At 65.8% G+C, this 55,472-nt stretch carries 55 protein-coding genes and 1 riboswitch (2 of these 56 only partly in view); of the genes, 42 read left to right on the forward strand and 13 right to left on the reverse strand.

The annotated features are described in order from the left end of the window. From gspD to AVS7_RS00330, 13 genes are all read left to right on the forward strand, one after another. Positions 1–1,571, forward strand: partial view of a type II secretion system secretin GspD gene (gene gspD / locus AVS7_RS00270; protein ID WP_024000697.1) — the 3' portion only. 814 nt of this gene lie to the left of the window's left edge; the window shows 1,571 of its 2,385 coding nt (coding positions 815–2,385); the start codon falls outside the window, past its left edge; the stop codon is at positions 1,569–1,571. 30 nt (positions 1,572–1,601) lie between these two features. Continuing rightward, a complete protein-coding gene (locus tag AVS7_RS00275; RefSeq protein WP_020226496.1) occupies positions 1,602–2,021 on the forward strand; it encodes a hypothetical protein in 420 nt (139 codons plus the stop codon). A 199-nt stretch (positions 2,022–2,220) separates the two neighbouring features. After that, entirely contained in the window at positions 2,221–3,207 is a 987-nt protein-coding gene (locus AVS7_RS00280; protein ID WP_024000698.1) for a hypothetical protein, read from the forward strand. 71 nt (positions 3,208–3,278) lie between these two features. Further along, positions 3,279–4,496 (forward strand): VCBS repeat-containing protein, encoded by a 1,218-nt coding sequence (locus AVS7_RS00285; RefSeq protein WP_144425023.1) that lies wholly within the window; start codon positions 3,279–3,281, stop codon positions 4,494–4,496. A gap of 10 nt (positions 4,497–4,506) precedes the next feature. Next, a complete protein-coding gene (locus AVS7_RS00290) occupies positions 4,507–5,400 on the forward strand; it encodes a peptidylprolyl isomerase (protein WP_024000700.1) in 894 nt (297 codons plus the stop codon). Positions 5,401–5,599: 199 nt separating this feature from the next. Then, on the forward strand, positions 5,600–6,580 hold the full coding sequence (locus AVS7_RS00295) for a glycosyltransferase family 2 protein (RefSeq protein ID WP_024000701.1): 981 nt from the start codon (positions 5,600–5,602) through the stop codon (positions 6,578–6,580). Between the two features lie 30 nt (positions 6,581–6,610). Continuing rightward, positions 6,611–7,801 (forward strand): glycosyltransferase family 4 protein, encoded by a 1,191-nt coding sequence (locus AVS7_RS00300; protein WP_234449950.1) that lies wholly within the window; start codon positions 6,611–6,613, stop codon positions 7,799–7,801. After that, the gene (locus AVS7_RS00305) at positions 7,798–8,613 is read left to right on the forward strand and encodes an ABC transporter permease (protein ID WP_024000702.1); all 816 of its coding nucleotides are present in this window, start codon (positions 7,798–7,800) and stop codon (positions 8,611–8,613) included. Before AVS7_RS00300 ends, AVS7_RS00305 begins: the two co-directional genes overlap by 4 nt. Then, positions 8,613–9,839, forward strand: coding sequence for an ABC transporter ATP-binding protein (locus tag AVS7_RS00310; RefSeq protein WP_020226504.1), 1,227 nt, complete (start codon positions 8,613–8,615; stop codon positions 9,837–9,839). Before AVS7_RS00305 ends, AVS7_RS00310 begins: the two co-directional genes overlap by 1 nt. After that, entirely contained in the window at positions 9,836–10,729 is an 894-nt protein-coding gene (locus AVS7_RS00315; protein ID WP_020226505.1) for a lysophospholipid acyltransferase family protein, read from the forward strand. Before AVS7_RS00310 ends, AVS7_RS00315 begins: the two co-directional genes overlap by 4 nt. Further along, complete coding sequence (locus AVS7_RS00320; protein ID WP_020226506.1) at positions 10,726–11,724, forward strand: bifunctional 2-polyprenyl-6-hydroxyphenol methylase/3-demethylubiquinol 3-O-methyltransferase UbiG; 999 nt, start codon at positions 10,726–10,728, stop codon at positions 11,722–11,724. The genes AVS7_RS00315 and AVS7_RS00320 overlap by 4 nt, the downstream gene beginning before the upstream one ends. Positions 11,725–11,736: 12 nt before the next feature. After that, on the forward strand, positions 11,737–12,357 hold the full coding sequence (locus tag AVS7_RS00325) for a DapH/DapD/GlmU-related protein (protein WP_024000703.1): 621 nt from the start codon (positions 11,737–11,739) through the stop codon (positions 12,355–12,357). Positions 12,358–12,361: 4 nt separating this feature from the next. Next, entirely contained in the window at positions 12,362–13,027 is a 666-nt protein-coding gene (locus AVS7_RS00330) for a lytic transglycosylase domain-containing protein (protein WP_020226508.1), read from the forward strand. Positions 13,028–13,100: 73 nt separating this feature from the next. Here AVS7_RS00330 and AVS7_RS00335 read toward each other — a convergent pair whose 3' ends face one another. The 4 genes from AVS7_RS00335 to AVS7_RS00350 are packed head-to-tail and all read right to left on the reverse strand — an operon-like array spanning position 13,101 to position 17,005. Beyond that, positions 13,101–14,966, reverse strand: a complete 1,866-nt coding sequence (locus AVS7_RS00335) for a hypothetical protein (protein WP_024000705.1) — start codon at positions 14,964–14,966, stop codon at positions 13,101–13,103. Further along, a complete protein-coding gene (locus tag AVS7_RS00340; protein WP_020226510.1) occupies positions 14,941–15,933 on the reverse strand; it encodes a glycosyltransferase family 2 protein in 993 nt (330 codons plus the stop codon). The genes AVS7_RS00335 and AVS7_RS00340 overlap by 26 nt, the downstream gene beginning before the upstream one ends. A gap of 11 nt (positions 15,934–15,944) precedes the next feature. Beyond that, the gene (locus AVS7_RS00345) at positions 15,945–16,283 is read right to left on the reverse strand and encodes a multidrug efflux SMR transporter (protein WP_020226511.1); all 339 of its coding nucleotides are present in this window, start codon (positions 16,281–16,283) and stop codon (positions 15,945–15,947) included. Beyond that, positions 16,280–17,005 carry a class I SAM-dependent methyltransferase gene (locus tag AVS7_RS00350; protein WP_159402776.1) on the reverse strand — a complete coding sequence of 242 codons (726 nt, stop codon included), beginning with the start codon at positions 17,003–17,005 and terminating at the stop codon, positions 16,280–16,282. Before AVS7_RS00350 ends, AVS7_RS00345 begins: the two co-directional genes overlap by 4 nt. A gap of 193 nt (positions 17,006–17,198) precedes the next feature. Here AVS7_RS00350 and AVS7_RS00355 point away from each other — a divergent pair, with 193 nt between their 5' ends. The 13 genes from AVS7_RS00355 to AVS7_RS00415 all read left to right on the forward strand — a co-directional run bounded on the left by AVS7_RS00355 (position 17,199) and on the right by AVS7_RS00415 (position 30,486). Beyond that, positions 17,199–18,299: a glycosyltransferase gene (locus tag AVS7_RS00355; RefSeq protein WP_034689559.1), complete on the forward strand. Its 1,101-nt coding sequence runs from the start codon at positions 17,199–17,201 to the stop codon at positions 18,297–18,299. Positions 18,300–18,338: 39 nt separating this feature from the next. Further along, complete coding sequence (argB, locus tag AVS7_RS00360; RefSeq protein WP_020226514.1) at positions 18,339–19,229, forward strand: acetylglutamate kinase; 891 nt, start codon at positions 18,339–18,341, stop codon at positions 19,227–19,229. A gap of 117 nt (positions 19,230–19,346) precedes the next feature. Next, positions 19,347–19,985: a nucleoid occlusion factor SlmA gene (gene slmA, locus AVS7_RS00365; protein WP_020226515.1), complete on the forward strand. Its 639-nt coding sequence runs from the start codon at positions 19,347–19,349 to the stop codon at positions 19,983–19,985. A gap of 132 nt (positions 19,986–20,117) precedes the next feature. After that, complete coding sequence (locus AVS7_RS00370; protein WP_020226516.1) at positions 20,118–20,771, forward strand: TetR/AcrR family transcriptional regulator; 654 nt, start codon at positions 20,118–20,120, stop codon at positions 20,769–20,771. A 36-nt stretch (positions 20,772–20,807) separates the two neighbouring features. Then, entirely contained in the window at positions 20,808–22,604 is a 1,797-nt protein-coding gene (locus AVS7_RS00375; protein WP_020226517.1) for an acyl-CoA dehydrogenase C-terminal domain-containing protein, read from the forward strand. Positions 22,605–22,640: 36 nt separating this feature from the next. After that, a complete protein-coding gene (locus AVS7_RS00380) occupies positions 22,641–23,075 on the forward strand; it encodes a DUF2147 domain-containing protein (protein ID WP_034689513.1) in 435 nt (144 codons plus the stop codon). Positions 23,076–23,090: 15 nt separating this feature from the next. After that, positions 23,091–25,493: a 3-hydroxyacyl-CoA dehydrogenase/enoyl-CoA hydratase family protein gene (locus tag AVS7_RS00385; protein WP_024000708.1), complete on the forward strand. Its 2,403-nt coding sequence runs from the start codon at positions 23,091–23,093 to the stop codon at positions 25,491–25,493. A 14-nt stretch (positions 25,494–25,507) separates the two neighbouring features. Beyond that, positions 25,508–26,704 (forward strand): acetyl-CoA C-acyltransferase, encoded by a 1,197-nt coding sequence (locus tag AVS7_RS00390; protein WP_020226520.1) that lies wholly within the window; start codon positions 25,508–25,510, stop codon positions 26,702–26,704. Positions 26,705–26,764: 60 nt separating this feature from the next. Beyond that, positions 26,765–27,625: an alpha/beta fold hydrolase gene (locus AVS7_RS00395; RefSeq protein WP_020226521.1), complete on the forward strand. Its 861-nt coding sequence runs from the start codon at positions 26,765–26,767 to the stop codon at positions 27,623–27,625. A gap of 30 nt (positions 27,626–27,655) precedes the next feature. Next, positions 27,656–28,495, forward strand: a complete 840-nt coding sequence (locus AVS7_RS00400; protein WP_020226522.1) for an acyl-CoA thioesterase II — start codon at positions 27,656–27,658, stop codon at positions 28,493–28,495. A gap of 8 nt (positions 28,496–28,503) precedes the next feature. Then, positions 28,504–29,289 carry an enoyl-CoA hydratase gene (locus tag AVS7_RS00405; protein WP_020226523.1) on the forward strand — a complete coding sequence of 262 codons (786 nt, stop codon included), beginning with the start codon at positions 28,504–28,506 and terminating at the stop codon, positions 29,287–29,289. 68 nt (positions 29,290–29,357) lie between these two features. Further along, positions 29,358–29,840 carry a thioesterase family protein gene (locus AVS7_RS00410; protein ID WP_020226524.1) on the forward strand — a complete coding sequence of 161 codons (483 nt, stop codon included), beginning with the start codon at positions 29,358–29,360 and terminating at the stop codon, positions 29,838–29,840. 112 nt (positions 29,841–29,952) lie between these two features. Then, a complete protein-coding gene (locus AVS7_RS00415; RefSeq protein WP_020226525.1) occupies positions 29,953–30,486 on the forward strand; it encodes a polymer-forming cytoskeletal protein in 534 nt (177 codons plus the stop codon). Between the two features lie 48 nt (positions 30,487–30,534). Here AVS7_RS00415 and AVS7_RS00420 read toward each other — a convergent pair whose 3' ends face one another. Then, entirely contained in the window at positions 30,535–30,948 is a 414-nt protein-coding gene (locus AVS7_RS00420; RefSeq protein ID WP_020226526.1) for an acyl-CoA thioesterase, read from the reverse strand. Positions 30,949–30,986: 38 nt separating this feature from the next. Here AVS7_RS00420 and AVS7_RS00425 point away from each other — a divergent pair, with 38 nt between their 5' ends. Next, the gene (locus AVS7_RS00425) at positions 30,987–32,798 is read left to right on the forward strand and encodes an ABC transporter ATP-binding protein/permease (RefSeq protein WP_020226527.1); all 1,812 of its coding nucleotides are present in this window, start codon (positions 30,987–30,989) and stop codon (positions 32,796–32,798) included. Positions 32,799–32,847: 49 nt separating this feature from the next. Here AVS7_RS00425 and AVS7_RS00430 read toward each other — a convergent pair whose 3' ends face one another. The 5 genes from AVS7_RS00430 to AVS7_RS00450 all read right to left on the reverse strand — a co-directional run bounded on the left by AVS7_RS00430 (position 32,848) and on the right by AVS7_RS00450 (position 37,906). Then, positions 32,848–33,834, reverse strand: a complete 987-nt coding sequence (locus AVS7_RS00430) for an alpha-ketoacid dehydrogenase subunit beta (protein ID WP_034689561.1) — start codon at positions 33,832–33,834, stop codon at positions 32,848–32,850. A gap of 11 nt (positions 33,835–33,845) precedes the next feature. Then, a complete protein-coding gene (locus tag AVS7_RS00435) occupies positions 33,846–34,853 on the reverse strand; it encodes a thiamine pyrophosphate-dependent dehydrogenase E1 component subunit alpha (protein ID WP_024000709.1) in 1,008 nt (335 codons plus the stop codon). 118 nt (positions 34,854–34,971) lie between these two features. Further along, the gene (locus tag AVS7_RS00440; protein WP_020226530.1) at positions 34,972–36,006 is read right to left on the reverse strand and encodes a DctP family TRAP transporter solute-binding subunit; all 1,035 of its coding nucleotides are present in this window, start codon (positions 36,004–36,006) and stop codon (positions 34,972–34,974) included. A gap of 23 nt (positions 36,007–36,029) precedes the next feature. Next, positions 36,030–37,328, reverse strand: coding sequence for a TRAP transporter large permease (locus tag AVS7_RS00445; protein ID WP_020226531.1), 1,299 nt, complete (start codon positions 37,326–37,328; stop codon positions 36,030–36,032). Beyond that, positions 37,325–37,906, reverse strand: a complete 582-nt coding sequence (locus AVS7_RS00450) for a TRAP transporter small permease (protein WP_020226532.1) — start codon at positions 37,904–37,906, stop codon at positions 37,325–37,327. The genes AVS7_RS00445 and AVS7_RS00450 overlap by 4 nt, the downstream gene beginning before the upstream one ends. 213 nt (positions 37,907–38,119) lie before the next feature. Between AVS7_RS00450 and AVS7_RS00455 the strand changes: the two genes are divergently transcribed. From AVS7_RS00455 to AVS7_RS00480, 6 genes are all read left to right on the forward strand, one after another. Continuing rightward, positions 38,120–39,061, forward strand: coding sequence for a LysR substrate-binding domain-containing protein (locus tag AVS7_RS00455; RefSeq protein WP_020226533.1), 942 nt, complete (start codon positions 38,120–38,122; stop codon positions 39,059–39,061). 146 nt (positions 39,062–39,207) lie between these two features. Beyond that, positions 39,208–40,089, forward strand: coding sequence for an amino acid ABC transporter substrate-binding protein (locus AVS7_RS00460; protein WP_020226534.1), 882 nt, complete (start codon positions 39,208–39,210; stop codon positions 40,087–40,089). Between the two features lie 117 nt (positions 40,090–40,206). Continuing rightward, positions 40,207–41,106 carry an amino acid ABC transporter substrate-binding protein gene (locus AVS7_RS00465; protein WP_020226535.1) on the forward strand — a complete coding sequence of 300 codons (900 nt, stop codon included), beginning with the start codon at positions 40,207–40,209 and terminating at the stop codon, positions 41,104–41,106. Between the two features lie 121 nt (positions 41,107–41,227). Beyond that, positions 41,228–41,980 (forward strand): amino acid ABC transporter permease, encoded by a 753-nt coding sequence (locus AVS7_RS00470; RefSeq protein ID WP_020226536.1) that lies wholly within the window; start codon positions 41,228–41,230, stop codon positions 41,978–41,980. A gap of 1 nt (position 41,981) precedes the next feature. After that, positions 41,982–42,653, forward strand: coding sequence for an amino acid ABC transporter permease (locus AVS7_RS00475; protein WP_020226537.1), 672 nt, complete (start codon positions 41,982–41,984; stop codon positions 42,651–42,653). A 27-nt stretch (positions 42,654–42,680) separates the two neighbouring features. Continuing rightward, on the forward strand, positions 42,681–43,418 hold the full coding sequence (locus AVS7_RS00480) for an amino acid ABC transporter ATP-binding protein (RefSeq protein ID WP_020226538.1): 738 nt from the start codon (positions 42,681–42,683) through the stop codon (positions 43,416–43,418). Positions 43,419–43,496: 78 nt separating this feature from the next. On the opposite strand, the gene AVS7_RS00485 is transcribed toward AVS7_RS00480, so the two are convergent. Further along, positions 43,497–44,297 (reverse strand): HAD-IIB family hydrolase, encoded by an 801-nt coding sequence (locus tag AVS7_RS00485; protein ID WP_020226539.1) that lies wholly within the window; start codon positions 44,295–44,297, stop codon positions 43,497–43,499. Further along, the gene (locus tag AVS7_RS00490) at positions 44,297–45,922 is read right to left on the reverse strand and encodes a peptide chain release factor 3 (RefSeq protein WP_020226540.1); all 1,626 of its coding nucleotides are present in this window, start codon (positions 45,920–45,922) and stop codon (positions 44,297–44,299) included. Before AVS7_RS00490 ends, AVS7_RS00485 begins: the two co-directional genes overlap by 1 nt. A 58-nt stretch (positions 45,923–45,980) precedes the next feature. Further along, a riboswitch (S-adenosyl-L-homocysteine riboswitch) is annotated at positions 45,981–46,062 on the forward strand. Between the two features lie 63 nt (positions 46,063–46,125). Between AVS7_RS00490 and ahcY the strand changes: the two genes are divergently transcribed. The 5 genes from ahcY to AVS7_RS24215 all read left to right on the forward strand — a co-directional run bounded on the left by ahcY (position 46,126) and on the right by AVS7_RS24215 (position 50,767). Further along, a complete protein-coding gene (gene ahcY, locus AVS7_RS00495) occupies positions 46,126–47,532 on the forward strand; it encodes an adenosylhomocysteinase (protein ID WP_020226541.1) in 1,407 nt (468 codons plus the stop codon). Positions 47,533–47,599: 67 nt separating this feature from the next. Beyond that, entirely contained in the window at positions 47,600–48,598 is a 999-nt protein-coding gene (locus AVS7_RS00500) for a TlyA family RNA methyltransferase (protein ID WP_020226542.1), read from the forward strand. Next, entirely contained in the window at positions 48,595–49,422 is an 828-nt protein-coding gene (metF, locus tag AVS7_RS00505) for a methylenetetrahydrofolate reductase [NAD(P)H] (RefSeq protein ID WP_020226543.1), read from the forward strand. The genes AVS7_RS00500 and metF overlap by 4 nt, the downstream gene beginning before the upstream one ends. A 63-nt stretch (positions 49,423–49,485) precedes the next feature. Further along, a complete protein-coding gene (locus tag AVS7_RS00510; protein WP_049696814.1) occupies positions 49,486–50,103 on the forward strand; it encodes a hypothetical protein in 618 nt (205 codons plus the stop codon). 40 nt (positions 50,104–50,143) lie between these two features. Then, positions 50,144–50,767: a septal ring lytic transglycosylase RlpA family protein gene (locus AVS7_RS24215; RefSeq protein WP_020226545.1), complete on the forward strand. Its 624-nt coding sequence runs from the start codon at positions 50,144–50,146 to the stop codon at positions 50,765–50,767. Positions 50,768–50,773: 6 nt separating this feature from the next. On the opposite strand, the gene AVS7_RS00520 is transcribed toward AVS7_RS24215, so the two are convergent. Further along, entirely contained in the window at positions 50,774–51,655 is an 882-nt protein-coding gene (locus AVS7_RS00520; RefSeq protein ID WP_020226546.1) for a 23S rRNA (adenine(2030)-N(6))-methyltransferase RlmJ, read from the reverse strand. A 181-nt stretch (positions 51,656–51,836) separates the two neighbouring features. On the opposite strand from AVS7_RS00520, the gene AVS7_RS00525 reads away from it, so the two are divergent. The 4 genes from AVS7_RS00525 to AVS7_RS00540 form a co-directional block, all read left to right on the forward strand. Continuing rightward, on the forward strand, positions 51,837–53,729 hold the full coding sequence (locus tag AVS7_RS00525; RefSeq protein WP_020226547.1) for a serine/threonine-protein kinase: 1,893 nt from the start codon (positions 51,837–51,839) through the stop codon (positions 53,727–53,729). A 163-nt stretch (positions 53,730–53,892) separates the two neighbouring features. Continuing rightward, positions 53,893–54,321, forward strand: a complete 429-nt coding sequence (rplM, locus tag AVS7_RS00530; RefSeq protein WP_011804079.1) for a 50S ribosomal protein L13 — start codon at positions 53,893–53,895, stop codon at positions 54,319–54,321. Positions 54,322–54,330: 9 nt separating this feature from the next. Further along, complete coding sequence (rpsI, locus tag AVS7_RS00535; RefSeq protein ID WP_020226549.1) at positions 54,331–54,723, forward strand: 30S ribosomal protein S9; 393 nt, start codon at positions 54,331–54,333, stop codon at positions 54,721–54,723. Between the two features lie 73 nt (positions 54,724–54,796). Further along, positions 54,797–55,472, forward strand: partial view of a DUF6776 family protein gene (locus AVS7_RS00540; RefSeq protein ID WP_020226550.1) — the 5' portion only. 41 nt of this gene lie beyond the right edge of the window; only the first 676 of its 717 coding nucleotides appear in the window; it begins with the start codon at positions 54,797–54,799; the stop codon falls past the right edge of the window.

A 55,472-nucleotide genomic window follows, 5' to 3' on the forward strand; every position in this document is an offset into this window, starting at 1 on the left:
TGCAAGCCATGCTGGGCAGCGATGGCGCTGGGTCTTCACCATTTGGCGGTAGCGGCAGTCAGGTGGCGCCGAGGGCGGGCGGGTCTTCCGCTCCTCGTCCCGGGGTGGCCGGTGCAGCAGGTGCCACACCGGCTGCCAGCAGCGCAGCAGTCACTTCGGCATCCACGGGTCCCTTGTCCGGCCTGATCCGCCTGTTCCCCGTGGAGCGGCTCAATGCGCTCGTCGTCGTCACGCCGCGCAGCCACATCCTCCAGCAGGTCGAGACCTGGATCCGCCGCCTCGACCGGCCCACCGATGGTCTGGAGCACAGCCTGTTTGTCTATCCTGTGCAAAACGGCTCGGCCATCAAGATGGCCGAGATGCTCAACGGCCTTTTCGGTGGTGGCGGTGCGGGCGGCGGGGCTGGTGTGGCAACGGGCTCGGCTCCCGCGCAGTTTGGCGCTGCGCGCAGCGGTGGCCTTCTCGGCAGCGGCCAGCAGACTTCTGCCGGTAACCAGTCGGGCGGTGGATTCGGCTCGCTGAGTACCCTGGGGGCAGGGACGGGCAACAACGCCACGGCTGCACCGGCAACGGCCGCCAGCACCCTTGAGGGCAACGTCCGCATCGTGGCGGATGCGTCGCGCAACGCGCTCATGATCCGTGCGCCGCGCGCCGAATACCGGCGCATCGAACGGGCCCTGCGCGAACTCGACCGGGCGCCCGCCCAGGTGCTCATCGAAGCTAGCATCGTCGAAGTCACCCTCAGTGGAAACTTGAAGTACGGTGTCGAGTGGTTCATAGAAAATCACATGAGCCGTGACCGCACTGGTCAAGGCTTGTTGCTGAACAGGGACAATAGTTCGGGCAACATTGCTACCAAGCAACCCGGCTTTTCCTACACCATCCTCAACAAGGCAGGAGCCGTGCGCGCCACGCTCAATGCCCTGGCGGCCAGTTCGCAGCTCAAGGTTCTGTCCAGCCCTTCCGTGCTTGTACTGGACAATCACAGTGCCAGCATCATGGTGGGCAAGCAGCAGCCCATCCGGACGTCCACCACCATTGCCAGCAGTGGCGGTTTTGCTACTGAGAACATCACCTACAAGGATACGGGCGTGATGCTCAACGTCACGCCATCGGTGAACGCCAGCGGCCTCATTACCCTGGATATTCAGCAGCAAGTCACGGACGTGGGTGAAGTGGACACTGCTACTAATCAGCGTGCTTTCCTCGCGCGGCAGATCCAGACCCGCGTGGCTGTGCGCTCGGGTGATCCCATCGTTTTGGGAGGGGTCATCAGCGAAAACGAAACTGCTGGCAATAGCGGCGTGCCGGGCCTGCGCAACATTCCTCTTCTGGGTGCGCTGTTCTCCACCTCTGAGAACACTAATGCCCGTACTGAACTGCTAGTCATGCTGACCCCACGCGTGCTCGAAGACGACGATGCGCTGCGTTCGGTCAGCGCCGAAATGCGCGACCGCTTGCGTGGGCTGACTCTGCAAACCAACCTTACCCCGCTGCCGCAGTTGGATAGCACCAGACCCGGGTCCGAATCCCCGGGGGCGGGTGCGGTTATTCCGCTGGCAGCTCCCTGATATTTTCCTCGCCCCAGGAGAAACCACATCATGAAAATGACTCAATTGCTCCGCCGCTCCGTATTGCCTGCTATCGTGCTCTGCACGCTGGGGCTCGCGGGTTGTGCCTCCACTCCAGATAGCAGTACCAGCCGGGAAGAGTTGCTGCAGCGCGCCGCCGCCTATTGGAATGCTGTCAAGACAAACGACATGGTCGCAGCCTGGGCGTATGAAGAAGTATCGAAAAAGCCTGGCTGGACACTGCAGGCCTACCTCAAGCGTGGCGGCATCGTCTATGAGGAAGTGCAGGTGCTGGGCGTGGAGGAAATCGAGGGGAACAACGCCAAGTTGAACCTCAAAATGACCTACTCAGTGCCTGTGGTGCGCATCAAAGGCATGCAGGTCAATAGGCAGGACGAGTGGGTCCGGATAGAGGGGCAGTGGTACCACGCCTATCGGCCCTCTTTCTGACAGGAGAAGCGTCGAAAAAGCAGGCTATCCTGTTGTTGTGGCATTGCAACGCAACGAAGAAAAAAAAACGCGATGTTTGGTCTTGGTTGAAAACAGGGGCACCATGGGCTAACATCGCTTACAGCCCAAACGGTTAACGGGTGGGTTGCAAGCCCGCAAGGGTGGGAAGCTTCCTTCTTTTTTTCTAAGGATTTGTAATATGAAAAAATTTGCTCTGGCAGCCGTTGCGGCAGCAGCAGCCCTGACCGGTGGCGTTGCTAGCGCCTATACGGTTGGTACGTTCAGCAACGGTTTCGTTGTGCCCAATGTGATCGACGAAGGCAATGGCAAGACCACTGCAATCGGTATCATCAACCGCACCAACTCCGTGGTGCCGGTGTTCTGGGTGTTCCACGACGAGAACTCTGGTCACGTGACCGATGGTTGCTTCCCCCTGACCGCCAACCAGTACAAGGGTCTGGGCTGGAACCAAGAGAACGAAGGCGGTGAAACCGACCTGCGCGGCGCCAATGTGGTTGGCAAGCGTGGCTACATGGTGTTCGCTGCAGGTGCTTCGACGGGCTCTACGACGGCCGCTACCGCTTGTAAGGCTCCGGGCGCTGCAGTCATCAACAACGCCGCTCTGCTGTCGGCTAACGCCTTCCAGCTGGATCCCGCCAACAGCGATGTGGCTGTGACGCCTGTGATCGATGGTCCTCTGGGTATTGGCGCTTCGGTAGACCTGACCTCGCTGGACGCTACCAGCCTGACGAGCGTCGGTGGCGCTGCTACCATTGCGTCGAATCTGCGCATTGCCGCTCGCTATGCCAACCACGCTCCTACGTCCTCGACGTCCCGCGTCACTGTGTGGTCCACTGGTAATCACAAGGGTACGCACACGGTGAACGTGTTCGACACGAAGCAGAACCGTCGTTCGACCAACTTCGAGCTGAAGAACGCCGAGCTGGACTTCTATGATCCCGCCGAAATGACTGGTCTGCCGACCAGCCACACCGACGGCTTCATCCTGTGGAGCCCTGGCGTGCTGCCTGCAAATGCCCCGACGGCTACTAGCGGCGCCGATGTGCCGCTGGCTAACACCACGGGCACGGGCTCCGTGTTTGTGTACAGCACGATCAGCATCGGTTCTTTCGGCGCTGTTCAGACGCTGCTGGGCGCGCACCAGAACGGTCCTCTGAACCCCTAATTGGGGATTGCAAGTACGGGGCTGATCCTGCTCCGTGCTTGTTTTTTCCAGGACGGTGTAAGCCGGCTTGAATGCAAATAGCGCCTTTAGGCGCTATTTGTTTTTTGTGGAACTCTTCTTTGTTCATGGTTCAAATCTGTGAATACGCTCTCTGGGGGATAGGCATGGGCTGGATTCGCAATCTGCGCAGCGGTGCGGTGGTGATGGCGGTGGTGTTGCTGGCGGCTTGCCAAGCGACGGGCAAGGGTTCGTTGCCGGGTGTGGCGGGGCAGGAGCGGATTGTGAAGGTGGATCGCCTGAGTCTGGAGGTGCCTGATGCCTGGGGTGGTGAGGTGCGCTGTGCCGCTGCCATGGGTTGCCGGCTGGTGGTTGTGGAGCATGAAACCAGCATGCTGGTGTTGATCCAATTAGGGCCAGGGCGCAGTGCGCGCGTGCTGGATAAGCAGAAACTGGCGTATCACCCGGATGGGGCCGCATGGCTGTCTGATGATCTGGTAGTGGCGGCGGTAGAGGCTTCTCAGAGCCTGGATGTCTATCGTGTTGAAGAAGGGCATCTTCGCCGAGTGGAGCAAATTGTGGTGGGTATTCCGCCCAGGGATGTGATGGTGGCGAGTGCTGGGCAGGGACGCTACCGCTTGCTTGCAACCCCCTATAGCGGCAAGACCGTTGTGTGGGTGGACTACGTGCCCGGGGAACCGACGGCTACCCGCATCAACAGGCGTGAATGGTGCGAGGGGCCTTGGCATCCTGAGCGTTTACCGCGAGCACCGGGTGCTCCTGCAGGGGGCGTGGCGGTGGCGTGTCTAGATGACCAGAAAGTGGTTTTCGTCGATGACGATGATTTGCTGGGTGAGCCGCGCACTTTGATGCGGGTGCCGGGGCAGTACCGCATCGTGTCGCGGCAGGCCAAGGTATCGCCCTCGGGGCGCTGGCTGTATGTGGCGCTGGAAACCGGGGAACGCAATATCCGTGTTGATATGGACAGCGGAGAGCTCCAGTGGCTGAATTTGCCACGGATTGGGGCTGTGTCAGTGGTAGCGCTGAAGGATGATTTGGTCGTGTGGGGAGATGACTTGGATCTGTATTTCCAGCGCTTCGGTCCGCAGGGCGAGGTGCTGGAGACGCGATGGTTGCCGGTAGGCGGATTTGCCACCGAGTTGCAGCTACAGGATGTCGACGGAGATGGCCAGGAAGACCTGGTGGTGCTGCATTCGGGCTCTCTTCCTGAGAAGAAAACAGGGGTTGAAGTGATTTACGGGCCTTTGTGGGAACGAGCAGAAGTTCGCTGATCTAAGAAGCATGAGCAGCATGAAGCAAATGAAGTGTTTGGCCGCCGCAGCGGCGTGCATGGTGGTGGCTATTGCCTCTCTTGCAGGAGAGAAGGTTGGCGCACAGGAGGGCAAGGCTTTGGTGCGCATCATGGCGAATGGTGAGGTGATCAGCCGGCAGGACTTCTCGGGCTACGTGACGAGTCGTGCAGACTTGCGTCCCCTGGTTCGCAATTCCTACGGGGCAGAGGAGGTCGTACGCGAAATGGCACTGACGCGCGTGCTAAACCTAGAGGGGGAGCGTTTGGGGGTCGTGCGTTTGAGTGGCGAAGTTGCAAATAAGCGCTTTGACGACGTGTACGGCCTGGCCGTGATGGAGCGGCAGGCGCCGGCATGCGTGCGTCCGGCAGATGAAGCGGAGGCGCGCCGCTATTTCGACGAGCATCCTCAGGCTTTCGTGATTCCGCCTTCGGTACGCGTGCTGCGCGTCATGTTGCCTGTAAAGCAGCAGATAGATGGGCAGCCCATGATGGATTGGCTCCAGACGCAGGCGCAAGCGGTTTCGGACGGCAAGATCAAGTTCGATGACATCGTTAGGCGAGCGCAAGCCGACTATGTGCTGGAGACGCAAGGGGATCTGGGCTGGATTCGACTGGAGGGCAACAACAACGACATCGTGAGTGCCTTGCGCACGGCTACGGTGGGAAATATGCTGGGGCCCGTGCAGGACGGTGAATTTGGCTATTTGTTTTTGATGGTGAACCGGCGGGACCAGCGGCAGCTTGTCTGGGAGGAGGCCAAGTCCTTTGCCGCCACCCGCGCATACGAGTATTGCCGCAGCACCGGACAAGAAAAGGTTCGCAACGAGTTGTTCAAGAAGTACGGAGTGGAGATCGACCGTGAGGCGATTCGGGAGGCCATGTAGCAAGCGAGCCAAAGAGGTTGGCTCTTCTTTGCTCTCTATATAGGAGCTGCCTGTGCTCCCATGATGTGCTTCTGTTTTTGGGGCATGCTGCGAAGATGGGATTCTCGTTAAAATCGCCGGTTTGTTTGTTCCGAGCCGCCTGCTTGCCGAACGCGCCTTCGCGGGCTAGGCGTTCCTTGCGCGGGCTATTCCACGTTGCATGCCTCCCAAAATACGCGCTTCCGTTTTAATTCCCGTCAAGAATGGCGGCGCTTTGTTGGGTGAGGTGCTGGATGCTGTGCTGAGCCAGCAGGCTCCTTGGCCTTTTGAAGTGATCGTGGTGGACTCGGGTTCGCGTGATGGCTCGGTGGAACTCGCGCGCCAGCGAGGGGTGCGGGTGCATTGCATCTCCCCAGCCGATTTTGGTCATGGACGCACACGGAACTTGGCGGCGTCCCTGTCTTCGGGAGAGTTTCTGGTATTCATCACACAAGATGCCAAGCCGGCCGATGTGCACTGGCTGCGCAATCTCGTGGATGGTTGTGATGCGGCGCCCGACGTGGCGGGGGCATTCGGCCCGCATCGCGCCCATATCGAAGCACGGCATGTGACGCACCGCGAACTGGATGCGCATTTCGCGGGCTTTGGCGCTGACCTTTCCATTGTGCGGCTGGAAGACAGGGCGCGCTTTGCGACAGACCCGGGATATCGCCAGTGGCTGCATTTTTTCTCCAACAACAATTCCTGCATCCGCCGCACAGTCTGGGAAAAACTGCCCTTCCCCGACGTGGCGTTTGCCGAAGACCAGACTTGGGCGCTGCGCGCGGTGGAGGCCGGCTATGGCAAAGCCTTTGTCCCGAATGCGGTGGTATTCCACTCGCACGACTTTGGCGTGTGGGAAACTCTGCAGCGCAATTTTGATGAGGCGCGCTCGTTTCAGCGATATTTTGGTTACCGTCTGCAAAGCCAGCCAATGCGCGCCTTGGTGTCGGGGCTGGGCCTGGCGCGGCGTGACTGGGGCTGGCTGCGTAGTGCAGGGGTGAGCGGCTGGCGTTTGTTCAAAAATGGAATTTATATGGCGTTGATCGAGTGCGCGCGCACTACGGGCCAATACCTAGGCACGCGCCATGACAGTTTGCCTGGCTGGCTGTTGCGCACTGTGTCGCGGGATGAGCGCTTGCAGCGTGCAGGGGGAGCCTGAATGGGGTTGCTTATGCATAGGGCGCGGCAGGTGGCCGCGCTGTTGAAGCGCGATGGGGCATGGGGTGCTTTGCAAGCCATTTGGCGCCGGCTGCGTTACGGCCCGGCCCAGCCGCAGTATGTTGATGTTTTTGGTCATTATGATTTCGCTCTGCCTCATGTCATCCCGCCTATGCCGGGGCAGCCCGAGCCCGGTACATTGTTATGGTTCATTCCCGATTTCAACATCGGTTCGGGCGGGCACACCACCATTTTCCGCACGATCTGGCATCTGGAGCAAAAGGGATACCAATCGAGCATCGTGATCTGCAAGCCGGTCATGCACCAGGATGCACAGGAGGCGCGTGCAGAAATTCGGGAACATTTCTTCCCGCTGCAGGCGCGGGTGTATCTGGGTTTTGCCGGGTTGCCGCCTTGCGAGTTCGCCCTGGCCACCGGCTGGGACACGGCCTACAGCGTACGCGCCTTCGCGGGCGCGAAGCACAAGCTGTACTTCGTACAGGACTTTGAGCCGTATTTTTACGCCATGGGCAGCGAGCATGTGCTGGCGGAGAATACCTACAGGTTCGGCTTTTTCGGCATCACGGCTGGTGATTGGCTGGCCGACAAGCTGGCACGGGACTATGGCATGGTCACCCATGCCGTACGGTTCGGCGTGGAGCAGGAGCGCTACCGCCGCCGGCCGCGCCGCGAGCCGCACATCCGCCGCGTGTTTTTCTATGCCCGGCCACCTACGCAGCGCCGCGCGTTCGAGTTGGGGCTGCTGGTGCTCAATGCAGTGTGGCAGCGGTTGCCGGACACGCATTTCATCATGGCGGGATGGGACACGTCGAATTACCGCATTCCATTCCCGCACCTGTCGTGTGGCACGGTGACGCCGGATGAGTTGGCCGACGTGTTCAGCCAGTGTGACGTGGCGCTGGTGTTGTCGTTGACCAATGCTTCGCTGATGCCGCCGGAATTGATGGCCTGTGGCTGCACGGTGGTATCCAATCGGGGTCTCAACGTGGAATGGCTGTTGAGCGAGGACGTGGCCGTACTGACCGATGCAACACCTGAAGCCATGACGGACGCTGTGTGCGGGCTGTTGCAGGACGACGCTCGGCGCAGTGCCTTGAGTGCGCGCGGCGAAGCCTATGCGCGTGACCTGCACTGGGCTGATATGGCCGACCAATTCGAAGCCGGGTTGCAGAAGGTGCGCGCCGGCAGCACGCTGTCATGACTTCTGCGTCACATTCCCCCGCGCAGGAGACTGTGCGCCAGCCGCGCCAGTTGTGGGTGCTATGGCGTTATTGGATGGTGCGTGAGCTGAAGACGCGCTATGCAGGTTCGGTGCTGGGGCTCGCCTGGGCTTTCGTGCAGCCGCTGGCTACGCTGGCCATTTTCTACGTGCTGTTCGGCATGGTGTTGGCAGTCCGTGTGCCGGGCCTGGACGTGGATCATGGCTACCTGCTGCATTTGCTGGCGGGGCTGGCGGTGTGGCTGCCCTTTACCGATGCGTTTGGCCGGGGAATAGGCAGCTTGGCGGCGTATGAGGATTTTTTGCGGAAACAGCCGATGCCGGCAGAGATTCTGCCCGCAGTGGCGGTGGGCGGCAGCCTGTTAATGATGGCGATTGGCTATGCGCTGCTGCTGGTGGTGTGCCTGAGCCAGGGCGTGGCGCTGCGCGCCACATGGGCCTGGCTACCCGTGCTGGTGGTGATGCAGATGGCGCTGACCTATGGTTTGACGCTGATGTTCAGCATGGCACATTTCCTGTGGCGCGACGTGGGCTCGATGATGTCCTTTGCGCTGCAACTGTGGTTTTACCTGACGCCCGTCGTTTATCCGCTGGCCCAGGTGCCCGAGAAGTTCCATGGCTGGTACTTGCTCAACCCGCTGGCCTGTCTGGTGCTGTGCGTCGAATGGGCCTTGCTGGGCATGCCGATGCCGGGGAGTACGCCCTATGCCTTGCTGGCCTGGACGGTGATCCTGGGCGGCGGCGGGTGGTGGTTCTTCCGGTCGATGAAGTCGGCTTTGGGCGAGGCGCTGTAATGAGCATCCGGTTCAACGGCATAGAAAAGCGCTATGCGGTGTATGCCCGCCCGCAGGATCGGCTGTGGGAGTGGCTTTCCGGGCGGCAGCGCCACCGCGTGCACATAGCGCTGACGGGCGTTGATTTCGACGTCAAGCCGGGGGAGACCTTTGGCCTGATCGGTGAGAACGGAGCCGGCAAGAGCACGCTGCTCAAGATTGCCGCCGGCACCATCCGGCCATCCACCGGCGCGGTGGAACGGGTGGGGCGCGTGGCCGCGCTGCTGGAACTGGGAGCGGGCTTCCATCCTGAGGAGTCGGGCAGCGACAACATTCGCTTTATGGCGGCGCTGCACGGGCTGGAGGGCGAGGCGATGGACGTGTTCATCGCCCATGCCACGGACTTTTCGGAACTGGATGCCGACACGTTGGCGCGGCCGGTGAAGACCTATTCGTCGGGCATGTTCATGCGACTGGCTTTCGCGGCCGCCACGGCGATCGAGCCGGACGTGCTGATCGTCGATGAAGCCTTGTCCGTGGGGGATCTACATTTCCAGAAGAAGAGCCTGGATCGCATCTTGCGCCTGCGCGAGCGCGGGGCCACGGTGCTGTTTTGCTCGCACAACCTGTACCAGGTGCGCAGCCTTTGCCAGCGCGCGGCGTGGATCCATGGGGGACGCGTGCAGGCGATCGGGGCGACGGAAGATGTGGTCACCGCCTATGAGGCCCACGAGCGGCGGCGATATGCCCATTTGCGCCTGGAAAACGCGGAAAAGCAGAAACGGCAGGAAGCAGCACAGGAAAAGCCGGTGGCCAAGCCGTCGATGGCGGCGTTGGCCAAGATCGTGTGCCTGACGACCGAGACGGCCGATGGAATCAATCCTGCCCAGGTGGATTCGTTCCAGGATTTTCTTCTCGATATTGAAATCGAGTCATACAGCGATGAGCCATTCCACGTCATGTTTGCCATTGTGCGGCCGGACAAGGACAACGTGTTTGGCTCCAGCACCCAGTTTCGCGCCCAGGGAGAACCGCTGCGGGGCATGGGCACGCACAGGATCCGGGTGCGCTTTCCGAAGCTGCCGCTGCTCTCTGGCGAATACCTGTGGAGCGCCTACGTGCTCGATGACTCGGGTTTTCAGGTCATCGACATGGCGGAACTGATCCAGCCTTTCACAGTGCTCAACGAGAAGTACCGGGAGTTTGGCGTGACCTGGCTCGAACATGATTGGGTGCTGGTGGAATGACGCGCGACTGGCTGCTGGACTGGGTGTTTCCGTCGCTGGCGCATATTCCAACGACATTGCCTTGGTGGCTGGCCGCGAAAATCGGGCGTGAGCGTGGCGCTGAGCGCCGCCATCTGCTGCGCTGGCTAGAGTCGCGCTTCGCGCAGATCTTTCCGCAGGCATCGTCTTCAGACCATGCCCACTGGGCCCGTGCGCATCTGGACATGCTGGCGCAGGAGATGATGGATGCCATGGCGTTCCACCGGCTGGGCAGGCCGGGCGGGCCTTCCATCGACGTGGCGGGGCTCGGGCACGTACAGCGATTGCGCGAGCAGGGCCAGGGCTTCATTCTGGTGCTCAACCACTTCGACCGGCAATTGGCCGCGCCGGTGGCCTTGGCGCAGCAGGGGATTCACACCCACGTGCTGACCATGCCGGTGTTGGACAATCCGGAGCTTGATGACGCCCATCGCCGCTTTCTGCTGCGCAAGGTCCGGGGCTATGCCGAAGTCACCGGGGGAAACTGGCGCACCACGAACGAAGGCTTGGCTCCGGTCCTGGAAGGCCTGCGGGCGGGGCAGGGGTGGGTGATCTGGGCTGATGCCTGGCAGCCGGGGTTCAAGCGCTTGAGGCAGCATCCGTTTCTCGGCGGGCGCTTGACCCTGACCACGGGAATCGAGCGCATGGCCCGATTCACCAATGTTCCGCTGCTGTACGCAGCGACATACTCCGGCGGTTTCGGCCGTTTGCGCGTCGCCGTCGAGCCGCTGCCGCCGGAGCCGCAGCTGGCGATCGATGCGGTCGTCGCGCGGCTGGAGCGCGATGTCAGGGAGCGGCCCTGGGCATGGTGGTGCTGGGGCCAGTGGGACCAGATGTGGTCGCCGCCGACTGAAGGGGGAGAACTCGCTTGAGCAACATTGAACGCTATGACTATGCCTTTGACCCCGAGGGCGAGGATTGGGCGGCGCGGTTGATCCGGCAACTGCCACCTCCGGGCGCGGTGCTGGAACTGGGGCCGGGCCCCGGCGCCATGACCAAGGTGCTGGTGGAGCGCGGCTACCAGGTGACAGCCGTCGAAAATGACCCGCAGGCCCTGGAGGCGTTGCAGTCCCTGGGCGTGCAGGTGATTGAGGGCGATCTCGAGCGCGCCGATTGGCTGTCCGAACTGGCGGGCAGGCGCTTCCATGCGATCTTGGCATGCGATGTCCTGGAGCATCTGCACCAGCCGGAGGCGCTGTTGCAGAACCTGGCCGGCTGCCTTGAGCCATCGGGGCGGCTGGTCGTCTCGGTTCCCAATATCGCGTATGCGGGCGTGGTCGCTGCCTTGCGCAACGGGGTCTTCGACTATGCCGACAAGGGGCAGCTTGACCGCACGCACGTCCGCTTCCTCACCAAGCGCAGCGCAGAGAAGATGCTGCTGGACGCTGGCTGGGTGCCGCGCTACTGGGGTGCCAACCGCATTCCGGTGACGCGCAGCGAATTCGCCTGGTGCTGGAATGGGCTGACGGACGGGTTGCGCCAGGAGTTGCAGTGCAACTGGCCCGATTTCGACGTGTACCAGTGGATGGTAGTGGCCACCCCGTCGCACGATGGTCATGTGGCTGAAGCGGCGCATGAGCGCTTCAAGGCCGAAAGGCTGCGGCACGAATTGCATGCCCTCAAGGCCGTGCATGACCAGGAGCATGCCTCGCTGCTGGAGCACCAGAAGGCATTCGCCGAGGCCAAGGTGATCATCGCCCGGCTGGAGGCGCAGCAGGCTTCCCTGCAGTCGGCGATGGACGCGGCCAGCGAAGCATCCGCGGCAGAAAAACGCACTCTGCAAACGGATCTGGAGCAACTGCGCGCCGAGGTGTCGGCCAGTCAGTCGCGGTGGTGGCTGCTGCGCCGCCTGCTGGGGCGGCGATAGGACGGGCGACACATGTTGCTGGGCGTTCCTGAGGTAACCGCTTCCCATCCCGGCGTTGACAGCCTGGGCCGGGACTGCCGGATAGACACGTCCGTTTCCGTGATGCGATTCGGCCGCCGCACGGGGGTGCTGAGTCTTGCGGACGAGGTGAGCTTGTACGTGAATACGCGGCTCGTTCTGGGCGACGTGGACATTGACCCTTGCGTGCGCCTGCATATCGGCGCGCGCACCATCGTCAATGCTGGCGGTTATCTGTCTGGCGAAGGAGGGCTGGAGATTGGCGCTGACGTGTTGATCGGGCCCCACGTGAAACTGCTGTCCGCCGGGCATGCCATCGACGAAGGCGACGTGATCATCGCGCGCAACCGCATCACCCGCGGGCAGATCGTCATCGAAGACGGCGCCTGGATTGGCGCTGGCGCCGTGGTGCTCGAAGGCGTGCGCATCGGCCGGGGCGCCGTGGTCGCCGCAGGCGCGGTGGTGCGTCAGGACGTGCCGGCGGGCATGGTGGTGGCGGGCATTCCCGCTAGAGCGATCCGCTCCCGCCGGGTGGCCGGTTTCGCCCCGGTGGCTGACGGCAGCGGCGGTCTGTGGCTGCGGTGGTGCCGTTGGTGGAATGCACGGCGAGGTTGACGGCATGGCGAGATCTTTCATACGGGCGGCGGCGCTGTGGCTGTCGCTGCTCTGCGCGGGACCTGTCTTTGCGGACGGCAAGGCGATCTGGGAATTCGTGGATGGCGAGGGGGTAGTGCACATAGGCAATGCCGTTCCTCCTGCGCAGCGCGGCGTCATCTGGCTGCACCAAGTGCCGATGGCGCGCGGTGCTGTGGTCGGGCAGGGTGCCGCCAGCCCGAAGCCCTTGAGCAAAATGGTGGGCTTCGAACAGGTCAAGCCGCATCTGGAATCGGCGGCGCTGTCCGAGTCGCTCGATCCGATGCTCGTCATGGCTGTCGCCGCGGCCGAGTCCGCCTTCAATGCGGACGCGGTTTCCCACAAGGGCGCCTTGGGGCTGATGCAGATCATGCCGGCCACGGCGGCGCGCTACGGCGTGGCGGCAGGCGCGTCGCCCGATGGTCGGCACGCCGTCATGGAGCCCCGGATCAATGCCCAGGTCGGCAGCCGCTACCTGGCGGATCTGCTGCGCCTGTTCGACGGAGACAAGGAGCTGGCCGTTGCTGCTTACAACGCGGGTGAGGGGGCGGTCATCAAGCACGGTCGGCGCATCCCTCCCTATCCGGAAACGCAGAAATATGTCGAGAAGGTGATGCGCCTCTACAAGACCTGGTCCGACCCGCTGCCTTGAAAAGAAGGCGCAAGAGAAAATAGGCAATTGCGCCTATACATAAAGGGTTTTTGCTATAAAATTTATAGCTCTCCTAGGGCGCTGCAGTGCGGGCAATGGCCGATACGTCGCAGTGCATGGGCTCCCCGAGCGAGGACAGAGCGACAGCTGGTGCGCTGCCATGCGGGGAGAGGAGCCATTCCAGGTCGTAGTAGTAAAGGCTCAGATACCTGTGGCGTTCGGTGATCATGGGCCGGGCGATGCTTGCGCCCTCCAGGCGCCAGTAGCCGGGCTGGTGCGCAGGCAACTCCTCGCTGCATCGCAGGGCCAGGCGCAGGAGGATGTCCGCGGCACCGGGCGGCATGGTGACCTGCAGGCCATGCTCCAGATGGGCTGGCAGGTAGGTCATGTAGTTGAACCTCTGCTGCGATAGCAGGGTGGCCGTGCGTTTCCCATTGAGGGCGATGTCCAGTGCCTGCGGCGCATAGACCGCTGAATCTCCGGCCACGGCGATGGCCTCGATGCCCTTGGTGAAATCAAAGCGCAGGCGGTCTTGCGCGGTGGCAATGAAATACCGGGGCGCCGGTGGCTGGGTGATGGCCGCAGTTGTGCAGGCCGGCTCGAAATAGCGGCTGGTGGCCTCCCGCATCGCCATCGGCGCCAGCCCTGCGACCTGATCCTGGCAGATGCGGCGGGTGTCCAGAATCTTGCGCACGGCGGTCAGATGCCTGTAGGTGTAGGACGGAACGACGATGTCCGAGGGCGGCGCCTGCGGGAAAAACATGGTGGATATCGGCCAGTCCATCTTTCCCAGGCGATCCATGCCCCGGTAAAGAATGGCGTGCGACGAGAGCGCGATGGCAAAGACGGCGCCTGCGAGGGCGCGCAACCCGAGGCGGGGGATTTTCAGCAGGTCACAGAACCGACTCCAGCCATAGGCGGCGGCCACGGCTAGCCAGGGGTGGATGACATCGAGGTGCCAGAACCCTCCCTGGTGCAGAAATGCCATCGAGACGATCAGCCAGATGGCCAGGGTGGCCAATATCCAGCGGACGGTGCGCTCGGCCCATCCCAGCACGCAGCACAAGCCGAGGCCGGCCAGCATGACAGCCAGGCCCGCGGCGGCGAGGGTGTCGAGCGGCTCCATGGCCGGCTGGATTCCAGTGACAAGGCTGTAGGGCATCAGGAGCGCGTCGCGCCACTTCGCCAGATCCAGGAAATTGGCAAGCCAGCCGTGACCGGGCTGCTGCAAGGCCGCCGCTGGCGCGCCGGTGGCCGCCAGCCGGGCCCATGCGCCGGACTTGACGAGCCAGACCGCCGTCGCTGCGGTGGCGATGGCGACCGAGGCCAGGGTGCGCTTGTCCGCGAGGATGCGGCGGTGGAACAGCACGTACAGGGTCAGACCCGCCAGCAGAGGCGCAGCTGAAGGGTGGATCTGCACCAGCAGGAAAAAGACCAGCGGCAGGGCAAACCAGCCAGCTTTCTCCTGGCTGGCAGAGCGGATGTACAGGCCCAGCAGGACGTTGCTGAACGTGATGATGAGTGCTGGCGCCCAGGCGCTGTGGGCATAGATGGACGGAAAAAGAGGCAGCGCCAGGGTGGCATAGACTAGGCCACAGTGTGGGCCGAAGGCCTGGCTCGTCTGGCGCCACAAATAGAGGGCCGACAGAAGAAACAGGATGCCAAAGGCAATGAAAACGCTGGCGTCGCTGTCCTTGAGCAGCAGCGGCAGCGCCAGCAGGTAATAGAACCCGGGCGGCAGCGTAATGCGCTCTCCGAACATGGGCGGGCTGTTGACGGGCCACTCGTGCGCGTGGACGAGCCGGCGCGCGACTTCCATGTCGCGGATCTGATCCGGGCCGTGGAAGGTGACGTCGAAGAAGTAAATCTGCAGGCCTCCCAGCACCGCGATCATCAGCGGCGCCAGAAGGAGATCAACGGGCGTCTTGTTCTTTGCCATAGGGGCTGTGGCCGTCCAAGTGGGCTACGGGCGGTGTTTCCTGCTGGACCATTTCCTTGATGAGATAGGGCGGGCGGCGCTTGGCTTCTATGTAGATCCTGCCGATGTATTCGCCAAGAATGCCGAGCCCTATCAGCTGCACGCCGCCAAAGATCACCATGGCCGTCAGCAGCGTCACATACCCTGGGGTTTGTATGCCGTACATCAGCGCTCGGACGATGATGAGGGCGGAGTACAGCAGCCCGACCAGTAAAACGCCGGTTCCAATGTAGGTCCAGACTCGAAGGGGTGCGGTGCTGAAACTGGTGATGCCTTCGAGCGCCAAGTTCCAGGAGCGCCATTTGTTGAAGGATGACTTGCCGCCAAAGCGCTCCTCGACCTCGTATTCGACGAATTGCGGCGCATATCCCACCCAGGCGAACATGCCTTTCATGAACCGGCAGTTCTCGGGCATGCTCCGGAGGTGATCGGCCACTTTCCTGTCGATCAGCCTGAAATCGCCGACGTTCTCGGGCAGCTTGACATCGGAAATTCGGTTGTGAAGCCGGTAGAAGATGCTGGCGAGAAAACGGTATGCCTTGGTGTCTGTGTCCCGGGATATCCTGCGGCCCAGCACCACTTCGGCGCCGTGCTCCCAGGCGTGGATGAAGTCGTCGATGACTTCGGGCGGGTGCTGCAGATCGGCATCGATGAAGATCACGGCGTCGCCGCCGGCATGGTTCAGCCCGGCGGTGAGTGCTGCCTCCTTGCCGAAATTCCGGGTGAAATTGATGCCTTTCACCCATTTCTGTTGCTTTGACAGTTTTTCGATGGCCGGGAAAGTGCCATCCGAGCTGCCATCATTCACCAAGATCAGCTGGAATGCGTATTGGTCGTGCCGGGCCAGGACTTTCGAAAGCCTGTCGAAGAACGGCCCGATGTTCTCCTCTTCGTTGAAGCAGGGGGTAACGATTGCAATCTTCTTCATGCGCAGCCGCTCTATTTCGAAAGAAGAAATATGCCAGCGATGATGGTGGCGGTGCCGATGATTTTCTGCAGGGATAGGCTTTCTCCGAAATACACCGTCCCGATCAGGAGTACGCCGATGATGGACAGGCCTGTGTACAGGGGATAGAGCGTGGACAGATCGAAATACCGCAGGAGAAAGGCATAGCTGAAGAAAACTCCGCCGTAGAGCACCAGGGCGGCGCCGGTGCGCGCAATCCAGTCGATCCTGAGCGGCGGATGGCTGGCGGCAGAGCGCAGGAGCGCATGGGCCAGCGTGAGCGCCGCGGCAAGCAGCAGCGCGGAAAAGACCAGCTTGAGCGTCTGGCTCATGGGGCAGCGGTCTGCATGGCCGGGGTGATGGCGATGGCCCAGTCGCCCCCCCGGAGTTCATGGCGCACTTGGTGGGGCTGCAGCAGCCGGAGCAGGGGTTCGATGTGCGGATAGAAGTTCAAGTGCTCGTCGAGCGTGTAGAAGTAGTAGCGCTGCCGCGGCAGGACGATGAACAGTTGCCGCCTCGTGATGCGCAGCAGCTCCTTGATAGAGGCTTCGACGTCGAGCAGGTGTTCAACGACGTGGGTGCAGGTCACGACGTCGAATTCGTGATCCGCGAAGGGCAGCAATGGGAGCATGCCCTCATGGAATTCAAAATGCGTCGATTCGCCGGTGACGGCGACTACGTCAACGCCCGCGAGCCTGCGCCATGCACGCTCCCCGCTGAGCCGGGAGAGCAGATAGCCGTTGCCCGTGCCGACGTCGAGCAGGCTCGTGCCGCTGGTGTGGCGCAGCTGCTCTGTGATGAAGCGCACCGAGGCTTCGTTGAGATCGCTTATGCGCCTGCGGGATATCGAATTGCCCAGAGAGGCATAGAAATTCCTGTAATCCTCCGCTGTCATGGCGTATGCCCGGGACTTGAACTCCATGAAGGGCCGGACCGCAAAGGTGCCATAGGCCATCACGAAGAAGGGCCACATGAACCAGCGGCTGTCGCGAATGGCGGGTGGCACCAGTTCATCCATGACGTAGCGTACTTTTTCGGTTATTTCTCTCTTCATTGGTCGGCTTCCCTGGCGAGGCCGGTGTGTTGACCAGCGGCCTTCGCGGTGCATTGTCCCAGCAATCGCCCTGGTGCCCGGCTGCGGCATGCGGAGGGAGGACAAAGCATGCCCCAGTTAGTTGCAAATTGAGGAGGCGGTTGGCGTATCCGCCAGGCCGCTGGCTGGGCAGTGCGAGTACCATCAGCTCCCCATGATCTGGTTGTCTCTGGTTGGCTTTCTCGTTGCAGGGTTGTCTGCTGCTTACATCATCCGCTGGATGGGGGGGCGCGCAGCAATGTATGGCGAAACCATGCCCCAGCGCTTTCACGTGGGCGAAGTGCCGCGCTTGGGCGGGATGGCGCTGCTGGCCGGTGTGGTGGCGAGCTGGCTGCTGGGCATCTGGCAGACGCATGCGGGCGACCCAGGCTCATTGCGCATGGGCTTCTGGGTGTTCTGGTGGATCGTGGTGCTGCTGCCGGCAGCTTTGGGGGGCATCGCTGAAGATATGACGCAGCGGCTCACGGTGCGCTACCGGTTGCTGTTGACACTGGTATCGGGCGGGTTGGCCGCGTGGCTGCTGGAGCTGAATGTGACTCGGTTGGGCCTGCCATGGCTGGACACATTGCTGGGCCAGGTTCCATGGCTGGGCGTGGGAATCGTGCTCCTGGCCATTGCGGGACTGCCGCATGCGTTCAACATCATCGATGGCTACAACGGCTTGGCGGGAATGGTGGCGTTGATCGTCTGCCTTGCTTTGGCACATGTGTGTCTGCAGGTAGGCGACCGGGCACTGGGAGCGTTGCTGGTATGTCTCGCTGCGGCCACGGGAGGGTTCCTGGTGTGGAATTACCCACGCGGCATGCTGTTCGCGGGCGATGGCGGGGCCTACATCTGGGGCGTGGTGATCGCGGTGGCCAGCCTGTCGCTGGTGCAGCGCAACGTTGACGTATCGCCTTGGTTTCCTGTGCTGCTGTTGATCTATCCGATCTGGGAGACGATGTTCTCGATTTACCGGAAGCTGGCCCGGGGCGACTCGCCCGGCATGGCCGATGCTCTGCACTTCCATCAGCTCATCTACCGCCGGCTCGTGCGCGGCGTGTTCCATGATGACGAAGCGCGTCGCATGCTCAAGCGCAACAACCGTACTTCTCCCTATCTATGGGCGTTTTTTATGCTGACGGTGGTACCTGCCGTGCTGTTCTGGCGCAACACGCTTGTGCTTATGGCGTTCTGCGGATTGTTCGGTGTGACCTACGTGACGGCATACATCGGCATAGTGCGCTTCAAGGTTCCAGACTGGATGCGGTTTTAGTTGCACAATCTGCGGCACTTTTCCGTACTGAAATTGCCCATGACCGACCTTCTTTCGATCGCCCCTCGCGACAAGGCTGAAATCCTGGCCCAGGCGCTGCCCTACATCCGCAAGTTCCACGGCAAGACGCTGGTGATCAAGTACGGCGGCAATGCGATGACCGATCCGGCCCTGCAGGCCGACTTCGCCGAGGATGTGGTGCTGCTCAAGCTGGTCGGCATGAACCCGGTGGTGGTACACGGCGGCGGCCCGCAGATCGAGGCAGCGCTGGGTCGCCTGGGCAAGAAGGGCGAGTTCATCCAGGGTATGCGCGTGACCGATGCCGAGACCATGGAAGTGGTGGAATGGGTGCTGGCCGGCGAGGTGCAGCAGGACATCGTTGGCCTGATCCACCAGGCGGGCGGCAAGGCCGTGGGCCTGACGGGGCGCGACGGCGGGCTGATCCGCGCCAAGAAGCTCAAGATGGTGGACAACAAGGATCCGAACGTCGAGTACGACGTGGGCCAGGTCGGCGACATCGTTTCCATTGACCCCAGCGTGGTCAAGGCGCTGCAGGACGATGCGTTTATCCCCGTCATCAGCCCCATCGGTTTCGGCGAAGAGAACGAGAGCTACAACATCAACGCCGATGTGGTGGCCAGCAAGCTGGCTACGGTGCTGCAAGCCGAGAAATTGGTGCTGCTCACCAACACCCCCGGCGTGCTCGACAAGGCGGGCAACCTGCTCACCGACCTGACGGCGCGCGAGATCGACGGACTGTTCGCAGACGGCACCATCTCCGGCGGCATGCTGCCCAAGATCAGTGGCGCGCTGGACGCGGCCAAGGCCGGCGTGAACGCGGTGCACATCATCGATGGCCGCGTGCCGCATTCGATGCTGCTGGAAATCCTGACGGACCAGGCCTACGGCACCATGATCCGAAGCCACTGAGAATTTCAGTGAAATAGGGCTCCAGCGCTTGTCGGGAAAGCGCTGGAAGCTACCAATTCAGGAGTGACGGGGCTGGCGCAGCGCTGTGCGAGAATCAATTGCACACAGGTGTTGCCTATGTCCGAATCGATCTCCGCACTCCCCGAACCCACCGCTTCCGAAGACGCTCCGGCCGCACGCCGCCGGCCCCGGCCGGGGGAGCGGCGCGAGCAGATCCTGCAGACCCTCGCGTCCATGCTGCAGCAGCCGGGGGCCGAGCGCATCACCACGGCCGCCCTGGCGCGGCAACTGGAGGTGAGCGAGGCGGCGTTGTACCGCCACTTCGCCAGCAAGGCGCAGATGTTCGAGGGGCTCATCGACTTCATCGAGCAGAGCGTCTTCACCTTGGTGAACCAGATCGCCGAGCGCGATGGCCACGGCGCCCAGGCTGCCGCCCGCATCGTGGCGATGGTGCTGCAGTTCGGCGAACGCAATCCCGGCATGGTGCGGGTGATGGTGGGCGATGCGCTGGTGTACGAGAACGAGCGCCTGCAGCAGCGCATGAACCTGTTCTTCGACAAGATCGAGGCCACACTGCGCCAATGCCTGCGCCCCGCGGCACAGGCCGCGGGTGATGCGACGCCCACCGCGCAGGCACAAGTGGCCGCCGCGGCGCTGAGCGACCTGATCCGCGGGCGGCTGCAGCGCTACGCGCGCACGGGTTTCCGCCGATCGCCCACGGAGCACCTCGACGCTACGCTGACACTGCTGCTGTAGCAGCGGCACGCGGCCAGCCTCGTCGGTTTTCTTCTAGGGGTTTACCCTCGAAATCCCCGCGCAGGGAGAGAGGCTCTGGCGCAGGTCCTGTCTTTTGTGCAAAATAGAACGATCGTTCGTTTTATTTGTGCCATGTCCGCTTCGACCACCTCTCCCAAGCCCGCCCGTGCGCCTCGCCGCGCAGGCCGGGCGCTGCAGAAAGGGCAGCAGACCAAGGCAGCGATCGTCGACGCGGCGCTGGGCCTGGCTACGCACATCGGGCTGGAGGGCTTGTCCATCGGCGCCTTGGCCGACGTGACGGGCATGAGCAAATCCGGCGTCTTCGCCCATTTCGGCTCGCGCGAGGAACTGCAGATTTCCGTGGTGCGTGAATACCACGCGCGCTTCGAGCAGGAAGTGTTCTACCCCGCCATGAGCGCTCCGCGTGGCGTGGCACGCCTGCGCGCGATGTTCGCCAACTGGATGCAGCGCACCTCGATCGAGATCGACTCCGGCTGCATCTACATCAGCGGCGCCGTGGAATTCGACGACCGCGCAGGCCCGGTGCGCGACGCGCTGGCGGGTTCGGTGCTGACCTGGCATGCCGCCATGAAGCGGGCCATCCAGCAGTGCAAGGAATGCGGCGAGATCCAGCCGGACGTGAACGAGGACCAGATGCTGTTCGAGATCCACGGTCTGATCCTGGCGCTGCACTACGAGGCGCGCTTCCTGCGCACGCCCGGCTCCATCGACCGCGCGAACGCCGGCTTCGACAACATTCTGGCGCGCTACGGCGTCCAGCCCTGACCTTCTTTCATTTCCACTTTTTTCCAGGAGTCCACCATGCCCACTTACACGCCGCCGCTGCGCGACATGCAATTCGTCCTGCATGAAGTCTTCAAGGTCACCGACGAGTTCAAGGCCATGCCGCGCCACGCCGAGGTGGACACCGACACCGTCAACGCCGTGCTGGAAGAGGCCGGCAAGTTCGCTGCGGGCGTGACCTTCCCGCTCAACATCAGCGGCGACACGGAGGGCTGCACGCTCGACCAGAAGACCCATGAGGTCACCACGCCCAAGGGCTTCAAGGAAGCCTATGCGCAATACGTGGAAGGCGGCTGGGCGGCGCTGTCATGCGACCCGGCCTACGGTGGCCAGGGCCTGCCGTTCGTGATGAACCAGTGCCTCTACGAGATGCTCAACAGCGCCAATCAGGCATGGACCATGTACCCCGGCCTGTCGCACGGCGCCTACGAGGCCCTGCATGCGCACGGCACCGACGCGCAGAAGAAGACCTACCTGCCCAAGCTGACCAGCGGCGAGTGGACCGGCACCATGTGCCTGACCGAGCCCCACTGCGGCACCGACCTGGGCCTGCTGCGCACCAAGGCCGAGCCTCAGGCCGATGGCACGTACAAGATCACCGGCAACAAGATCTTCATCAGCGCGGGCGAGCACGACTTCACCGAGAACATCGTCCACCTGGTGCTGGCCCGCCTGCCCGATGCGCCCAAGGGCAGCAAGGGCATCAGCCTGTTCGTGGTGCCCAAGTTCAACGTCAAGGCCGACGGCACGCTGGGCGAGCGCAACCCCATCTACTGCACGGGCCTGGAGCACAAGATGGGCATCCACGGCAACGCCACGGCGCAGATCGCCATCGACGGCGCCATCGGCACCCTGGTGGGCGAGCCCAACAAGGGCCTGGCCGCCATGTTCGTGATGATGAACGCCGCGCGCCTGGGCGTGGGCAACCAGTCGCTGGGCCTGACGGAAGTGGCCTTCCAGAACGCGCTGGCATATGCCAAGGACCGCATCCAGATGCGCTCGCTGAGCGGCGTGAAGGCCAAGGACAAGGAGGCCGATCCCATCATCGTGCATCCCGACGTGCGCAAGATGCTGCTCACCGCCAAGGCCTACGCCGAAGGCGCGCGCGCACTGCAGATCTTCTGCACGCTGCTGCTGGACAAGACGCACGAGCACCCCGACGAGAAGGTGCGCAAGGACAGCGACGAACTGGTCGCCCTGCTCACGCCCATCGTCAAGGCCTTCATCACCGACAACGGCCACATCAGCACCAACGCCTGCATGCAGGTCTTCGGCGGTCACGGCTTCATCAAGGAATGGGGCATGGAGCAGTTCGTGCGCGACAACCGCATCAACATGATCTACGAAGGCACGAACACCGTGCAGTCGCTCGACCTGCTGGGTCGCAAGATCCTGTCGAACAACGGCGCCACGCTCAAGAAATTCGGCAAGCTCGTGGGCCAGCTCGTGGCCCAAGAGGGCGTGAACGAGAAGATGGCCGAGTTCATCAACCCCATTGCCTACCTGGGCGACCAGATGACCAAGTTCACCACCGAGATCGGCTTCCGCGGCTTCCAGAACCCCGACGAGGTGGGCGCCGCCGCCGTGGACTACCTGCGCGTGGCCGGCCACCTGGTGTTCGGCTACCTGTTCGCGCGCATGGCCCAGGTGGCGCTGCGCGAAATCGCGGCGGGCAATACCGATCCGTTCTACCAGGCCAAGCTGCAGACGGCGCGCTTCTACTTCGCCAAGCTGTTCCCCGAGACCGCCACGCTGATGCGCACCGCGCGCGCCGGCAGCAAGCCGCTCATGGACACCGACGCGGCCCTCGCCTGATCGCAGGGTTTTGAGTCTTTTCGCACTGGAGCCAATATGAGACAAGCGCTAGCAGCTATTCTTTTAGTAGCAATCGCCTCCCCCGTGTGGGCCCAGGCCACACCCGTGGGCCTGTGGCGCAGCATGGACGACAAGACCGGCGAGGCCAAGTCCGAGATCCGCATCCAGGACGCCGGCGGCGTGCTGGAAGGGCGCATCGAGAAGCTGCTGCGCAAGGACGCCGACCCGGCGGCCAAGTGCGTGGAATGCAAGGACGAGCTGAAAGACCAGCCCATGGTCGGCCTGCCCATCATCCGCGGCGCCAAGAAGGCTGAGGGCAAGGACGTGTGGGAGGGCGGCAAGATCCTCGACCCCGAGAGCGGCAAGTCCTACACCCTGCGCCTCACGCCCGTGGAGGGCGGGCAAAAGCTCGAAGTGCGCGGCTCCATCGGCCCCTTCGGCCGCACACAGACTTGGCAGCGCGTGCAGTAATCAAGGAACGCAGTAATGTCCCGATTTCAAGTGAAGAAAGTCGCCGTGCTCGGCGCCGGCGTGATGGGCGCGCAGATCGCGGCCCACCTCGTCAACGTGAAGGTGCCCGTGGTGCTGTTCGACCTTCCCGCCAAGGAAGGCCCCAAGAACGGCATCGTCACCAAGGCCGTCGAAGGCCTCAAGAAGCTCAAGCCCTCGCCGCTGGGCGTGCCCGAGGATGCGGCGCTCATCCAACAGGCCAACTACGAGGAGCACATGGCCCTGCTGGGCGAGTGCGACCTCGTGATCGAGGCCATCGCCGAGCGCATGGACTGGAAGCTCGACCTTTACAAGAAGATCGCGCCCCACCTCGCGCCGCACGCCATCGTGGCCTCCAACACCTCGGGCCTGTCGATCACCAAGCTCTCCGAGGCGCTGCCCGAGAGCGTGAAGCCGCGCTTCTGCGGCATCCACTTCTTCAACCCGCCGCGCTACATGGTGTTGGTGGAGCTGATCGACACGCCCACGACTGAAGCGCAGGTGCTCGACCAGCTCGAAGCCTTCGTCACCAGCGGCCTGGGCAAGGGCGTGGTGCGCGCGCACGACACGCCCAACTTCATCGCCAACCGCGTGGGCATCGCGGGCATGCTCGCCACGATGAAGGAGGTGGAGAACTTCGGCCTGACCTTCGACGTGGTGGACGACCTCACGGGCAAGAAGCTCGGCCGCGCCAGCAGCGGCACCTTCCGCACCGCCGACGTGGTGGGGCTGGACACGATGGCCCACGTCATCAAGACGCTGCAGGACAACCTGGACGAAAAGAGCGACCCGTTTTATGGCAGCTTCGGCACGCCCCCCGTGCTGCAAAAGCTCATCGAGCTGGGCAACCTGGGCCAGAAGGCCAAGGCGGGCTTCTACAAGAAGGTGGGCCGCGACATCCTGCGCTTCGAGCTGGAGAGCGAGGAATACGTGCCCGCGGGCGCGAAGGCCGACGAGGTCTATGGCCGCATGCTGAAGCGGCCCGCCGCTGAGCGCCTGAAGCTGCTGCGTAATGCCGAAGGCGCGCAGGGCCAGTTCCTCTGGGCCATCCTGCGCAACAGCTTCCACTACGCCGCCGTGCATCTGGCGACGATTGCCGATACCGCGCGCGACGTGGACCAGGCCATGCGCTGGGGCTTCGGCATGAAGCAGGGCCCGTTCGAGCTGTGGCAGGAAGCGGGCTGGCTCGACGTCGCCACGATGATCCAGGAGGACATCGACGCGGGCAAGGCGCTCAGCAAGGCGCCGCTGCCGGAGTGGGTGTTCAAGGGCCCCGTGGCCGAGGCCGGAGGCGTGCACACGGCGCAGGGCTCATGGAGCCCCCGGCAGGGCAAGTTCGTTCCGCGCCGCCAGTTGCCGGTGTACGAGCGCCAGCACTTCCCCGAGAAACTGCTGGGCGAGGACAACCTGCCCGACTGGCGCAAGGCCGGCACCACCATCGGCGACACCGACGCGCTGCGCACCTGGACGCTCGACGGCAAGGTGCTCATCGCCAGCATCCAGAGCAAGATGCACGCGATCAGCCCCGACGTGATGGAAGGGCTGATGGAGGCCGTCGACCTCGCCGAGCGCGAGTACGAGGGCATGGTGATCTGGTCGGGCGACGCGCCCTTCAGCGTGGGCGCCGACCTGCAGGCCACCATGCCCGCCTATGTGGTCGCGGGCATCGCGGCCATCGAGGGCGTGGAGCACGAGCTGCAGAACCTCATGCTGCGCCTGCGCTACGCCCAGGTGCCGGTGATCTCGGCCATCCACGGCATGGCGCTCGGTGGCGGGTGCGAGTTGGCCGTGCACAGCGCGCGCCGCGTGGCGCACATGGAAAGCTACATCGGCCTCGTCGAAGTGGGCGTGGGCCTGGTGCCCGGCGCGGGCGGTCTGACCTACATCGCCCGCCGCGCGGCCGAGAACGCGGCCACCGGCACGGGCAAGGACATCCTGCCCTTCCTGACCGAAGGCTTCACCGCCGCCGCGATGGCGAAGGTGGGCACCAGTGCCATCGAATCGCGCAAGCTCGGCTACCTGCTGGAGAGCGACCTCATCGTGCCGCACAAGGACGAAGTGCTGTTCGTCGCCATCAACGAGGCGCGGAGCATGGCAGCGAGCGGTTGGCGCGCGCCGGCCAGGCGCCTCTTCCCCGTGGCGGGGCGCAGCGGCATCGCCACCATCAAGGGCTCGCTGGTGAACATGCGCGACGGCGGCTTCATCAGCGCGCACGACCAGCACATTGCCACGCTGATCGCCGAGGTGGTCTGCGGCGGCGACGTGGATGCGGGCACGCTGGTCAGCGAGGAATACCTGATGGCGCTGGAGCGCAAGGCGTTCTGCGCGCTCATCGAGCACCCCAAGACGCAGGAGCGCATTCTGGGGATGTTGAATACCGGCAAGCCCGTGCGCAACTGAAAGAGACAACGACCATGAAGCAAGTGCAAGACGCCTACATCGTCGCCGCCACGCGCACGCCCATCGGCAAGTCGCACCGCGGCTACCTGCGCAACCACCGGCCCGACGACCTGCTGGCCACCATCCTGAAGGCCGCGCTGGCCCAGGCGCCGGGGCTCGACCCGGCGGCCATCGAAGACATCATCTGCGGCTGCGCCATTCCCGAGGCGCAGCAGGGCCTGAACGTGGCGCGCATCGGCGCCGTGCTCGCGGGCCTGCCCACCAGCGTGGGGGGCATCACGGTGAACCGCTTCTGCGCCTCAGGCCTGTCGGCCGTGGCGATGGCGGCCGACCGCATCCGCGTGGGCGAGGCCGAGGTGATGATCGCCGCCGGCGTGGAGAGCATGAGCATGGTGCCCATGATGGGCAACAGCCCCTCGCTCTCGCCCAGCATCTTCGAACGCGACGGCGACGTGGGCATCGCCTACGGCATGGGCCTCACCGCCGAGAAGGTGGCGCAGCAGTGGAAGGTGACGCGCGAGGCGCAGGACGCCTTCGCGCTCGAATCGCACCGCCGCGCCATCGCCGCGCAGCAGGCGGGCGAGTTCGCCGATGAGATCACCCCCATCGAGGTGACCGACCGCACGGCCGACCTGGCCACGGGCGAAGTGGTCGCCACGACCCGCACCGTGGGCCTGGACGAGGGCCCGCGCCCCGACACCACGCTGGAAGGCCTGGGCAAGCTCAAGACCGTGTTCGCCGCGCGCGGCACCGTCACGGCGGGCAACAGCTCGCAGACCAGCGACGGCGCGGGCGCGCTGATCCTGGCGAGCGGCGATGCGGTCAAGCGCTTCGGCCTCACGCCGCTGGCGCGCTTCGTGAGCTTCGCCAGCAAGGGCGTGCCGCCCAGCATCATGGGCATCGGCCCCATCGAGGCGATCCCCGCCGCGCTGCGCTACGCGGGCCTGAAGGCCGACGACATCGGCTGGTACGAGCTGAACGAGGCCTTCGCGGCCCAGTCGCTCGCCGTGGTCAACACGCTCGGGCTCGATCCCGCCAAGGTGAACCCGATGGGCGGCGCCATCGCCCTGGGCCACCCGCTGGGCGCCACGGGCGCGATCCGCTCGGCCACGGTGGTGCATGCGCTGCGCCGCAAGAACCTGCAGTACGGCATGGTCACGATGTGCGTGGGCATGGGGCAGGGCGCGGCCGGCATCTTCGAGCGCGTGTAACGCACCCCCACCGTGCGCGCCGCCGCCAGAAGCGGCGCCACGGCGACCAAGGAGACAGGCATGCAAACCCTCGCCCTTCCGGTGGAAGGCGCCGCGCCGCTGGCGCTGCGCGTGTATGCGCCCAGCGCCGACGTGGTGGCCAGCGTGGTGATCGGCGGCGCGATGGGCGTGCGCCAGAGCTTCTACGAGGACTTCGCCACCTGGCTCGCCGGCCAGGGCTACCAGGTGACCACCTTCGACTACCGGGGCCACGGCGATTCGCTGCGGGGCCCGATGCGCGAGGTGCGCGCCAATCTGACGGACTGGGCGCGCGACTACGAGGCCGTGATCGCCCACGCCAAGGCGCTGCAGCCCGGCCGGCCGCTGTTCCTGCTGGGCCACAGCCTGGGCGCGCAGCTGCCGGGCCTGCTGCGCGCGCCGCAGCAGGTGGACGGGCTGCTGTCCATCGCCGCGGGCAGCGGCTACTGGCGCGACAACGCGCCGCGCCTGCGCCGCGTGGTGCTCTATTTCTGGCACGTGCTGGTGCCGCTGGCCACGCGCCTGTGCGGCTACTTCCCCGGGCGGCGCTTGCGCAAGGTGGGCGACCTGCCCGCCGGCGTGGTGCTGCAGTGGCGCCGCTGGTGCCTGCACCCGCAGTACAGCGTGGGCGCCGAGGGCGAGGTCGCCGCGCGCAGCTATGCGGCCGTGCGCTTTCCCGTGCGGGCGCTGTCCATGAGCGACGACGAGCTCATGACCTGGCGCGGCACGCACAACTTGGTGAACCTGTACGCCAACGCGCCGCGCAGCGTCGAGCGCGTGGCGCCGCAGGACGTGCAGGCGCGGCGCATCGGGCACTTCGGCTTCTTTCGCGCACAGTTCGCGCAGAGTCTGTGGCCGCGCGCGGCCGCGGTGCTGGCGGGCTGGATGGGCGCGACACCGTAGCCGCAGGTTTCGCGGCACACTCGCACGTCTATGACCACCGCACACCACCACAGCATTCATCCCCTGGACGATGCGCTGGCGCTCACCTCCGCCGCGCCTGGGCAATACGAAGGGCGCACCACGCCGGCCTACTGGAACATGGTGGGGCCGTTCGGCGGCGTCACCGCGGCCACGCTGCTGCAGGCCGTGCTGCAGCACCCGGATCTGCTGGGCGAGCCGCTGTCGCTCACCGTGAACTACGCCGGCGCGCTGACGCAGGGGCCGTTCACGCTGCAGGCCACGCCGGTACGTACCAACCGCTCCACGCAGCACTGGACGCTGTCCGTGCTGCAGCCCGATGCCGAAGGTGCGCCCGTGGTCACCACCACGGCCACCGTGGTCACAGCCGCGCGCCGCGAGACCTGGGGCGCGGCCGACACGCCCATGCCCTTTGTTCCTGCGCCGGCGCAGTGCAAGGCCATCCCGCCCGCCTTCCCCGTGGAATGGCTGCGGCGCTACGAGATGCGCCCCGTGGCCGGCAGCCTGCCCGCGCAGTGGGACGGCGGCGGCGAGAGCAGCCTGTCGCAGCTGTGGATGCGCGACGCGCCTGCACGGCCGCTCGACTTCTGCGCGCTGGCGGCCATGGCCGACATCTTCTTCCCCCGCGTCTGGCTGCGCCGCGCGCGCCAGGTGCCTGCGGGCACCGTGTCCATCACCGTCTATTTCCACGCCGGCAGCGCGCTGCTGGCGCAGACCGGCGCGGGCTACCTGCTGGGCCAGGCCCGCGCGCAGGAGTTCCGCAACGGCTTCTTCGACCAGGCCGCGCAGTTGTGGAACGAGGCCGGCGCGCTGCTGGCCACCAGCCACCAGATCGTCTACTACAAGGAATGAACCGCACCATGAGCACACAGGACATCCTGGTCCACACCGAAGCCGGCGTGACCACCATCACCCTCAACCGCGCCGACAAGAAGAACTCCCTCACCGAGGCCATGTACGCCACCATGGCCGACACGCTAGCCGCGGCCGCGCAGGACGCCGCCGTGCGCTGCGTGGTGTTCCAGGGCGACATGGCCATCTTCAGCGCGGGCAACGACATTGGCGACTTCCTGCGCCAGTCGGCCGCAGGGGTGCCGCAGCCCGACGGCGAGCGCCCCGTGTGGCGCTTCCTGCACCTGCTCGCCGCCTTCCCCAAGCCGCTGGTCGCCGCCGTCTGCGGCCCGGCCGTGGGCATCGGCACCACGCTGCTGCTGCACTGCGACCTGGTCTACGCGGGCGACAACGCCGCCTTCTCGCTGCCCTTCGTGAACCTGGGCCTGTGCCCCGAGGCCGCGTCGAGCCTGCTGCTGCCGCAGATGCTGGGCTACCACCGTGCAGCCGAGGCGCTGCTGCTGGGCGAGCCCTTCATGGCCGAGGCCGCGCTGGAGGTGGGCCTGGTCAACCGCGTGGTGCCGCCCGCGGAATGCAACGCGCTGGCCCAGGCACAGGCGCGCAAGCTGGCCGCCAAGCCGCTGACGGCGCTCATCGAGACCAAGCGCCTGATGAAGGCCGGCCAGGCGGCGCAGGTGCGCGAACGCATGGACGAGGAAGGCGTGAGCTTCGGCCGCCTGATGGGCGGGCCCGCGGCCAAGGAGGCCTTCTCGGCGTTCATGGAGAAGCGGCGCCCGGACTTCAGCACCTGCTGAGTTTGAATGAAAAACGGTTCCAGCGCTTTACTGGAAAGCGCTGGTAGCTCCTTTTTTGATAGTCACCGATGACCAAGTCCGTCCCGTCGCCCGTCGTCTTCGAGCCCGAGTTCATTGCCGGCCTGAAGGACATCTTCGAAGAGAAGATCCCCTTCAACCGCCTGATCGGCCTGCGCATCACCGAACTGGAGCCCGGCCACGTCGCAGGCCGCATCGACATGCGTCCGGAGCTGGTGGGGCACTTCGTCTACAACCGCATGCACGGCGGCGTCATCAGCGCGGGGCTGGACGCCATGGGCGGGCTGGCCGTCATGGCTGCCATCGGCGCCAAGCACATGGAAGACCCGCCACTGCAGCGCCTGCACCGTTTCTCCAGGCTGGGCACCATCGACCTGCGCATCGATTACCTGCGCCCCGGCATCGGCAGCCATTTCACGCTGCGCGCCGAGGTGCTGCGCCTGGGCTCGCGCGTGGCCAGCACGCGCATGGAATTCCTGGGCCCGCAGGGGGTATTGCTCTCTGCGGGATCAGCCGCCTACATCGTGTCGTAAGCCCTGCAAGTGCATGCAACGATGGAGCGGTTTGGTTACCGTTCTTGCGTAACAGGGGCGGTTTCGCCGCGGCGCGGCTTCTAGCATGGGCGGGTCTTTTCAAGGAGAACCGATGGCCGTGCAAAACCCCTTCTTTGGCAAACGCGAACCCGATGCATTCCAGCCGCGCCAGCCTTCGTCCGTCCTGGGCGGATCGACCACCCCCAGCACCAGCGCCGTGACCAAGCCCGCCACCCCCGCCAGCAGCACCACTCCCGCCACCACAGAAGGCGGCAGCAAGCTCACCGTGGGCCCTAACATCAAGCTCAAGGGCGTGGAGATCACGGACTGCGACACCCTGGTGGTGGAGGGCACGGTGGAGGCCACGATGGATTCGCGCGTGATCCACATCGCCGAGCAGGGGGCGTTCCGCGGCTCCGCGGAGATCGACATCGCCGAGATCCATGGCGAGTTCGACGGCGCGCTCACCGTGCGCCAGAAGCTGGTGATCCACAGCACGGGCAAGGTCAGCGGCAAGATCCGCTACGGCAAGGTGGTGATCGAGGAGGGCGGCCAGCTCTCGGGCGAGATCGAGGTCGGCGTGGGCGGCGGCGGCCGGCAGAGCCAGTCCTCTTCCGCGCCATCCCCGGCGCTCGCGGCGGCCTGACGCGGCTTCGCGCTCACACCACGACGGGAGCCCTTGGGCTCCCGTTGTTCATTGGGGACGGGCAATTGCGCGCGGGCGGCCTTCGTCGTCGATGGCCACGTAGGTCAGCAGCGCCTCGGTCACCTTCACGTACTGGCCCTGGGCGTGGAAGCCCTCGGCGTAGACCTCCACGTCCACGGTGACCGAGGTGCGGCCCACGCGCACCACGCTCGAATAGAGCGAGAGGATGTCGCCCACGCGCACGGGCTGCTTGAAGACGAACTCCTTCACGGCCACGGTGGCCATGCGGCCCTGCACCAGCCGTGCGGGCAGCACGGCGCCCGCCAGGTCCACCTGCGCCATCACCCAGCCGCCGAAGATGTCGCCATTGCCGTTGGTGTCGGCGGGCATGGGGATGACCTTCAGCACCAGTTCCTTGTCGGTGGGCAATGTGGCGTGGGGGCGGATGGAATCGTCGGTCATGGGCACAATGGCAGGCAGTAAAACAACGATTGTCCCCCATGCGCCGCGGTGGCGATTCCCCCCTTCCTCCCTCCCCGCCGGGAACCTCCGACTGGGCGGCCCTGCGCCGCCTGCTGCCCTACCTCTGGGAATACAAGTGGCGCGTGCTCGCCGCGCTGGCCTTCATGGTGGGCGCGAAGGTCGCCAACGTGGGCGTGCCGGTGCTGCTCAAGAACCTGGTGGACGCCCTGTCGCTCAAGCCCGGCGACCCCATGGCGCTGCTCGTCGTGCCCGCAGGGCTGCTGCTGGCCTATGGCGGCCTGCGCCTGGCCACCTCGCTCTTCACCGAGCTGCGCGAGCTGGTCTTCGCCAAGGCCACGCAGGGCGCGGCGCGCAGCATTGCACTGAGTACCTTCGAGCATCTGCACGCGCTCAGCCTGCGCTTCCACCTGGAGCGCCAGACCGGTGGCATGACGCGCGACATCGAGCGCGGCGTGCGCGGTATCGAGTCGCTGATCTCGTACTCGCTCTACAGCATCCTGCCCACGCTGATCGAGGTGGGGCTGGTGCTCGGCATCCTGGCCGTGAAGTTCGACGCCTGGTTCGCCGGCATCACGCTGGCGGCGCTGGGCATCTATATCGTGTTCACCGTCACCGTGACCGAATGGCGCACGCAGTTCCGCCGCCAAGCCAACGAGTTCGACTCCGCCGCGCACACCAAGGCCGTGGACTCGCTGCTGAACTACGAAACCGTCAAGTACTTCAACAACGAGGCCTTCGAGGCCCGCCGCTACGACGAGAGCCTGGAGCGCCTGCGCCGCGCGCGGCTCAAGAGCCAGACCACGCTCTCGCTGCTCAACACCGGCCAGCAGCTCATCATCGCCACGGCGCTGGTCGCCATGCTCTGGCGCGCCACGCAGGGCGTGGTCGACGGGCGCCTGACGCTGGGCGACCTGGTCATGGTCAACGCCTTCATGATCCAGCTCTACATCCCGCTCAACTTCCTGGGCGTGATTTACCGCGAGATCAAGCAGAGCCTGACCGACCTGGACCGCATGTTCACCCTGATGGACCGCGAGCGCGAGGTGGCCGACGCGCCCGGTGCCCAACCCCTGGCGCTGGACGGGCAGCCTGCAGTGCGCTTCGAGGACGTGCATTTCGCCTACGAGCCCAGCCGCCCCATCCTGCACGGCGTGAGCTTCGAAATCCCGGCGGGCAAGACCGTGGCCGTGGTCGGCCCCTCGGGCGCGGGCAAGAGCACGCTCTCGCGCCTGCTGTTCCGCTTCTACGACATCCAGCAGGGCCGCATCACCATCGCGGGGCAGGACATCCGCGCCGTCACCCAGGCCAGCGTGCGCCAGGCGATCGGCATCGTGCCGCAGGACACGGTGCTGTTCAACGACACGGTGGAATACAACATCGCCTACGGCCGCCCCGGCGCCAGCCGTGCGGAGGTGGAGGCCGCCGCGCGCGGGGCGCACATCCACGGCTTCATCGCCGCCACGCCCAAGGGCTACGACACCATGGTGGGCGAGCGCGGCCTGAAGCTCTCGGGCGGCGAGAAGCAGCGCGTGGCCATCGCCCGCACGCTGCTCAAGAACCCGCCCATCCTGATCTTCGACGAAGCGACCAGCGCCCTGGATTCGGCCAACGAGCGCGCCATCCAGACCGAGCTGCGCAGCGCCGCGCAGAACAAGACCGCGCTGGTGATCGCGCACCGCCTGTCCACGGTGGTGGATGCGCACGAGATCCTGGTGATGGACGCGGGCCGCATCGTGGAGCGCGGTACGCACGCGGCGCTGCTGGCCCAGGGCGGGCGCTATGCGCGCATGTGGGCCATGCAGCAGACCAGCGGCGAAAATGGCGGCTAGCGCTTGGTGGAAAAGCGCCAGCAGCTATCAATAAGAGAGCTTTCGCCCCTTACTTCCCCAGCAGCCGCCGCGCGGCCTGCACGATCTGCGCCTCGCCGATGCGCGATTCCGCCTCCAGCGTCTGCGCGTAGCCCACGGGGATGCGCGGCGCGCCCAGGCGGGCGACGCGAGCGCCGGTGTGCTCGGCCACGGTGGCGGCCACCTCGGCGCCGAAGCCGGCGGCCTGCACGGCCTCGTGCACCACCAGCAGGCGGCCGGTGCGGGCGCTGCTGGCCAGCACGGCCTCGCGGTCCCAGGGCCAGATGGTGCGCAGGTCGAGCACCTCGGCGTGGATGCCCTGCGCGGCCAGCTGGTGCGCAGCGTCCACGCAGGCGTGCACCTGGCGCGACCAGGAGACGATGGTGAGGTCGCCCGACGCGGCACTCTGGTGGGCGACGCGGCATTGGCCGAGTTCCACCGGCGTGCCATCCACCTCACCCTGCAGGCCCCACAGCTCCTTGTGCTCCATGTAGACCACGGGGTCGCCGCAGGCCAGCGCCGCCTTGAGCAGCCCGTAGTTGTCGGCGGGCGTGGAGGGCGCGACGACGACCAGGCCCGGCACGTGGGCGAACCACGATTCGAACGACTGCGAGTGCTGCGCGGCCGAGGCCGTCCAGATGCCGATGGGCAGGCGCGCGACCAGCGGCACGCGGCCCTGGCCGCCGAACATGTAGCGGTTCTTGGCGGCTTGGTTGACCAGCTCGTCGATGGCGCACAGCGCGAAGTCGGCCACGCGCATCTCGACCACGGGCTGCAGGCCCGCGAGCGCCATGCCGACGCCGGCGCCCATGATGGTGGCTTCGGAGATGGGCGTGTCGATCACGCGGTCGGTGCCGAACACGTCGGCCAGGGTGCGGCCTTCGGGCGTGCGGTACTGGCCGAAGACGCCGCCGCGCCCCAGGTCTTCGCCCATGGCGATCACGTGGGGGCTGGCCTGCATGGCTTCCTGCAGGGCCAGGGCGGCGGCCTGCGCGTAGGTGAGGGTGCGTGGTTGCATGGCGGTGGCGGTCATTTCCAGGCCCCTTCGCCGATGGTCACCACGTCGGTGTAGGCGTCGGCGGCTTGCGGCACGGGGGCGGCGGAGGCCGCGGCCAGGGCGGCTTCGATCTCCTGGCGGGTATCGGCCTCGATGCGCTCGGCCTGCTCGGTCAGGCCGCGCGCGTGCAAGAGTTCGCGGGCGCGGGCGATGGGATCGTCCTTGAGCGCCTCGGCCACCTCCTGCGGGTCGCGGTAGGTGGCGGGGTCGACGGAGACGTGGCCCTTCTGGCGGTAGGTGAGGGCGTGCAGCAGGCGCGGGCCGCCGCCGGCGCGGATCTCGGCGACGAGGCGGCGCGCGGCGCTGCTCACGGCCTCCACGTCGTTGCCGTCCACGCGCGTGGCGGGGATGCCCAGGCTCTCGGCGCGCGCGCTCGCGGCCTGCGTGCCGGCGGTCATGGGCGCGGAGCGGGTGGTGGCGGAGATGCGGTTGTCCTCGCAGACGAAGAGCACGGGCAGGCGGTAAACCTGGGCCCAGTTCAGCGCTTCGAGGAAGGGGCCGCGGTTGATGGCGCCGTCGCCGAAGAAGCTGACGGCGATGGCCTCCTGGCCCTGGAGCTTGAGCGCATGGGCCGCGCCCACGGCGATGGGCAGCCCGGCGGTGACGACGCCGTTGGCGCCCAGCATGCCCACGGAGAAGTCGGCGATGTGCATGGAGCCGCCCTTGCCGCCGTTGTAGCCGCTGGCGCGGCCGAACAGCTCGCACATCATGCGCGTGGCGTCCGCGCCCTTGGCCAGCGTGTGGCCGTGACCGCGGTGGGTGGAGGTGAGCAGGTCGCGCGGCCCCAGGTGCTGGCACACGCCCGCGGCGACGGCCTCCTGGCCGGTGGACAGGTGCAGCGGGCCCTTGACGCGCACTTCCGACGCCTTGCCCGTGGCCGCGCCGCCCCAGGTCACGCCGCCCTGGCTGGCGGCCTCCGCGGCGTCCTCGAACGCGCGGATGCGCACCATGGTGCGGTAGAGATCCAGTAATTCAGTCATGGAAAGGGAGCTATGAAAAAAGGAGCTGCCGGCGCTTGATGCCAGCAGATTTCAAAGTCTTTTGCCTTGAAATCAGCCCGCAGCAAGCGCAGGCAGCTATCGTTTTGGTAGTTGCGTTTTATTGCTTGCGCGCGGCGATGGCCTTTTCCGCCATGTCCACGAGGTTGGTGCCGATGGTGGGCTTCCACTTGTCGTAGACGGGGCGGGTGGCCTTCACGAAGACTTCGCGCTGCGCGGGCGTGAGCTGCGTGACGGTCACGCCCATGCCGGCGATGTCCTTGAGCAGCGGCTTGCCGGCTTCCACCAGGCCCTTGCGCGCCAGCACGATCTCCTGCTTGCCCGCGTCCACGGCGGCCTGGCGCACGATGCCCTGGTCGGCCGGCGTCCAGCTGTTCCAGATGTCCTTGTTGACCACGAACACCAGCGGGTCGGCCATGTAGCCCCAGGTGGTGACGAACTTTTGGCCCACGGTGTGCATCTTCAGCACGGTGAAGAGGAACAGCGGGTTCTCCTGCCCGTCCACCGCGCCGCTGGACAGGGCCGGCTGCGCGTCGGCCCAGCTCATCTGCGTGGGGTTGGCGCCCAGGGCGGTGAACATGTCGGCGAAGATGGGCGAGCCCACCACGCGGATCTTCATGCCCTTGAGGTCCTCGGGCTTCTCGATGGCGCGCTTGGAGTTGGTGATCTCGCGGTAGCCGTTCTCGCCCCAGGCCAGCGGCACGACGCCGGCCTTGTCCAGCGTCTTGAAGATCTCCTTGCCCACCTCGCCCTGCGTGAGCGCGTCCACGGCGGCGTAGTCGGGCATCAGGAAGGGCAGCGAGAACAGGTTGAGCTGCTTGACCTGCGGCGACCAGTTGATGGTCGAGCCCACGGCCATGTCGATCACGCCCTGGCGCAGCGCGGAGAACTCGCGCGTCTGGTCGCCCTGGATCAGCGATACGCCGGGGTAGAGCTTGATGTTGATGCGGCCCTGCGTGCGCTCCTTGACCAGGTCGGCCCAGATCTGGCCGGCCATGCCCCAGGGCGTGGGCGGGCCCAGCACCAGCGACAGGCGGTATTCGCTCTTGTAGTTGCTTTGCGCCATCGCCGGTGCGGCGACGGTGAGGGCAGCGGCCGCAGCCACGGCAGATGCGAGGAAGGTACGCAGTTTCATGGGTTGGTCTCCTTGGAAAATTTTCAATAGCCGAGGTAATGGGGCAGCCACAGGGCCAGTTGCGGGAAAGCGATCACGGCCACCATCACCAGGAACATCGCCAGCAGCATGGGGCCGACCCAGCGCACGGTGGATTCCATGCGCACGCCGGCGATGCGGCACGACACCATCAGGTTCACGGCCAGCGGCGGCGTGAACTGGCCCAGCGCCACCTTCAGCGTGAGGATCACGCCGAACCACACCGGGTCCCAGCCGTAGTGGTTCATGATGGGCAGCAGCAGCGGCACGAAGATCAGGAAGATGGAGATGCCGTCCAGGAACATGCCCACGGTGATGAGCAGCAGGATCAGCAGCGACAGCACGCCGTATTCGCCCAGGCCCGAGTTCACGATGGCCTTGGCCACCGGGTCGATCACGCCCAGCGTGGACAGCGAGAACGCGAAGATGCCCGCCAGCGACACCACCAGCAGGATCACGGCCGACAGCTCGCCGGCCTCGCGCAGGATCACGTACAGGTCGCGCACCCCGATGGTGCGGTAGACTACCATGCCCACGAACAGGCCGTAGAACACGGCCACCACGGCCGCCTCGGTGGGCGTGAACCAGCCCGCGCGCATGCCGCCCAGGATCAGCACCGGCGCGGCCAGGCCCCAGGAGGCTTCCTTGAGGCTCTTCCAGAACGGCGGGCGCGGCATGGACGATTCGAGCGCGCCCATCTTGTGCCTGCGCGCCATCCACACGGCGGGGACGATCAGCGCCACGCCCGCCAGCACGCCCGGCACCATGCCGGCCGCGAACAGCGCCGGCACCGACGCCGTGGGCACCAGCACCGAGTAGATGATGAAGGCCACCGAGGGCGGGATCAGGATGTCCGTGGCCGCCGCGGCGCCCACCACGCTGGCCGAGAAGCTGCCCGGGTAGCCCGCGCGGCTCATGGCCGCGATCATCACGCCGCCCACGGCCGCCGCGTTGGCCGGCCCCGAGCCCGAGATGCCGCCCAGGAACATGGCCACGGCGATCGCCACCAGCGGCAGCATGCCGGGGCCGCGCCCCACGATGGCCACGGCGAAGTTGACCAGGCGCAACGCCACGCCCGAGCGGTCGAAGATCGAGCCCACGAGCACGAACATGGGGATGGCCAGCAGCGGGTACTTGCCCAGCCCGGCGTAGAAGTTCTGCGGCACGGCCAGCAGGCCGAACCACTGCGCGTCGGCATTGGCCAGCGCGATGCAGGCCGCGCCGGCCAGGCCCAGCGCCGCGCCGATGGGCACGCCCACGAACATCAGCACCAGGAAGGCGACGAAGAGCAGCGTGGCGATCATGGCTGGCGCTCCTCGCTGTCATCGCCCAGGAACTCGACGTCGCTCTGGCGCGAGCGGCGGATGAACAGGCCCACGGCACGCCAGGTGATGAGCAGCGACAGCACGGGCAGCCACACCGAGTACCACCATTGCGGCACGCCGATGCCGGGCGAGGTCTCCTCGTAGCGGAAATCGTCCCACACCACGCGCACCGACAGCGCCGCGATCAGCGCGAAGAGCAGCGCCACCATCAGCGCGCCCAGCTGCGCCAGGAAGCGCCGGCGTGCGGCGGAGCCGCTTTCGCAGAAGAACTCGATACGGATGTGGCGGTCGCGCGCCACGGCGGCCGAGCCGGCCACCAGGGCCAGCACGATCATCAGGAAGATGGAGATCTCCTCCGTCCAGGCGAAGGAGGAGCTGGTGAAGTAGCGCACGAGCACGTTGGCGAACGTGATCAGCGCCAGCAGCGCCATGACGATGACGGTGAGCCAGTCCTCGATGCGCAGGGAGCGGGGTTCGTCGCTAGAGGAGGGGGACGTGGGCGCGCCATCCGGGGCTGCGGCATCGTTGGCCGGCCCGGGAGAGGGGTGGGAGGACATGGGGGCAGGAAGCAGAAAAGTCGAACATGGAAGACAAACCACTGCAGCCCGCCAGCGTTGTGCACCGGGAGCCTTGACGGGGGAGCCGCGCTTGGGGCGCGGCAGCACTCCATTTTGCATGCAGATCCCGGCGGCTCCGGGCAAGGGTGTTCCCTGAGTCTTCCCTCTGTGCGGGGGGCCTGGGCGGCATTCCCGGCACGATAATGCGGCTCCATGGAAACCAAATGGCTTGAGGATTTCGTCAGCCTGGCCGAGACGCGCAGCTTCAGCCGCTCCGCGCAACTGCGCCACGTGACGCAGCCGGCGTTTTCGCGCCGTATCCAGGCGCTGGAAGCCTGGGCCGGCACCGATCTGGTGGACCGCAGCTCCTACCCCACGCGGCTCACCGCCGCCGGCAACACGCTGTACGACCAGGCGCTGGAAGTGCTGCAGGCCCTGCAGAACACCCGCGCCATGCTGCGCGCGCACACCAGCGCGGGCACCGACATGGTGGAGTTCGCGGTGCCGCACACGCTGGCGTTCACCTTCTTTCCGGCATGGGTGTCCAGCCTGCGCGAGGACTTCGGCCCGCTCAAGAGCCGGCTCATCGCGCTGAACGTGCACGACGCGGTGATGCGCCTCGTCGAAGGCGGCTGCGACCTGCTCATCGCCTACCACCACCCGTCGCAGCCGTTCCAGCTCGATTCGGAGCGCTACGAGATGGTCAGCTTGGGCCAGGAGTCGCTGGCGCCCTATGCCAAGGCCGATGCCGACGGGCAGCCGATCCACTGCCTGCCCGGGCGCCCTGGCCAGCCGCTGCCGTACCTGGGCTATGCGCCTGGCGCCTATCTGGGCCGGGTGACGGAGCTGATCCTCAAGCAGGCGGGCACGGCCATCCACTTGGAGCGCGTGTACGAGACCGACATGGCCGAGGGGCTGAAGGCCATGGCGCTCGAAGGCCACGGCGTGGCCTTCCTGCCGCACAGCGCGGTGAAGAAGGAACTGCGCTCGCGCAAGCTGGTGAGTGCCGTGCCGCTCGGCGTGGACAGCCTGCAAATGGTGATGGATGTGCGCGTCTACCGGGAAAAACCCTCGCGCAAGGAGCCGGCCAAGGGTTTGGCGCAGTCGCTGTGGGCGTATCTGCAGGCGCGCGACAGCGGGCACAAGCCCATCTGACCGTACATGCGGGATGCGCATATGAAGTCCCATCATCGGCATTGGATGGCGGCGGAGCGCGCCATTACAGTCGCACCCCATTCCAAACGATTCAAAGGCGAGCTGCCCGCATGGGCGCATCGTCCTGGCCTCGGAGACATTTCCCCATGAGATTCGGGTACCTGCTGGCCCTGCTGGCCGCCTTGGCGTGCAGCACCTTCGCGCAAGCCGAGGGCGTGCTGGACCGCGTGCGTGGGGGCGGGCCGCTGGTCATCGCGCACCGCGAGTCGTCGGTGCCGTTCTCCTATGTCCACGAAGGCAGGGCCGTCGGCTATGCGGTGGACCTGTGCCTGCGCATCGCCGAGGTGGTGCGCCAGAAGACGGGCCGCAAGGACATGCCCGTGCAGATGCTGCAGGTGACGCCCTCCAACCGCATCGAGGCGGTGAAGTCCGGCAAGGCCGACATGGAATGCGGCTCCACCACCAACAACGCCGAGCGCCGCAAGGACGTGGCGTTCACCATCCCGCACTTCATCACCGGCGCGCGACTGCTGGTGCCGGCAGCGAGCAAGGTGGAGCGCATGGAGGACCTGGAAGGCAGGAAGCTCGTGTCCACCCAGGGCACGACGCCCCTGAAGGCCGCCGAGCAGGCCAACCGCGAGCGGCTCATGCGCATCCAGATGGTGGAGGCGCCCGACCACGAGGCCGCGGTACGCATGGTCGAGAAGGGCGAGGCCGACGCGTTCGTGATGGACGACGTGCTGCTCTACGGCCTGGCCTCCAACCGCGCCGATCCCCAGGCGCTGAAGGTGGTGGGGCGCTTCGTGACCACGGAGCCGCTGGCCATCATGCTGCCCAAGGGCGACGACGAATTCAAGAAGCTGGTGGACGCCGAGATGCGGCGCCTGATCTCCAGCCGCGAGATCTATGCGATCTACGACCGGTGGTTCATGCGCCCCATCCCGCCCACGCAGCGTGCGCTGAACCTGCCCGTGAGCTATTTGCTGCGGGACTTCTGGAAATACCCTAGCGACGAGGTCCCCTTCTAAGGCCCGGAACACGCACAATAGGAACCGCTTCGACCCGCTGGCTTGGGCTTGCCGTCCAGGCCCGGGTGCCCGATTCACTACACTTCGTCACCCGCTTCACCCACAAGGAGATTTCACATGAAGAAGCATTTGCTGGCCGCCGCCATTACCGTCCTGGCTGCAGGCAGCGCGTTCGCGCAGGCCAACGACACGCTGGCCAAGATCAAGTCCAGCGGCGCCGTCACGCTGGGCGTGCGCGAGTCCTCCGGCCTGGGCTACACCCTGGGCAACGGCAAGTACGTGGGCTTCCACACCGAAATGGGGGAGCGCATCCTGGACGACATCCAGAAGCAGCTCGGCCTGTCCAAGATGGAAGTCAAGTACCAGCCCGTGACCTCGCAGAACCGCATCCCGCTGGTGACCAACGGCACGGTGGACATGGAGTGCGGCTCCACCACCAACAGCGCGGCCCGCCAGAAGGAAGTGGCCTTCGCCGTGACCACCTACGTGGAGGAAGTGCGCATCGCCGTGAACGCCAAGTCCGGCATCACCGGCATCAAGGACCTGAACGGCAAGACCATCGTGACCACCACCGGCACGACCTCGGTGCAGACCCTGCGCAAGAACAAGCGCGCCGACGGCCTGACTTTCAAGGAAGTCATGGGCAAGGACCACGCCGACAGCTTCCTGATGCTGGAGACCGGCCGCGCCGACGCCTTCATCATGGACGGCTCCATCCTGGCCGCCAACATCTCCAAGTCCAAGAGCCCTGCCGACTACAAGATCGTCGGCGAAGTGCTGTCGGTCGAGCCCATCGCCTGCATGATCCGCAAGGACGACCCCGCCTTCAAGAAGGCCGTGGACGACTCCATCAAGCGCCAGATCGCCGACGGCTCGCTGGCCAAGCTGTACGACAAGTGGTTCATGCAGCCCATCCCGCCGGCCAACGTGAAGATCGGCCTGCCGCTGTCCGAAGCCACCAAGGACGCTTGGGCCCATCCGAACGACAAGCCCATGGAGTCCTACGAAGTCAAGTAAGAGGCTTTCCGCCCGGATCGCCCCTTCTGCCAAACGGCCGGAAGGGGCGTTTTTTGTTGCCGCCGCAGCCAGCGCATGCCTGCGGCGGCGGCATGGTCAGATGAATTGAAAGGGTGCTCCTATGAACTGGGAATGGCAGGTGTTCTGCCAAGACACCATTACCCAAGAGGTCGGACAGAGCTGCTTCGGCAAGGGCGGCGACGTGACCTACCTCGACTGGATGCTGTCGGCCTGGGGCTGGACGGTGTCCGTCTCCTTGCTGTCGCTGGTCATCGCGCTGGTGGTCGGCTCGCTCGTCGGCACGCTGCGCACGCTCGAGGGCCGACCCTGGGTCGTACGCCTGGGCAATGCCTGGGTCGAGCTGTTCCGCAACATCCCGCTGCTGGTGCACATCTTCGTGTGGTACCACGTGGTGCCTGCCATGTTTCCCGCGATGAAGTCGTTGCCGGGCTTCGTGCTGGTGGTGTTCGCGCTGGGTTTCTTCACCTCGGCGCGTATCGCCGAGCAGGTGCGCTCGGGCATCCAGGCGCTGCCGCGCGGCCAGCGCTATGCGGGCATGGCGCTGGGCTTCACCACGTTCCAGTATTACCGCTATGTGCTGCTGCCCATGGCCTTCCGCATCATCATCCCGCCGCTCACCAGCGAGACCATGAACGTGTTCAAGAACTCGTCCGTGGCGTTCGCCGTCTCGGTGGCCGAACTGACCATGTTCGCCATGCAGGCACAGGAAGAGACAGCGCGCGGCGTGGAGATCTACCTGGCCGTCACGGCGCTGTATGTGATCTCGGCCTTCGCCATCAATCGCATCATGGCCTTCATCGAGAAGCGCACGCGCGTGCCGGGGCTGATTGCCGCAGGCGGGGGAGGACACTGACATGAACCTCAACATCGACTGGTCCTTCTTCACCTGGGAGCTGTTCTCCAGCTTCGTGCTCAAGGGCCTTTATTTCAGCGTCACCCTCACCGTGATCGCCACGCTGGGCGGCATCGCGCTGGGCACGGTGCTGGCGCTCATGCGCCTGTCGGGCAAGAAATGGCTGGACGTGCCCGCGACCATCTACGTCAACGGCATGCGTTCCATTCCGCTGGTCATGGTGATCCTGTGGTTCTTCCTGCTCGTGCCCATGATCATCGGCCGGCCCATCGGCGCGGAGATCTCGGCCGTCATCACCTTCATCGCGTTCGAGGCCGCCTACTTCAGCGAGATCATGCGCGCCGGCATCCAGTCCATCCCACGCGGCCAGGTCTTCGCGGGCCAGGCACTGGGCATGACCTACGGGCAGAACATGAAGCTCGTCGTGCTGCCGCAGGCGTTCCGCAACATGCTGCCCGTGCTGCTCACGCAGACCATCATCCTGTTCCAGGACACCTCGCTGGTCTACGCCATCGGCGCCTACGACATGCTCAAGGGCTTCGAGATCGCGGGCAAGAACTTCGGCCGGCCCATCGAGGCCTACCTCGCCGCTGCCGTGGTCTATTTCGTCATCTGCTACGCGCTGTCCTGGACCGTGAAGCGCCTGCACAAGAAGATCGCCATCATCCGCTGATGCGGACTGGAGAGAAACATGAGCCAAATGATCGAGTTGAAAAACGTCTCCAAGTGGTACGGCACCTTCCAGGTGCTCAACGACTGCTCCACCAGCATCGGCAAGGGCGAGGTGGTCGTGGTCTGTGGGCCCTCGGGCTCGGGCAAGTCCACGCTCATCAAGACCATCAACGCGCTGGAGCCCGTCCAGAAGGGCGAGATCTGGGTGGATGGCACGGCCATCCACGACCCCAAGACCAACCTGCCCAAGCTGCGCAGCCGCGTGGGCATGGTGTTCCAGCATTTCGAGCTGTTCCCGCACCTGTCGGTCACCGAGAACCTCACTATCGCCCAGGTCAAGGTGCTTGGCCGCAGCCAGGACGACGCGAAGAAGCGCGGCCTGAAGATGCTCGACCGCGTGGGGCTGTCGGCGCACAAGGACAAGTTCCCCGGCCAGCTCTCGGGCGGCCAGCAGCAGCGCGTAGCCATCGCGCGTGCGTTGTCGATGGACCCCATCGTGATGCTGTTCGACGAACCCACCTCGGCGCTCGACCCCGAGATGGTCGGCGAAGTGCTCGACGTGATGGTGGGCCTCGCCAACGAAGGCATGACCATGATGTGCGTGACCCACGAAATGGGCTTCGCCAAGAAGGTCAGCAACCGCGTGATCTTCATGGACGTGGGCGGCAAGATCCTCGAGGACTGTTCCAGGGACGAATTCTTCGGCCACCCCGAGAACCGCCAGCCGCGCACCAAGGACTTCCTTAACAAGATCCTGCAGCATTGACTGCCGATCCCCTTAAAGCAAAGGCGCCCGCGGGCGCCTTTGCTTTTTTGATAGCTGCCGGCGCTTGATTGGTGGGCACTAGAGCCTGTTTTGATTCAAAACCGCGTGGGCCAACTCTGTGAACCCTGCGCCGCGCTCGCCCTGCGTCACGTAGCGTGGCAGGTGTGCAAGCTGCGGCACGAAGCGCGCGATGTTTGCCACGCCCACGCTGTACGGAAAGTGCTCGAACATGCGCTGGTCGTTGGTCGAATCGCCGATGTAGACCCAGCGGCCCAGTTCCGCATCGAGGTCGCGTCCAAGCAGTTGCCGCACGATCCAGCGCGCGCCCTCCAGCTTGTCGTGCGCGCCATACCAGCCGTTGATGTGGATGCTGCTCACCGTCGCGTTCATGCCCGCCGCGCGCATGATCGCCACGCACTGGTCGATGGCCTCTTGCGGCAGGTGTGTGAACTCGCTGTGGTCAATGGCAATGTCGCATTCGCGGCCCTTTGAATCGGTGGCGCGTCGCGCGCCGGGCACGGTGGCCTCGATCTCGGCCAGCACCTGCTGCATGCGGGAGAAGTTGGCGGTGCGGGTGGGGGCGTCCTGTTGATACAGTTTTGATAGCTGCTCGCGCTTGCCAGGCAAGCGCTGGAGCGCTACAGCACCATTTTCCGCGACGATGGCATCCACGGGCCACGCGGCGGCGAACGGCTCGCTCCAGCCCACGGGGCGGCCGGTGATAGGGATGACGTGCAGGCCCGCCGCCTTCAGGTCGGCCAGCGCCTGCAGCGCATCGGGCGTGATGGCGCCCTCGGTGGTCAGCGTGTCGTCGATGTCGGTCAGCACGCCCGCCAGTAGTGGCGGCTGCGGCAATTGCCCAGAGGCCAGGGGCTGCATCAGTTCGCGCTCAGCGCCAGCCCGGCGTGCTCGCGCAGCGGGTGGAAGTGGATCTTGGGGAAGCGCTCCTGCGCCAGCCGCACGTCGTAGGGGCTGGTGCAGAGGTAGGCCAGCGTGTCCGCGGCATCGCGCGCCATGCGCAGCGGGTAGGCGTTCTCGAACTCGCGCAGCTCGGTGGGCGTGTCGGCCGTGATCCAGCGTGCGCCGGTGTACTGGCAGCCTTCCAGCCGCACGTCGCAGTCGTATTCGGTGTTGAGGCGGTGCTGCACCACCTCGAACTGGAGCTGGCCCACGGCGCCCAGCAGCATGTTGCCGCCCGCTTCCGGCTTGAAGACCTGGATGGCGCCTTCCTCGCCGAGCTGCATCAGCCCCTGCTGCAGTTGCTTCGTGCGCAGCGGGTTCTTTAGCACCACGGTCATGAACATCTCGGGCGCGAAGAAGGGCAGGCCGGTGAACTGCAGGCTGGGCCCGTCGGTGATGGTGTCGCCGAGCTGCACGCCGCCGTGGATGGTGAAGCCGATGATGTCCCCCGCGTAGGCTTCATCGACCGCTTCGCGGCGCTGGCTCATGAAGGTGACGACGCTGGTGGGGCGCAGCTCCTTGGCCGTGCGCTGCACCTTCATCTTCATGCCCGGCGTGTACTTGCCCGAGGCCACGCGCACGAAGGCGATGCGGTCGCGGTGGTTGGCGTCCATGTTGGCTTGCACCTTGAAGACCACGCCGGAGAAGCCCTCGTCCTCGGGCTGGATGACTTTCTCGACGGGCTGCTTGTTGACGACGAGCGTGCTCTTGCGCGGGCCGGGCGGGGGGGACATGTCCACCACCGCGTCCAGCACTTCCATCACGCCGAAGTTGTTGACGCCGGAGCCGAAGAACACGGGTGTGAGCTTGCCCGCCAGGAAAGCTTCATGATCCCATTCGGCGGATGCGCCCACGGCCAGCTCCATGCTCTCCATCGCGTCGTCGAAGGCCTGGCCGAAGCGCGCGCGCAGCGTGGCGGCGTCGGAGAGCGGGATCACCTCGAAATCCTGCGGGCGCTTTTCGCTGCCGGGCGAGAACACGGTCATGCTCTGCGTGCGCAGGTTGATGATGCCGCCAAAGGTCTTGCCCTGGCCCACGGGCCAGGTGATGGGGCAGCAGGGCATGCCCAGCTCGCGCTCCACCTCGTCCAGGATGTCCAGCGGGTCGCGCACCTCGCGGTCCATCTTGTTGACGAAGGTGATGATGGGCGTGTCGCGCTGGCGGCAGACCTCGATCAGGCGGCGGGTCTGCGATTCCACGCCGTTGGCGGCGTCGATCACCATCAGCGCCGAATCGACGGCGGTGAGCACGCGGTAGGTGTCTTCCGAAAAGTCCTTGTGGCCGGGCGTGTCGAGCAGGTTGACCACGTGGTCGCGGTAGCTCATCTGCATCACGCTGGACGCGACCGAGATGCCGCGCTGCTTCTCGATCTCCATCCAGTCCGACGTGGCATGGCGGCTGGCCTTGCGGCCCTTGACGGCCCCGGCGATCTGGATCGCGCCCGAGAACAGCAGCAGCTTCTCCGTCAGCGTGGTCTTGCCCGCGTCGGGGTGGGAGATGATGGCGAAGGTGCGGCGGCGGCGGGTTTCAGGGGCGAAGGACACGGCTGGAGCTGACTGGGGCAAAGCGCGTGATTTTACCGGCGGCTCTATAATCGCGGGCTTTTCCGAGGAGCGTTGCAGCGTCCCCAGCACGGCGGGGCGCGAGGCTCGGAATGATTCATTTGCAACGACGCTCACCCACGCTTGGCCTGTGCGGTGAGTTCCATCCCCCCGAGAGCGTGGTTTTTTCACTATTGGAGAAACCCATGAACGCTGCAGCCCGCGAATCCGCGATCGCCGACATCACCCTGGCCGACTGGGGCCGCAAGGAAATCCGCATCGCCGAGACGGAGATGCCCGGCCTGATGGCCATCCGCGACGAATACGCCAAGAGCCAGCCGCTGAAGGGCGCGCGCATCACCGGCTCGCTGCACATGACGATCCAGACCGCCGTGCTGATCGAGACGCTGCAGGCGCTGGGCGCCGAGGTGCGCTGGGCGTCGTGCAACATCTTCTCGACGCAGGACCACGCGGCCGCGGCCATCGCGGCGGGTGGCACGCCGGTGTTCGCCATCAAGGGCGAGTCGCTGGAGGACTACTGGGACTACACGCACCGCATCTTCGAGTTCGCAGGCAAGGGCCCGAACATGATCCTGGACGACGGCGGCGATGCCACGCTGCTCATGCACCTGGGCCAGCGCGCCGAGAAGGACGCATCGCTGGTCGCCGGCAACGGCAGCAGCGAGGAAGAGCGCATCCTGTTCGCCGCCATCCGCAAGAAGCTGGCCGAAGACGCCACGTGGTACTCGCGCATGAGCGCCGAGATCATCGGCGTGACCGAGGAGACGACCACGGGCGTGCACCGCCTCAACGAAATGTCCGCCAAGGGCACGCTGCTGTTCCGCGCGATCAACGTGAACGACTCGGTCACCAAGAGCAAGTTCGACAACCTCTACGGCTGCCGCGAGTCGCTGGTGGACGGCATCAAGCGCGCCACCGACGTGATGATCGCGGGCAAGGTGGCGGTGGTGGCGGGCTATGGCGACGTGGGCAAGGGCTCGGCGCAGGCGCTGCGCGCATTGAGCGCCCAGGTGTGGGTGACCGAGATCGACCCGATCAACGCGCTGCAGGCCTCGATGGAAGGCTATCGCGTGGTGACGATGGAATACGCCGCCGACAAGGCCGACATCTTCGTGACCACCACGGGCAACAAGGACGTGATCCGCCACGAGCATATGGTCGCGATGAAGGACCAGGCCATCGTCTGCAACATCGGCCATTTCGACAACGAGATCGAAGTCGCCTCGCTGGAAAAATACCAGTGGGAAGAGATCAAGCCGCAGGTGGACCACATCATCTTCCCCGACGGCAAGCGCATCATCCTGCTGGCCAAGGGCCGTCTGGTGAACCTGGGCTGTGCCACGGGCCACCCGAGCTACGTGATGTCGTCCTCGTTCGCCAACCAGACCATCGCCCAGATCGAGCTGTTCACCAAGCCCGACGCCTACCAGGCCGGCAAGGTGTACGTGCTGCCCAAGATCCTGGACGAGAAGGTGGCGCGGCTGCAGCTCTCCAAGCTCGGCGCGCAGCTCACGGTGCTGACCGACGAGCAGGCCGCCTACATTGGCGTGGACAAGAACGGCCCCTACAAGCCCGACACCTATCGCTACTGATTTGGTAGCTGCCAGCGCTTTCCCAGCAAGCGCTGGAGACCTATTTGACTCATAAAGGATGAGCGCGATGCGCGCAGACGTATTCCTGGTCGAAGGCGGCCATGCAGCCACCCGCTCGCAGGCTCAGCGGCTGATCGCCGCGGGCGTGCAGTGGCGGCTGGCAGTTACGCTGCCCTGGCAGAAGGTGGCCAAGAACGGCGACGACATTCCGGCCGGTGCCGAGGTGCAGCTGCTCGACGCGGCCGAGGCCAAGTTCATCTCGCGTGGCGGCCTCAAGCTCGAGGGCGCGCTTGCGGCCGCGGGCCTGGCCGTCTCCGGCCTGCGTTGCCTCGATGTGGGCCAGAGCACGGGCGGCTTCACCGACTGCCTGCTGCGCGCAGGCGCGGCGCAGGTCATCGGCGTGGACGTGGGCCACGACCAGCTCCACGAGCGGCTCAGGGACGACCCGCGCGTGGTCTGCGTCGAAGGCGTGAATGCCCGCGCGCTCACGCCCGAAGGACTGCGCGAAGCGTGCGACGAGGCGCTGTCCGAGCACATCGAGGAGGCCGAGGACAACGACACCCAGCCCCAGTCGCCCTATGCGTGGATGCGCAACGGCGGCATGGTCGACGACGCGTACGACGACAGCGACGACGCCAAGGAGCACGACATCGAAGCCTTCAAGGCCGAGCGCGCCGCCAAGGCCCGCGCGCGCGCCGAAGGCACCGTGCCCACCCGGCGGCGGCGCAGGGCGGGGCGCGAGGACGTGGACATCACGCCCGCGTTCGACCTGGTGACGGGCGATCTGTCGTTCATCTCACTCACGCTGGTGCTGCCCGCGCTCGTGCCGCTGTTGAAGGACGGCGGCCACCTGCTCATGCTGGTCAAGCCGCAGTTCGAGCTGCAGCCGGGACAGGTGGGCAAGGGCGGCATCGTGCGCGACGCGGCGCTGTACGCGCAGGTCGAACAGCGTATCCGCGACTGCTGCGCGGCCCTGCCGCTGCGGGAGCTGCGCTGGTTCGACAGCCCCATCGAAGGCGGCGACGGCAACCGTGAATTCTTCATCCATGCAAGGAGAGAGGCATGAGCCTCCCGGTCAGTTTCGAATTCTTCCCGCCCAAGACGCCCGAGGGTGCGGCCAAGCTGCGCACCGTGCGCCAGCAGCTCTATGCGCGCGCGCCGCAGTTCTGCTCCGTCACCTATGGCGCGGGCGGCTCCACGCACGAAGGCACTTTTTCTACCGTGCGCGAGATCCTCGCCGAGGGCGTGGATGCGGCATCGCATTTCTCGTGCATCGGTGCCACGCGGGACAGCGTGCGTGCGCAGCTCGCAGAGCTGCAGGGCATGGGCGTCAAGCGCCTCGTCGCGCTGCGCGGTGACCTGCCCAGCGGCTACGGCATCGGCGGTGAATTCCAGTACGCGAGCGACCTCGTGGCCTTCATCCGAGCGGAGACGGGCAGCGCCTTTCACATCGAGGTGGCGGCCTATCCCGAGGTGCATCCGCAGGCACGCTCGGCCGACGCCGACCTGCAGGCCTTCGCCGCCAAGGTGCGCGCGGGCGCGGACTCGGCCATCACGCAGTATTTTTTCAATGCCGATGCGTACCTGCGCTTCGTGGACGATGCGCGACGCCTGGGTCTCGACGTGCCGGTAGTGCCCGGCATCATGCCCATCATGGGCGCCACCCAGCTCATGCGCTTCTCCGACGCCTGCGGCGCCGAGATTCCGCGCTGGATTCGCCTGCGCCTGCAGGGCTTCTGCGACGACGCGGCCAGCATCCGCGCCTTCGGCCTGGATGTGGTGGCCCAGTTGTGCGAGCAGCTGCGCCGCGCGGGTGCGCCGGGGCTGCACTTCTACACGATGAACCAGAGTGCGGCCACGTTGGAAATCTGCCAACGCCTCGGGCTGTAGCGGCGAGGCTGCCGGTAACATTTACAGGTCTTTACTTTTTGGCCTCCCACCGTGGTGCCTGGCATGAAAGCCCTTCCTTCCTCCCTGCTGTTCGTCGCGCTGTCCTTCCTCGGGGCTGAGCCAGTCTTGGCCCAGACACGCTACACCTGCCGCGACGAGGGCGGCGCCGTCTACACGCTGTCCCGCCCCTGCCCGAAAGGCATGGTCACCACGGCCGTATCGGCGGGGCCGGTGGAGCAGCGCAGCTACCGGCAGGAGTCCTCCACGTCCCAGCGCAGCCGGGCGGTGCGCGACGAGCCCGATTACCTGGACTACATGAGCGGCCGCTGCCGCACGCTGCGCAGCAGCATCCGTGCGGCCTCGGCCAATGGGTCGAAGTACGAGGTGATCGCCGGCATGCAGCGCGAATACCGCCGCGACTGCAGCGACGAGGAGACGGAGGCCTCCTCGCGCTACTACAAGGAGCAGCGCGAAAGCCGCCGCCAGCGGCGCGACGACGAGCGCCAGCAGCAGGAGGCGCTGCAGGCCGGGCAGGAGCAGGATGCCCGGCGGGCGCAGCAATGCGCGGAGTCGCGGCGTATCCTTGCGGCCAAGAAAGCCCGTACCGACCTGACCCCCGGCGAACGCAATGACCTGCGCCGTTTCGAAGACAACATCACTGCGCGCTGCGCCAAATCCTGACCGATCGCTGGTTCGCGGCAGGCGGGGCGTCTGCGCGGCCTTGCTCGCCCTGCTGGCGGGCTGCGCGGCCGTGCCGCCCGCCGATCAGCCGCAGGTGCCGCCCTCTGCCGAAGCGCCGGCCGTGCGCGCACCGCAGATGCGCCCTCCGCGTGCCCCGGCGCCTCCTCCGAAACCCGCACTGGCGCCTGCGCCCGCCGAGGCGGAGATGCCGCCCGCGCTGACGGAGCCGGCGGACAGCGAACCCGGTGTGCTGCTCGGGCGCGGCCTGGCGTCGTGGTACGGCGGGCGCTTTCATGGGCGGCGCACGGCCAGCGGCGAGCGTTTCGACCGCGAGGACTTCACCGCCGCCCACCCCTCCTTGCCCTTTGGTGCGCGCCTGTGCGTGCGCAGCATGGTCAATGGCAAGGCGGTGGTGGTGCGCGTCAACGACCGCGGGCCCTTCACGCCGGGCCGCGTGATCGACCTGAGCCAGGCTGCCGCCGAGGAGCTGGGCATGACGGGCCTGGGACTCAAGCAGGTGGAGCTGTGGCACATCGGGGAGGACGCGGCCGACTGCCCCGAGGACTTGCCCGGCGTGGGCGATGCCGTGGTGCCGCCGAAGCCGCCGCGTGCCACGGCCCCGGCCGCCCGCACCAAAAGCAAGAGCCGGCCTCGCCGGCGTTGAGCAGGGTTAGCTGCCGGTTTCCAGCGTGTGGGCGGCGTTCCGGTCCTGCCCCAGCAATTCCACCATCTGCGGCAGGCAGGCCTTCAGCGCGGCTTGCAGCGGATAGGGCGGGTTGACCAGGAACATGCCGCTCGCGGGCAGCCCCGGCCGCCGGCCCTCGCTGGCGGCGGAAGGTATCTTGCTCGACTTGACGGTCAGCGTGGCGTGCAGCCACGGTTTGCCCGCCTTGTGGGCCAGCGCCTTGAGGCGGCGAGGCAGGTCGTGGGCTTCGGGCCGGGGGATGATGGGGTACCAGATTGCGTAGACCCCCGTGGCGAAGCGCCGCAGGCCTTCGTCCAGCAGGTCTTGCACGCGCCCATAGTCGCTCTTGATTTCATAGCTGGGATCGCAGAGCAGGAGCGCGCGCCGGGCCGGTGGGGGCAAGAATTTCCTGGCGCCTTCGAAACCGTCCTCGTGCAGCACGGCCACTTGGCGGCCCGCGTCGAGCTGGGCCACGTTCGCCGCGAGGGAGCGCGTATCGGTGGGGTGCAGCTCGAACAGCTTGAGCTTGTCGTGCTCCCGCAGCAGCCGCTGCACGATGAACGGGGAACCGGGATAGACCCGCAGGTTGTTTCCCTGGTTGAAGGCGCGCACCATGTCCAGGTAATCCTGCAAGGCCGGTGCGAGCGTGGCGGCGGCGGCCGCCAGCCGCAGGACGCCGTCCGTGGATTCGGCGCTGGTGGTGGCGTAGTCGCCGTCGAGGCGGTACAGGCCGGCACCGGCATGGGTGTCCACCACGGTCAGGGCTGCGTCTTTTTGCAGCAAGTGTTGCAAGGCCGCGATGAGCACGGTGTGCTTGAGCACGTCCGCGTGGTTGCCTGCATGGAAGGCGTGGCGATAACTGAACATCCGCCGATGGTAACCAGTGGGGACGCCTTCGGCGCCCGCGGCGCAATGCGGCATCTGCGCGGCCGCGAAGTGATGTTTTTGGCAGACAGGATGCGCTTTGTTGCCAGCCGGGGCAGCGCATGGCGCATCATGGCGGCCGTTCACGCCTCAGGGCCCCAAGCCGCCGTACGATCCCGCCACCATGTCCACCCCATCCCTCCGCACCACGCCAGCGAGCATCGCGCACCACGTCGATGCCCTGCCGCCGGGCACACGGCTGGGGGAGTTCGAGGTGGTGACGTTGCTGGGCGTGGGCGGCTTCGGAATGGTGTACCAGGCGTTCGACCATTCCCTGCTGCGCTTCGTGGCCATCAAGGAATACATGCCCGCCGCGCTGGCCGGGCGGGCGGATGGGCAGTCGCTGTGGGTGCGCTCCTCCTCGGACGAGCAGTCGTTCCAGGCGGGCCTGGCCTCGTTCGTGGAGGAGGCGCGCCTGCTGGCGCAATTCGACCATCCTTCGCTGGTCAAGGTGTTCCGCTTCTGGGAGGCGAACCAGACGGCCTACATGGTCATGCCGCTCTACAGCGGCATGACGCTCAAGCAGGCACGCGCCCACATGCGCACGCCGCCTCCCGAGGCATGGCTGCGCAAGGTGCTGTGGTCCGTGACCAGCGCGCTGCGCGTGCTGCACGAGGGCCATACGCTGCACCGGGACATCTCGCCCGACAACATCTTCCTGCAGGACAACGGTCCCCCGGTGCTGCTGGACCTGGGCGCGGCGCGCCATGCGATCAGCGACCGCGAGCGCAGGCACACGGCCGTGCTCAAGGTCAATTACGCTCCCATAGAGCAGTACACGGACGCGGCCAGCCATCTGCGGCAGGGGCCGTGGAGCGACCTGTATGCACTGGGCGCCGTGGTGCATGGGTGCCTGTGCAACGACACGCCGCTGCCCGCGACCCTGCGGGCCATACGCGACCGCATGGTGTCTTTCTCCCGCGTGGCGCGCACGGTGCGCAAGCAGTTCGGTGTGGAGTATTCGCGCCCGTTCATCGAAGCCATCTCGCAGGCGCTGGCGCTGCAGCCCGAAGACCGGCCACAGTCCATCGACGCGTTCCTGCAGCGCATGGAAATGACATCCGCTCCCGCGGGGCTGGAGCATTTCGATTTCCGGGCGGACCTGGGCGATATCTGGGTCGAGCCGTCGGACAAGGATGACCAGGGCGTGGCGACCGCGGTGATCGACATCACGGCGCTGTCGCAGCCCCTGGTCTCGCAGCCCCTGGCCGATGTACTGGCCCAGCGCGCGGCCGTGCGGACGGTGCAGCAGGCGGACCGCAGCACGGCGGCGCGGGACGAGGAGCCATCGCCGGCTTTCCAGGAAACCGTGGCGCAGGACCCTGCCGCCTTCGCGGACACCCGGGATGCGTCGTGGGCGCCGACACAACAGCCGCAAGAGCAGCCTGTGCGCCGGCGCCATGCCCGCAAGGACACCCGCAGGCCGCATGAACCCGCAGGGCCGCACTCCGGCAAGCCGCCGCGCGCGCGTGGGCGTTCGCTGGCCTTGTGGTCCTTGGCGGGCCTGCTGGCCATGACCGCCGCAGGGGCTGGCCTGTGGTGGGAGGCAGGTTCGGCGCCGCGCCCCCGGTACACGCCGGAAAGCGAAATCATCACCGAGTGGGCCGAGCCGGCGCCCGCGTCTGCGGCCGCAGGGGAACTGATCCCTGTGGTGCATGACACGACACTGCTGGAGGCGCCTGTGGCGCAGGCATCTGCCGTGCAAGAGCGATCCATGGCGTCCCAACGAGGCCGGCCGCAGCGCAAGGCGGATCCCGAGCCCGTCGCTGCGGCGCCGGCCCAGGAGGTGCGCACAGCGGTGCCGGAGCCTGCGGTGCCCGCGCCTCCGCCGCCCCGGCCGGCGCCCGCGCGGCAGCCGGGGCCTGACGAGGTTTGCGCTTCCGCAGGCTTTTTCGCCCGGCCCATGTGCATCCACCAGGAGTGCCAGAAGGCTGGCATGGCCGGCCATCCCGTGTGCGTGGAGAACCGCCGCAAGCAGGAGGAAGAGGCCCGCCGGCGGCAGGACTACGCGCAGTAGCGGCCGGAGGTGGTCCGGCGCGGGCTTTTTTGTATAATGCGCGGCTTCGCAGCGATTTACTGGTCCCGCGGCGAAGACTTCATCTGCCACCTAAGAGGCCTCCAGAAGAGAGGCACCGACCGTGGAAAAGGACCGCCAAACCCCCTCTTGCAAAGAGAAACTCATGTCCACATTCAGCGCAAAGCCCGCTGAGGTCGTGCACGAGTGGTTTGTGATTGACGCCACCGACAAGGTGCTCGGCCGGGTAGCCAGCGAAGTTGCCCTCCGTCTGCGCGGCAAACACAAAGCCATTTACACGCCTCACGTCGATACTGGCGATTACATCGTCATCATCAACGCCTCCAAGCTCAAGGTCACCGGCACCAAGTCCCTGGACAAGGTGTACTACCGCCATTCCGGCTATCCCGGCGGCATCACGGCCACCAACTTTCGCGACCTGCAGGCCAAGCACCCCGGCCGCGCGCTGGAGAAGGCTGTCAAGGGCATGCTGCCCAAGGGCCCCCTGGGCTACGCCATGATCAAGAAGCTCAAGGTCTACGGCGGCGCGGAGCATCCGCACACCGCCCAGCAGCCCAAGGCTCTGGAAATCTAAGGAGCTGAAATGATTGGTGAATGGAACAATGGCACCGGCCGTCGCAAGTCCAGCGTCGCCCGCGTGTTTCTGAAGAAGGGTTCCGGCAAGATCACTGTGAATGGCAAGGACATTCAGCAGTATTTCGGCCGCGAAACCTCCATCATGATCGCCAAGCAGCCGCTGGTGCTCACCAACCATGTCGAGACCTTCGACATCCAGGTGAACGTGCACGGCGGCGGTGAGTCCGGTCAGGCCGGCGCCACCCGCCACGGCATCACCCGCGCTCTGATCGACTACGACGCGACGCTCAAGCCCCAGCTCAGCGCTGCCGGCTTCGTGACCCGCGATGCCCGCGAGGTCGAGCGTAAGAAGGTCGGCCTGCACTCCGCACGCCGCGCCAAGCAGTTCTCGAAGCGCTAAGTTTCGAGCCCTGTCGAAAAAACCGCCTGCGTGGCGGTTTTTTCTTTTTCGCCACGCTCTGGAGGCTCCCCCCATGCGTTTTCGCCTGTTGCGCCGCCGCCTGACCATCAGCGCCCCGCGGGTCGCCATCCGCAGCGCCATGCCCTGGCCGCTGCGCTGGCTGAGCGCCGCCGTGGTGCTCGGGCTGTGTGGTGCCGTGGCGCTGTGGGCGTTCGAGTTCGGCAAGAGCATTGCGGGCCTGGATTCAGGCGCGCGAGAGGAACTGCAGCGCCTGCGTGCCGAGGTGGCGCAGCTGCGCGAGGAAAACCACCGGTTCCAGGACCAGGGCATTGCTGCCAAGAGCCTGCGCACGGCCGAGGGTGCGGCGATGGATCGGTTGTCCGAGCAGGTCCGGCAACTGGAGGCCGACAACCGCAGCCTGCGCGACGACCTGGGCTTCTTCGAGAAGCTCATTCCCGCCACCAAGGTCGGCAAGGCGTTGAGCATCCGCGGCCTGCATGCGGAGGTGCTGGGCGATGGAGCGCAGCTGCGTTGGCAGGTGCTGGCCATCCAGCCCATGCGCAATGCGCCCGAATTCAAGGGGCGGCTGGAACTGGTGCTGGCCGGCTCGCTGGACGGCGCGCCCTGGGCATCGCAGTCGCCGGCGGTCGACCAGCCCGTGCAGTTCCAGCAATACCGCCGGATGCAGGGCGTGGTGAACCTGCCTGCGCGGGCCATGGTAAAAACCGTGACGGCACGCTTGCTGGAGG

The organism is Acidovorax sp. MR-S7 (genome assembly GCF_000400995.2).
Classification (GTDB): domain Bacteria; phylum Pseudomonadota; class Gammaproteobacteria; order Burkholderiales; family Burkholderiaceae_C; genus MR-S7.

What these genes read in the sequence shown, in the direction of transcription:
- AVS7_RS00475 (WP_020226537.1), top strand. Translation starts at nt 41,982, where the DNA reads ATGAACCTCAACATCGACTGGTCCTTCTTCACCTGGGAGCTGTTCTCC.
- AVS7_RS00330 (WP_020226508.1), top strand. Translation starts at nt 12,362, where the DNA reads ATGGCGAGATCTTTCATACGGGCGGCGGCGCTGTGGCTGTCGCTGCTC.
- AVS7_RS00325 (WP_024000703.1), top strand. Translation starts at nt 11,737, where the DNA reads ATGTTGCTGGGCGTTCCTGAGGTAACCGCTTCCCATCCCGGCGTTGAC.
- AVS7_RS00390 (WP_020226520.1), top strand. Translation starts at nt 25,508, where the DNA reads ATGAAGCAAGTGCAAGACGCCTACATCGTCGCCGCCACGCGCACGCCC.
- AVS7_RS00370 (WP_020226516.1), top strand. Translation starts at nt 20,118, where the DNA reads ATGTCCGCTTCGACCACCTCTCCCAAGCCCGCCCGTGCGCCTCGCCGC.
- slmA (WP_020226515.1), top strand. Translation starts at nt 19,347, where the DNA reads ATGTCCGAATCGATCTCCGCACTCCCCGAACCCACCGCTTCCGAAGAC.
- AVS7_RS00440 (WP_020226530.1), bottom strand. Translation starts at nt 36,006, where the DNA reads ATGAAACTGCGTACCTTCCTCGCATCTGCCGTGGCTGCGGCCGCTGCC.
- AVS7_RS00480 (WP_020226538.1), top strand. Translation starts at nt 42,681, where the DNA reads ATGATCGAGTTGAAAAACGTCTCCAAGTGGTACGGCACCTTCCAGGTG.
- ahcY (WP_020226541.1), top strand. Translation starts at nt 46,126, where the DNA reads ATGAACGCTGCAGCCCGCGAATCCGCGATCGCCGACATCACCCTGGCC.
- rpsI (WP_020226549.1), top strand. Translation starts at nt 54,331, where the DNA reads ATGATTGGTGAATGGAACAATGGCACCGGCCGTCGCAAGTCCAGCGTC.
- AVS7_RS00410 (WP_020226524.1), top strand. Translation starts at nt 29,358, where the DNA reads ATGACCAAGTCCGTCCCGTCGCCCGTCGTCTTCGAGCCCGAGTTCATT.
- AVS7_RS00445 (WP_020226531.1), bottom strand. Translation starts at nt 37,328, where the DNA reads ATGATCGCCACGCTGCTCTTCGTCGCCTTCCTGGTGCTGATGTTCGTG.
- metF (WP_020226543.1), top strand. Translation starts at nt 48,595, where the DNA reads ATGAGCCTCCCGGTCAGTTTCGAATTCTTCCCGCCCAAGACGCCCGAG.
- AVS7_RS00380 (WP_034689513.1), top strand. Translation starts at nt 22,641, where the DNA reads ATGAGACAAGCGCTAGCAGCTATTCTTTTAGTAGCAATCGCCTCCCCC.
- AVS7_RS00310 (WP_020226504.1), top strand. Translation starts at nt 8,613, where the DNA reads ATGAGCATCCGGTTCAACGGCATAGAAAAGCGCTATGCGGTGTATGCC.
- AVS7_RS00385 (WP_024000708.1), top strand. Translation starts at nt 23,091, where the DNA reads ATGTCCCGATTTCAAGTGAAGAAAGTCGCCGTGCTCGGCGCCGGCGTG.
- AVS7_RS00455 (WP_020226533.1), top strand. Translation starts at nt 38,120, where the DNA reads ATGGAAACCAAATGGCTTGAGGATTTCGTCAGCCTGGCCGAGACGCGC.
- AVS7_RS00290 (WP_024000700.1), top strand. Translation starts at nt 4,507, where the DNA reads ATGAGCAGCATGAAGCAAATGAAGTGTTTGGCCGCCGCAGCGGCGTGC.
- AVS7_RS00450 (WP_020226532.1), bottom strand. Translation starts at nt 37,906, where the DNA reads ATGTCCTCCCACCCCTCTCCCGGGCCGGCCAACGATGCCGCAGCCCCG.
- AVS7_RS00520 (WP_020226546.1), bottom strand. Translation starts at nt 51,655, where the DNA reads ATGTTCAGTTATCGCCACGCCTTCCATGCAGGCAACCACGCGGACGTG.
- AVS7_RS00400 (WP_020226522.1), top strand. Translation starts at nt 27,656, where the DNA reads ATGACCACCGCACACCACCACAGCATTCATCCCCTGGACGATGCGCTG.
- AVS7_RS00415 (WP_020226525.1), top strand. Translation starts at nt 29,953, where the DNA reads ATGGCCGTGCAAAACCCCTTCTTTGGCAAACGCGAACCCGATGCATTC.
- AVS7_RS00280 (WP_024000698.1), top strand. Translation starts at nt 2,221, where the DNA reads ATGAAAAAATTTGCTCTGGCAGCCGTTGCGGCAGCAGCAGCCCTGACC.
- AVS7_RS00335 (WP_024000705.1), bottom strand. Translation starts at nt 14,966, where the DNA reads ATGGCAAAGAACAAGACGCCCGTTGATCTCCTTCTGGCGCCGCTGATG.
- AVS7_RS00465 (WP_020226535.1), top strand. Translation starts at nt 40,207, where the DNA reads ATGAAGAAGCATTTGCTGGCCGCCGCCATTACCGTCCTGGCTGCAGGC.
- AVS7_RS00315 (WP_020226505.1), top strand. Translation starts at nt 9,836, where the DNA reads ATGACGCGCGACTGGCTGCTGGACTGGGTGTTTCCGTCGCTGGCGCAT.
- AVS7_RS00435 (WP_024000709.1), bottom strand. Translation starts at nt 34,853, where the DNA reads ATGACTGAATTACTGGATCTCTACCGCACCATGGTGCGCATCCGCGCG.
- AVS7_RS00510 (WP_049696814.1), top strand. Translation starts at nt 49,486, where the DNA reads ATGAAAGCCCTTCCTTCCTCCCTGCTGTTCGTCGCGCTGTCCTTCCTC.
- AVS7_RS00395 (WP_020226521.1), top strand. Translation starts at nt 26,765, where the DNA reads ATGCAAACCCTCGCCCTTCCGGTGGAAGGCGCCGCGCCGCTGGCGCTG.
- AVS7_RS00485 (WP_020226539.1), bottom strand. Translation starts at nt 44,297, where the DNA reads ATGCAGCCCCTGGCCTCTGGGCAATTGCCGCAGCCGCCACTACTGGCG.
- AVS7_RS00305 (WP_024000702.1), top strand. Translation starts at nt 7,798, where the DNA reads ATGACTTCTGCGTCACATTCCCCCGCGCAGGAGACTGTGCGCCAGCCG.
- argB (WP_020226514.1), top strand. Translation starts at nt 18,339, where the DNA reads ATGACCGACCTTCTTTCGATCGCCCCTCGCGACAAGGCTGAAATCCTG.
- AVS7_RS00430 (WP_034689561.1), bottom strand. Translation starts at nt 33,834, where the DNA reads ATGCAACCACGCACCCTCACCTACGCGCAGGCCGCCGCCCTGGCCCTG.
- AVS7_RS00420 (WP_020226526.1), bottom strand. Translation starts at nt 30,948, where the DNA reads ATGACCGACGATTCCATCCGCCCCCACGCCACATTGCCCACCGACAAG.
- AVS7_RS00295 (WP_024000701.1), top strand. Translation starts at nt 5,600, where the DNA reads ATGCCTCCCAAAATACGCGCTTCCGTTTTAATTCCCGTCAAGAATGGC.
- AVS7_RS00470 (WP_020226536.1), top strand. Translation starts at nt 41,228, where the DNA reads ATGAACTGGGAATGGCAGGTGTTCTGCCAAGACACCATTACCCAAGAG.
- AVS7_RS00425 (WP_020226527.1), top strand. Translation starts at nt 30,987, where the DNA reads ATGCGCCGCGGTGGCGATTCCCCCCTTCCTCCCTCCCCGCCGGGAACC.
- AVS7_RS00500 (WP_020226542.1), top strand. Translation starts at nt 47,600, where the DNA reads ATGCGCGCAGACGTATTCCTGGTCGAAGGCGGCCATGCAGCCACCCGC.
- AVS7_RS00275 (WP_020226496.1), top strand. Translation starts at nt 1,602, where the DNA reads ATGAAAATGACTCAATTGCTCCGCCGCTCCGTATTGCCTGCTATCGTG.
- AVS7_RS00355 (WP_034689559.1), top strand. Translation starts at nt 17,199, where the DNA reads ATGATCTGGTTGTCTCTGGTTGGCTTTCTCGTTGCAGGGTTGTCTGCT.
- rplM (WP_011804079.1), top strand. Translation starts at nt 53,893, where the DNA reads ATGTCCACATTCAGCGCAAAGCCCGCTGAGGTCGTGCACGAGTGGTTT.
- AVS7_RS00405 (WP_020226523.1), top strand. Translation starts at nt 28,504, where the DNA reads ATGAGCACACAGGACATCCTGGTCCACACCGAAGCCGGCGTGACCACC.
- AVS7_RS00460 (WP_020226534.1), top strand. Translation starts at nt 39,208, where the DNA reads ATGAGATTCGGGTACCTGCTGGCCCTGCTGGCCGCCTTGGCGTGCAGC.
- AVS7_RS00375 (WP_020226517.1), top strand. Translation starts at nt 20,808, where the DNA reads ATGCCCACTTACACGCCGCCGCTGCGCGACATGCAATTCGTCCTGCAT.
- AVS7_RS00345 (WP_020226511.1), bottom strand. Translation starts at nt 16,283, where the DNA reads ATGAGCCAGACGCTCAAGCTGGTCTTTTCCGCGCTGCTGCTTGCCGCG.
- AVS7_RS00285 (WP_144425023.1), top strand. Translation starts at nt 3,279, where the DNA reads ATGCAAATAGCGCCTTTAGGCGCTATTTGTTTTTTGTGGAACTCTTCT.
- AVS7_RS00525 (WP_020226547.1), top strand. Translation starts at nt 51,837, where the DNA reads ATGTCCACCCCATCCCTCCGCACCACGCCAGCGAGCATCGCGCACCAC.
- AVS7_RS00350 (WP_159402776.1), bottom strand. Translation starts at nt 17,005, where the DNA reads ATGAAGAGAGAAATAACCGAAAAAGTACGCTACGTCATGGATGAACTG.
- AVS7_RS00340 (WP_020226510.1), bottom strand. Translation starts at nt 15,933, where the DNA reads ATGAAGAAGATTGCAATCGTTACCCCCTGCTTCAACGAAGAGGAGAAC.